Below are 45,847 nucleotides of genomic sequence, written 5' to 3' on the forward strand. Positions count from 1 at the left end.
TGTTTGCTGTATTAACTATTTTGCAGATGGCTCTGGTCCTATTTATTACACCGAGCTTGACTGCTGGTGCCATTAGTAGTGAAAGGGAAAAGCAAACATTAAATATTTTACTAACAACAACACAAAGCTCTACACAAATCATTATTGGTAAACTTCTCTCTTCAGTAGCATTTTTAGTATTAATGCTAATCGCAGGGCTACCTTTATATAGTTTAGTATTTTTATTTGGTGGGGTATCACCATCTCAGTTAATTTCAATATTTTTATTTTATCTAGTAACAGTAGTTGCAATAGGTAGTATTGGGGTAATGTTTTCAACCATTACCAAAAGAACAATCGTTGCCATGATTGCAACATATGGTTCAATTATCTTCTTAGGTGGTATTACAGCATTTTTCTTCTTTTTAACAATGGCCTTCCATCAGTCCGGGAATACCATAGGCACGAATACCTCCTATATGACATATTTCTGGGCGTCCATTAACCCAGGTGCATTGATGTTAACACTTATTTCACCAGAAATGGGAGACGCGCTTAGCGAACTTTCAGGCGTCAAATTACCTGTTTGGATTACGTATTTAATAGCGTATATCTTGATTATCGTTTTATGCCTAACAATCGCCATTAAAAAATTACGTGCTAACATGAAAAGTAACCGATGAGGAGGAAATCTTATGAAGCGTCGTAAGCAACTACGAAAATATATTCATCGTGCAAAGACGAGTTTAACAGTTGAAAGAAGTATTCCCATTGCACAATACGGTCTGTTTTTTGCTTTGCTTTCGAGTGCTTCTCTTGTCCTCGTCTCCAGATTATTTGTATGGCCATTTTACAGACAAACAGCATTAATAGTCTTTTTTGTGGTTGTACTAGCGTCAGGCATATTTATGTGGTGGAAGCGTGCTAAAGAAAAGGAAGCATTGCATAGACTGGATGATTATTTTTTACACAATGAACTAGTGACAGCCTTATCGTTTCAGGATGATAAGGATCCACTTATACAATCACTGCTCACAAAAGCGGTACAAAACGCTGAAACATCCTTTACAAATTTTAAAGCGAGAAAAAAACTTTTATTCCGTCCAAAGGCACTAAGTGGAATTTTTGTGTCGACCATTGTACTGGCAATTTTATATTTGTTTCCATCAGCCACACAAATGGAAGCCATTGAGGTAGAGCAAGAAAAGGCTGTTATCGAGGACGTTAAGAAGGAAGTTGCCAAGCTTGAGAAAAAGGCTCAAACAAAAGACGTGAAAGAGCAGCTAAAAGAATTACAAAATACGTTAAAAGAGGCAGAAACGGCTGAAGAAGCATTACGGGAAGTCGTGAAAAAACAAAAGGAGTTTGCCTTAAAGGAGCAGCAATTAAAAGACAAGCAAACGACTAGCCAGGATGGTAACACGGAAGGCAATCGTTTATCGGAGGAAGATGTTGAGCAGTTGAAGGAGCTTGCCCAAATGCAGCAAGAGCTAACACAAAATGCTAATGCTACTCAGACAGCGATGAGCAAGCTTGGAAAACCAGCAAGCAATACATTGCAAAATGCTATTGCGAGTGCCAATAATGCTAATAACAGTCAGCAAAGTAATGCCAATTCGAGCCAAAATCCATCGGGGAATTCACAGTCAAGCAATCAACAAGGGCAGTCAAGCCAGCAAAGCCAAAGTAATTCTCAAAGTAATTCCAAGCAGTCAAGCAATAGTCAGGGACAAGGACAAGGTCAGGGTCAAGGACAAGGACAGGGACAAGGAAAAGGACAGGGTCAAGGACAAGGACAGGGACAAGGAAAAGGACAGGGTCAAGGACAAGGTCAGGGTCAAGGACAGGGTCAAGGACAAGGTCAGGGTCAAGGACAAGGACAAGGGGCAGGAACGGGCCAGGGTAGTCGTTCTTTATTAACGACACCAAATCGAATTGGAGGCTCAAGTGAGACATCAGTGGACGGTGGTGCATTAGGAGAGGGCTCACATGTATCAGAGCAGCAAGGAAATGGACCAATAACTAAGGGAACTATCCGTCCATATGAAGAAGTAATAGGGTCCTATAAGGATAGCTATATTGAGAGCTCAGAACGATTACAATTACCGAAAGATTTACAAAACGTCGTGCAATCTTATTTCACGTCAATAGAGTCGCAGTAGGAGGAAAAGAAATGGCATTTACAGAGCAACAGTATGTTGAAATGAGTATGAAATTGCAGCAGGTGAAGGAAGAAATTCATCGCTTTATTGTCGGTCAAGAGGAAGCAATCGACTATACATTGTACGCGGTTCTAGCTGATGGTCACGCATTACTAGAGGGGCTACCGGGCTTAGGAAAAACGATGTTAATTCGTACAATTTCTGAGGTACTTGATTTATCGTTTTCACGTATTCAATTTACACCTGACCTTATGCCAGCAGATATAACCGGAACAAGTATGATTGAACGTACAGCAGACGGTAAACAGCAGTTTACATTCCAGCCAGGTCCGATTTTTAGTCAGATGGTGTTAGCCGACGAAATAAATCGTGCAACACCTAAAACTCAAAGTGCATTGCTTGAGGCTATGGGAGAAAAGACGGTTACGATTTTAGGGGATACAAAAAGGATGGCTAAGCCCTTTTTTGTGCTAGCTACGCAAAACCCGATTGAGATGGAGGGAACTTATCCATTGCCTGAGGCGCAAATGGACCGTTTTCTATGTAAAATACTTGTACCCTATCCTGAGAAAAGTGAGCTAATGGAAATTATGAAGCGTACAACAGGTGCTCAGGAAATTGGCCTACAAAAAATAATGAATACAGAGGCACTTATTGAGGCACAGCAAATGGTAAAGGAAATACTGGTTGCTGATGAAATGCTTGAATTTGCAACGGACTTAGTTGTCGCTACACATCCTGAAAGAGTCGATGCTATTGACGAGGTCAAGCAATATGCGATGTATGGTAGCGGTCCACGTGGTTTGCAAAGCTTAATAAAGCTAGCGAAGGCAAGAGCACTCATGAATGGGCGCTTCCATGTTTCTGTAGCCGATATTAAATCTGTAGCGAAGCCAGTATTACGTCATCGTATGCTGCTGAATTATGAAGGGGAGGCTTCAGGAAAAACAGCGGACGATGTGATTGATGTTATTTTAGAAAAAGTACAGCAAGGTGTTAGCAAGTGACGCAAAAAATACTATTACCTGAAGATTGGTTAGCGAAAATTAGTCGCTTCCAATTAGCGACGGCCTCCAAATTGCGAGGGCAGCATAAAGGCTCGCACCGTTCGCAGCGCTTCGGGGCATCACTCGATTTTTCAGATTTTCGTGAATATCACTTAGGTGATGATGTACGGCAGGTCGATTGGAACGTATTTGCAAGAACGGATAAATACTTTATAAAAAGATTTTTAGATGAACAAGAGATGCGTGTACACATTTTGCTAGATACCACTAAATCCATGGGGGATGATACTAAATGGACATTTGCTCGTCAAATTGTTGCTTCTCTTGGGTTAATGGTGCTTGGTCGTGATGATCGTTTATCCTTTTCTTTTGTACAAGATGAGATGAAACCACCATTTCGCCGTAAAGGCGCCATGTATCGACGCGCTTTTTTACAAGTCATAACGGAAATACAAGAAGCTGATTACACAGGAAGCTTTGCACAGGGAGCTTTAAGAGCATTACCAAAAGATAGTACAGTGCTATTTATTGTTACAGATGGACTAGAGTCAATTGAGGAATGGGAGCAACTGTTAAAAAGATTACCACGGTATGCTGGTGATGTCCGTATACTACAAATTGTCACGGAGGAGGAGCTCTCTCCTAATTACACGGGTGATGTCCGCCTATTAGATCGTGAGACTGGCAAAGATGTCAACGTCACAATGTCCTCTAAAGTTTTAGACGCATATACGTCACGACGTTTATTACATGAAGAGGAATTCGAAGCTATTTGTCGACGCTTTGGTGTTCGAAAATTACAGCTTAAAGTGGAGGATGGATTACAGCATGCCATCTTTCAGCAATTATTAAAAGCACATTGGATTAGGTGAGGTGAGCCGTATTGGGCTTTAGTCAAATACTTTTTAGCTGGACGGCCATCATCCCGGTCATAGTCCTACTATATTATTTCTTTCGAAAAAAATATATCGATCAAACCGTATCTTCTACACTTTTTTGGTCGGAAATTATGCAGGAAACGCGTGTATCACCATACTTAAAGCAACTACAAAAAAATGCCCTGCTCTTTTTGCAACTTCTAGCACTTCTTTTATTGGTACTAGCCCTTATGAACCCTTATGTTAAAAAATCAACAATTGTAGGTGCACAGACAATTTTTATTGTAGACACGTCTGCAACAATGCTTGCGGGGAAAGAGCAGTCAACATTTGATGCACATAAAAAGGAAATGTTATCTTTGGTGGGTCAACTGAATGGTAGACCTGTGACGCTTATTACAACAGGCAATACACCGAAAGCTGTGCTACAGCAGGTGACAAACACGAAAGATATTGAAAAAGCGATTCAAGAGCTGGAAGTAACCTATGAAACAGCGCAAATGAATAAGGCACTTGATGTGGCACAGGCTTTTGTTGGAGATATACCAACATCCATTTATGTATTTACTGATGCGCTTGATAAAAAGCACTTACCAATGGAAAAAGATACAGTGAAATGGATTGTAAAAGGCTCTGCTAAAGATTTAAAGAATGTTGCGATTACACGTTTTGCTGCAACTACAGATGGTCAAACCACAATGGCATTGGTGCAACTACAAAATGATACTGATTTGGAGCAAAGGACTACTCTTTTGTTACAAAATGCAGAGAATAATAAGGTAGTGTCGGAAGATATTACATTGCCTCCTAATGAAGCTGTGACAAAAACTTTCAAAGATTTACCGTTAGAGGATACATTGACGGCTACCATTGCTGTAGAAGATGATTATACAGTCGATAATTCACAAACAGTTTTACTACAAACAACAACCTCAAAAATAGTGGTCGATCAAAGTTTGCATCAACTCATTCAAAAAGGCTTTCAAACAATTAATAGCAGTGTCAAGATTATTCCGTCTTTACAGATTGCTGATAATCAAGAAGCGACCGTAGTAACTAACCAAACAGCACTGCTCGGAAAGATGGACAAACCTATAGTATTATTTGGTCGTGATGATGCCGAAAAAATTGAAGCAAAGGGCGAAGTAAATACAACAAGTGATGCATTGTTTGCATTTAGTGAGCTAAAAGATATTTATGTTAGCACTGTATATCCTGGGTTTGATAGTTATAAAACAATTGCATCGGTTGGAGATCATCCCTTTATACAACGTTCTCCTAAAGGTGATCTTGTCATATTAGCTGATATTGCAGATACGGATTGGCCTCTGCACCCTTCATTTCCATTATTTTTGTGGAGTGCGGAACAGCAGCTTTCAGAATCGATTGGTTCACTTGGTATTTTTACGCCGAACGAGCAGCGCGCAGTTGCTTTGAAACAGGGTGATTGGAGTGTATATTCGCAGGACGATCAGTTTTTATCGTCCATAACAAATGGCTTATTAACAGCTCCAATGAAGCCAGGGATTTATACAGCACGTTCAGAAGGTGAAGAAAAGCGCTTAATTGTCCAGCTTCAAGCACAAGAGCGTGTTATCCCAAAAGGAACTAGCTATACACTAGGAGAGCTCAAAGAAAATGGCAAAGAAGAAATAGCAAAAGCTTCACTTGTACCTTGGCTTATTCTTCTTATTTTACTAGTACTTGTAACAGAGTGGGAGGTGCAACGACGACGTGGATTTACGAATTGATATGCCATTAGCATTGTTGCTTTTACTCCCAATATTAATGTATTTTGGCTGGACCTATTGGCGAGAGCGTCAGCGCTTGAAAAAGAGCCACATCACAGTGCTAGGAATTCGTATTCTAGCAGTCATTTGCTTAGTTTTTGCACTTGCAGGTCCTTATATTTTATTACCTATAAAGGAAGAGCAAATATTATTTATGGTAGACCGTTCTGCTTCTATGAATGGTACAGACGGTGAGATGACTAATTTTATAGAGGAAAGTTTACAGTCGAAAAAGGATGAACAGCTTGCAGGGATTTATTCTTTTTCATCAACACTGCAGACAGAAGCAATTTTATCGAAGACATTAAAGGAAGTGCCGAAGTTTACAAACATAGAAGCAACAGATCAAACAAATATTGAACAAAGTCTACAGCTTGCTTCGGGGATTGTTAATTCGAAAAAGGCAACACGATTGGTACTTCTAACAGATGGTAATGAAACAAAGGGCAATGCCTTAGAGTTTGCCTCGAAATTTAAAGGGTCCAATATAAGCGTTGATGTTGTTCCATTTCATCAACCAGTTTCTACAGATGTATCATTGAAAAGCTTTGTAACCCCACAGGTTGCATATGTGGGTGAGCAGCAGCAATTAGTTACAGAAGTTCATGCAACAGCGGCTAATAAAGGTGAGCTTCTATTATATGAAAACGACAAACTTGTTCACCGGGAGGCTGTAGAGCTTGCACAAGGCTCCAATGTATTTACCTATAAACATACCGCTACAGCAGAGGGGCTTGTAAAGTATGAAGCTGTTGTACAGGTAGAGCAGGATGCCATATTTGAAAATAATAAACTAACCAGCATTACAATGGTCCAAAGTGAACCACATTTACTAATTGTTAATGGTTATGATAGCGCATCACCTATAGCAGCCGCTCTTGGTAAACAATCCATTTCCTTTAATGTTGTAGATGCTCAAAGTTTGCCAAATGAGCTTTCAAGTTATCTACAGTACAATGCCATTATTTTTGACAATGTGCCAGGACATTTAGTGGGCGAGGCCAAAATGAATGTGATTGAGCAGGCAGTCAAAAACTTTGGCGTTGGCTTTACGATGGTAGGGGGCGAAAATAGCTTTGGCTTGGGCGGCTATTTTAAAACACCAATTGAAACTTTACTACCTGTTGAAATGGAGATTAAAGGAAAGGAACAATTGCCTTCATTAGGACTGGTTATCGTGCTTGACCGCTCTGGCAGTATGTATGGATCAAAGCTAGAGCTAGCTAAGGAGGCGGCGGCTCGTTCTGTCGAAATGCTACGAGATGAAGATACGCTCGGCTTTATTGCCTTTGATGATCGACCTTGGGAAATTATCGAAACAGGTCCACTTAACAATAAGGAAGAGGCTGTGGATACGATTTTATCCGTAACGCCAGGCGGTGGGACAGAGATTTATGGATCTCTCGCAAGGGCCTATGAAAACTTAGCAGATTTAAAGCTACAGCGTAAGCATATTATTCTATTAACAGATGGACAGTCACAGTCAGGAAATTATGAAGACTTAATCGCTGAAGGAAAAGAGAATGGTGTAACATTATCTACTGTAGCGATTGGACAAGATGCAGATGCCAATTTACTTGAAGCGCTCAGTGAAATGGGTACCGGACGATTCTATGACGTTGTTGATGAGCAGACAATACCTTCTATTTTATCCCGTGAAACGGCAATGATTTCACACACATATATTGAGGATAATCCCTTCTATCCAACCATCTACAATGCATCTGGTTGGAACACGTTATTTGCAAATGGTGTACCTCAAATGAATGCTTATATTGGAACAACAGCAAAGCAGGGGGCCTCTGTCATTGCTGAAAGCGAGAAAGAGGATCCAGTACTAGCGCAGTGGCAATATGGTCTTGGTAAAACATTTGCCTTTACTTCTGATTCGACAGGTAAATGGACAGGTGACTGGGCAAGATGGCAGGATTGGGGAACATTTTGGCAAACGCTTATTTCACAAATGCTCCCAAGCTATAATGATGTTGCCTACGACGTACGTTTAGAATCGGATGGTTCATTTGTTATTACAGATCCTACCAATGAAGCAGCTTTTTTAGATGTCGTTGCTGTCAATGAAGCAGGAGAAGAACTTGAAACACAGCTTGAAGCTATTTCAGCCTCTCAGATTCGAGCAGTTGTACAAGCGGAGCCAGGGTTAATTTTCTTCCGTATCGCTGATGAAGATCAAGCTATTTTTCAAGCGGGTATAAGTGTGCCTTACAGTGCTGAATATGAGTTACGACCTGTAAACGATGAGCTGGTGGAAGAACTGACAAAGCAAACGGGTGGCTCTGTTTTGAAAGAACCGAAGGAGGTATTTCGTGAATTTACGAAGAAAGGCGCAGATCGTCAAAATATAGCAACATGGCTTATATTAGCAGGTATGCTACTGTTCTTCATCGATATTACAATCCGACGCTTTGGCTGGAGCTTCTTTGCTAAGTCGAAGAAAAAAGAGCAGCTTGTTGAAAATAAAACCACACAGGCAGAGGATACAAATGTTGCTCAACTATTAAAGGGCATGAAGAAAAGATAATTTGGATTAAATGACAGTGCAAAATGATTGATTATTTTGCACTGTTTTTGCGTTTTAAAGTGAAAAGGAAGAAGCTTTCGTTCAAAGGGAAACCCTGCTCAAGAGGGAAATCCTTGCTCTGAAAAATTTAACGAAAATTTTTAATAAGTGCAGTATTTCGTAAACTACTAGCAATTGCCACACCAAAAATAGCACCAATAATACTAGAGGTTAAAAAGGCAGGCATGAAAAACATTGATGCTACGGATGTCCCCATTAAGATATATGCATATGGTACGGCAATGAGGGAGGCGATAATGCCAGTTCCTACTATTTCACCAACGCCCGCTAGCCAAGGCATACCACTGTATTTATAAGCCAGTGCTGCACAAAATGCGCCAATGACACTGCCAGGAATGGCTAATAGGGAGCCTGTCCCTGTTAAAATACGAATAATCGCTGTAGTAAGGGCAATGATAATAGTTGGTATTGGTCCGAGTAGAATGGCACCGATGACATTGATGGCATGTTGTATCGGATAAGCTCGCGCAATCCCTGTTGGAATTGAAACGAAGGTAGAACCTGCTATGGCAATTGCCACTAATAAGGCCATGATGGTTAATTTTCGAACTGACATAAGTTACACTCCCTTGAAATATAAAATGAATTGTTATCTCTGCTAAACTGGCGAGCACAAAAAGGCCGCTCCCTGAAAACAAATAGGAAGCGGCCTTGCATTTACATATCAAAAAGCAAGATGTCGCCACTTCCCTCCGCTAGTATGAACTAGATCAGGTTCAAAGGGTCCGTATATGGTCATATACGTCTCAGCCTTTTAAAGACTCCCCTAGTGGTAATAATTATTCAATTTCTGTTTAGCATTGTAACAACATAAATGTATCATACTACTAATAATAGTCAATAACTTTTCAGATTATTTGGAATCAGGCTGCATAAGATGCGGTGCTTTTTTCATTGTCCAGATAAGGGCAAGGAAGAAGCAAGCCATCAAAATAATAGCACCAAATATATAAGGGCTATTCATATTCCAATCAAATAAAATACCTGCCAATGCTGGACCAATCATATTGCCAAGACTCATATAAGCATTATTCAGACCTGCTGCAAATCCTTGCTCATTTTCGGCAAGCTTGGAGATCAGTGTGTTAACAGCAGGACGAATTAATGTTGTGGCTGTCGAGAAGATTGTCGCAACAACTAAAATAAGGGCAAACCCAGATACGAATAATATTAAGTAGATCGATATGGCTGCAATAAATAAATTGACTAATACGACCTTCATTTCACCATAGCGATTAAAGAGTGGTGTAATAACAAACATTTGTACAACTACACCAAAAGCACCACCCACCACTAAAATAATAGCAATATCCCCAGGTGTATAATGAAACTTTTCTGTAACAAATAATGATAAAGTCGTTTGGAAATTAGCAATTCCGAACGAGAATACCATCATAATAATGAGCATAACAAAGTAAGGCATATGTACTGAACGTACCATTTGTTTCGCGAGATTGTCTTGCTTATGCATTTTTTGTGCTGCGTTTGGTTTGGTAGATGGTAATAAAAAGAACGATAAAATAGAAGCCAAAATAGCCGCAGCTCCAGCTGTATAAAATGGAAAATGTAAGCTAACATGTGATAAGAAACCACCAATACCGGGTCCTATCATAAAGCCAAGAGACATGGCAGCACCAAGCATCCCCATCCCTTTTCCACGTTCTTCATATGTTGTAACATCTGCGACAAATGCCATAATAGGAGGTGCCACAAAGGCTGATCCAAGGCCACCTAAAAAGCGTGCTAAGAAGAGCATCCACACTTCTGTAGAAAGTCCAAAGCCGATTTGAGCAAGTCCTGTTAGTATAAGTCCGAAAATAATAAGATTTTTTCGACCATACTGATCCGAAAGATTCCCAGCAATTGGAGAAAAAACGAATTGAGCGAAGGCGAACGTTGCAATAAGCATACCTAGAACTTGTCCTGCAGCACCAAATATTCTTAAATACTCGGGCATTACAGGAATAATAATCCCAATACTCCCCATTGCGATAAACATATTAAACATTAAAATATACAAAGCCGCCTTATTGGACTTCTGCTGGGTCATCGAATACCCCCCTTTTTCTAATCAAATATAGTACAGTCTATCACAAAGAAAAATGGTTTGCTAATAGTTAGGATTACACGAAATAGTGGACCAATGGTTTATTCTTAAACTACTAAATGATAAATATTTTGCAATAATAATGTAGTGTTCAATTTGTAAATTCCACAAGTTTTTTTGTGGAATTTACTTTTTTTCTTGTATTGAATTAGGGGTTACATCATTTGTTCTTATGTTAATCTTTTTATGTCAACTATATTACAAAATTTGTAATAATTAGTGATTGATATATGGTTGATGTTCCTTTAATAATTCCTGTGTAACGGCTTCCTATTGGTTCTTTATTAGGCAATCAAAAGCCGAGAATCCGAGAGAAATTGATATTAAAAAGGAGAGGAAATGAAATGGTAACTATTCAAGCAGCAATGGAAAATTTAAGAGAATTAGGTATTAATCCAGTTACAGCAGTCATTGGGTCAACTCAACAGTTATTTCAGTGGGATGAAGAAAAAGTTAATGAATTAAAGGGTTATTTAATCTCTCAAAATTTTAAATATCATTATGAAAACAATAGCTTTTATCGAATGCTATGCGAGGATAGCGGTGTAACACCTGCAGATGTACAAAGTTTAGATGATATACAAAAAATCCCACTTATTCCGGTGACAAGCTTTAAAAGACCTGATTCTCATTTATTACTATCAACATCTTTAGAGAATATTGAATTTGAAATGCGAAGTACAGGAACTAGTGGTATCCCAAGTATATCAAGAAGGGATGCGGAAACATTAAACAATTGCGTATTTAGTATATATGCAATGTATAGAGAGATGTTCGCCTTCTCTCGTGGTGCTGGTCTCTTCCTATTCCCATCTCCAGAAGAAATGCCAGAAATGGGAATGGTAAAAGTACTAAATATGCTCTCAGGTTTGTTTGATGCAACACGATGTCTTGTTAAGAGAGCATCCTTCAAACCAAAAGAGGCAATAGAAACTTTAGAAAAATGGCAAAACATTCATACGCGTCACATCATAGGACCACCATTTTTAATTTATAAATTGGTTAATTATTTAAAAACAAATAATATTCATTTGAAGTTGGATCAAAAGACGATGATTATCAATCTAGGGGGCTGGAAACGCTTCTCTGGTATGGAGATACCTCGAGAACAATACAATAAAGAATGTGCTGAATTTTTAGGTATTCCTGAAGAAAATATTAGGGATATGTATGGATTAGTTGAATCGAATATCTTAGCTATCGAGTGTGAGAAGCATTCTAAGCATGTACCACCTTGGGTTCATTTTTCATTAAGAAATCCCAAAAATTTAGCTGAAGAGGTACCACAAGGAAAAAGAGGTGTTTTAGCAATATTTGACCCTACGTCCTTGTCATATCCAGGATTTATTCAAACTGAGGATTTAGTGTATTTAAAGAAAGAAAATACATGTGAATGCGGAAGAAACGGTCAGAAGGTGGTATACCTTTCTAGAGTAGCAGGTGCAGAAATTGGTTGCTGTGCCATTAATTTAGAGAAGCATATGGATGCCGCAGAAGCTAAAAGCGAAATGGCAGAAGTATAAGAAAGGATCTAAACATGTACAATTCTATCATTGTTGATTATTTTAGCAAACCTCGACATTCAGGAGAACTAACCGATGCAAATATGGAATTAAAAATTGGTAACTCTGTTTGTGGGGATACAATTTTCATGAGTGTAAAGGTAGAAGATGGGAAAATATTCGATGCAAAATATAAAGCCTATGGTTGTGCAACATCTTTAGCAACAGCTGATATATTTGCAGAATTTATCATTAATAAATCAATAGAAGAAATTAAGCAGCAACCACAACATGAGATTGATAAAATGCTAGGGGAGTTGGAGCCTCCTCAAATGCATTGTTTAAATATTTTACATGAGTTATTTGAGCAAATACGTTCAGCAGCTTAGGAGGCTTTTATGATAGGAAGGTATTTTGATTATAATGCCACTACTCCTCTTCGGGAGGAAGTGGCTTCTACTATGATAGAAAATATAATGCTATTTGGAAATCCCTCTAGCACGCACTCCTTTGGACAGTTAGCGAAATTAAAAATGGAAGAGGCACGCTCACATGTTGCCACATTAATTAATGCAGAAGAATCAGATATATTTTTTACTTCTGGTGGTACAGAGTCGATTAACACTGCATTGAAAGGATATTTTTTTTCAAAGGATAAACGCCCATTTCACATCATCACTTCTAAAATCGAGCATGCTGCAACCTTGGAAGTATGTCGATATCTATCTACCCTTGGTGCTGAAATTACCTATTTACCTGTTGATACTAATGGCTTCATTGCTATTGAAGATTTAAAAAACGCTATTCAAGAGAATACAGCGCTTGTTTCAATCATGTTTGCCAACAATGAAATCGGCTCAATTCAACCAATTCAAGAGATGGTGAGAGTAGTTAAGAATATCAATAGCAATATAATCTTTCATGTTGACGCTGTACAGGTGATTGGCAAAATCCAGATAGACGTTCGGGATTTAGGAGTGGATGCATTATCGATGGCTGCTCATAAAATATATGGTCCTAAGGGCACAGGTGCATTGTACTTGAAAAACGGTGAACGTCAATTAGATCAGCTTCTTCATGGCGGTGGGCAAGAAAAAGGTTTTCGTGGTGGCACAGAAAATCTATTAGCTATTATTGGTTTTGGTAAAGCCTGCGAAATGGCAAAAGAAGAGCTAGAGCATAATGCTAATAAAATAATCGCATTAAGATCCTATTTCCTAGATAAATTAGAAAATTCGATTGAACACTATGAAATTAATGGGCCTGTGTTAGGTGAGGATTTATTACCAAATACTATTAATTTATCTTTTCTGAATATACGAGCAGAAGCATTAGCTGTTCTATTAAGTCAAACATATGGTATTGCAGTATCTATTGGCTCTGCCTGTAGTGCTGATAAGGCTAATTTATCTCATGTATTGTTAGCACTCGGCCTGTCTGAAGATCGAATAAAATCGTCTATTCGTATTAGTTTTGGTAATTACACGGATTACAAGGATATTGATTATTTTATGGAAAGTCTAAAAGCATCTGTTAACCGTCTACGAAGTATGCTCCCTGTTGGATAGAAAGGAAGCGATAAGATGGAGAATTTAAAAATCCTAGCACCCGTGCGATCAAAATTTATGATGGAAGAAATGATAGAGGCCGGTGCCAATGAAATATATTTTGGCGTTTCAACTCCGCTTTTTCAACAGCTATCATTTGATAACAAATTTCAAACAGTAGCAGATTACCCTGCTCACTTTTCAGATTGGGAGGAAATAGACGACATAATTGCTTTAGCAAAAGCAAACAATCTTAGAGTTATATTTATGGCCAATACGCCATACATCCCAACTGGCTTTGAAAAAGACTATCAAAAGCATGTTTATAGAGCTCTTGAAAAAGGTGTAGATGCTATTACAATATCTTCAATACAATCCTGTCATTTACTTAATTCTTTGGAAAAGAACATCCAAATTATTTCAGGCTCACAATTAGCACCAGTTAATAAATATGGAGCCGAGCTATTGAAGGAATCAGGTGTCAAAAGGATAACATTGTCGCAATCAATGACATTAGAAGAAATTCACGAACTTCGGGATTTAGAGATGGAACTGATGATTACAGGGAATTTTGGCACTGGCAGTATGGCTGGGAACTGTCGTTTATGGGAAAGCCCAAATAATCTTGAAATTGGGGAAGGGATCAGAACTCTATATCGAGTTTTATCTCCATTAAACACACACAGTAATCAGCAGCATTTTTTAGATAGTGCAACTGATTGTAGTTTGTGTAATCTAGAAGATCTAGTTTCTGCTGGTGTTACTGCCATAAAATTCCTTGGAAGGGAAGCCCCTAATCCAGTGACATTAGCGATGGTTGTGAATATGTTTAATGAATGGCGAGAAATGGGGATTTCAGGCTTAACAATAGATCAAAAGATGAAAATAACGGAGCAGGAGCAGCTCATGTGGGTCATGAAATGGGTGCCACGCTTTTGTGAAAAATGTCGATGTACTTATAAACCAACTGCAATTACAAAAACATACATTTAGGTGATGCATAATTGAAAACGCCAGTAAAAGAGCTAAGAATTCATCATGATTATTTATTTACATTATCAGATGAAGTATTAGACAGTTATCAAATTGTTTCTTTTGGGCATTCAGGCTGCCATTATAAAATGGTTGGTCTTGAGGATCAGCATATACAATTTTTATTGGAACGCGATAAAAAAGTGAAAATTGAAATGCCTATATTATTTGAAGCCTCGATGAAAAGATTTATTGCAGAAATGCAGCGCTTTTTCCATTATGAGCTAAATTTGATTGTCAATGATTGGGGAACAATGCGTTATTTAGCTCAACAGTCTTTACCTCCAAACATCTCTTTATCAGTAGGTAGGCAACTAATTTTTAGCTATGGGAACTGCCCATGGTATGAAGATATTTTGCAATATGAAGAGCAGGCGACGAAGGAACAATTTTTACAATTAAATATTGTCAATCCATCTATGATCAGGTTTATGAAAGAAAATGGTGTAACGGAAATTGATGTAGATATCAATATTTATTTGGAAAATTCCGTGCAATTGCTTAGAGATGAAGGGATTAAAGTAAATGGCTTTTTAAATTATCCATTGGTGTCCACTTCTAGATCCTGTCACACACTTCGACTTTATGCAGAGCAAATTGGAAAATGCCAACATTTATGTAATAGTGGTATCTTAATCGAGCCAAGAGAACGATGGAATCGATTTGAGGATACAACCATTAAGATTTCAAGAGAAGGTCGAGAAAAAATAGGGAATCTTATTATTTATGGAAATATAGTCGTTCAGGATATGAAGAAACTAAACGAAAGCATACCTTTTGAAGTGGATTCATTATGCGATGATGCGAGATTTTCACCCATACTATTAAAAGAGGAGGCAATAAATTGAGTACTATACAAGAAAAAAATTTTACGCAAGATCTTTTGACAAAATTGGATGATATTATCGTTGATTTTGTTGCCCCAAATGCTGCACGAATTGATAGAGAACGAGAGTTTCCAAGAGAAAATATTACCGAGCTTGGACGGGAGGGTTTTTTAGGCTTAATCATTCCTCAGCAGTTGGGCGGTTTAGAGGCTCCATTATCCCTTTATAAAGAAACAGTTATTAGACTGGCTCAAGCTTGTGCTTCTACAGCACTTGTCTATGTGCAACATATGTCAGCAGTTTCTATTTTATTGTATGGAAAAGAAAATGATTATATAAAAAATATTTTAAGTAATATAGGTAAAGGTCAATGTCTTACGACAATTGCACTAAGTGAAGCTGGATCTGGCTGTTATTTTTTCTTACCAGTTAGTCAGGTAAATGAAACCGACAAAGGGCTTCGATTAAAGACCAATAAAATTATGGTGACTAGTGCTGGAGAGGCAGATGTGTATGTCATTAACTCTAAAGCGACTTTCGCAAAGAATTCAATGCAAAGTAATTTCTTTGCTGTAGCTAGCGAATATAATGGCATTGAGGTTGGTGGGAAATGGGAAGGTATGGGACTAAGAGGAAATCAAAGTGCACCATTAACTATAGATACTTACTTAAATAAACAGATGCTAATTGGTGAAGAAGGAGAAGGCTTTAAAATTACCCGTGAGGCCCTGCTTCCAATGGGGCAAATTGGAATTTCAGCAGTCAATATTGGGATCGCCAAGGCAATATACAATGAATCGGTAAATTATGTGAAGAAACGATTTTATACACATATCAATACAAATCTTTCTGATTTTCAAAGTATTCAGCAAATGATTGGAGAAATAAAGGTACTATGCGATCAGGCAGAGACAGCGTTAAATGTATTTGTTCAACGGATGGAGAACAAGGAAGTTGATATGGTCAGTACATTAGAGGTTAAGGTAATGGCATGTGAAACAGTATTACAGGTGGCAGAATTAGGCTTGAAAGTTTGTGGAGGGCATGCCTATTCCGCTAATACACCGATTGAGAGGTATATTCGGGATAGTATGGCGGGAACAGTCATGGGACCGACGCCAGATGTTCTTAAGGAATTGATTGGGAAAATTGTATTAGATGTCCCGACCCAATTATAAATTCATGGAGCAGATGAAAGAGGGTTGACAATGACAAATCAAAATGAGCCTATATACGGGGGTATGAAGCAGGTATTAGCGGTAAGCCTTGGTTTATTCTTAGTTTTTTTAGACAGTACCGTAGTAAATATTTCACTCCCTAATATTATGAATGATTATGAAATTAATTTAAGTGTCGCTTCTTGGATTATCAATTCTTTTGTGCTAACGCTCGCTATTTTATTAATTACTTTAGGGAAAATTGCAGATTTTTTTGGCAGAAGAAAAATTTTTTTAATTGGCGTTATCATATTTGCCATAAGCTCATTATTATGTGGAATGGCCCCTACTGTAGAAGTTTTAATTGCTGCTAGAGCTTTACAAGGCATTGGAGGGGCAATGATTATCCCAACTAGTATGATGCTAGTAAGGACAGCGGTACCAGCAGAAAAAATGGGGCTTGCCATGGGAATATGGGGAGCTGTTGGTGCACTTGCTGTAGCTATTGGTCCTAGTCTTGGAGGTGTAGTGACAGATTTTATTAATTGGCGTTGGATCTTTTATATCAATGTTCCAATTATTATTGTAGCCTTTCCATTTATTCTATTAGCTTTTAAAGGATTTAAAGATATCAAATCACCATTTAAATTAGATGTGCTAGGTATGTTAGTCATTAGCGTGGCACTCTACTTTCTAACTTATGCAATATTGCAGGGTGAGAAATTAGGATGGAATTCAACGACAATATATATTTACTTTTCAATAAGTATCTTAGCCACTCTATTATTTATTTTTATAGAAAAGCGGGCAAAGGTGCCATTAGTGGATTTTTCAATATTTAACAATAAACATTATTTGGGTGGCATTCTATCTAATTTTTTAGGTGGCATCTTGTTAATGGGTACTTTAATTTTGTTACCTGTTTATCTGACACAAGTAAAAGATTTTACAACACTTTATGCATCATTTCTTATTACACCTTTATCGGCAGTTATGTTAATCGTAGCACCGATCGTTGGGAGAATAATCGATAAAATTGGCTATCAAGTCCCAATGCTTTTTGGTTATGTTTTTACTGTCACAGGTTTTATTTTCCTCTTAAAATTAACACCAGATACTGAATTCCCAATGCTTATTACGATGATGTCCTTATTAGGTACTGGATTGGGTATCATCATGGTTACAAGTGTAACAGTATGTACGGTTTCTGTTTCAGAAAAGCATGTCTCTTTGGGATCGGGTATATTTGCGACAGCACGAAATCTTGGAGGTGCCCTAGGTGTATCTTTATTTGTTTCAATTACTCTAAGTTTTTTAAATCAATATGCAAACGATATAGTGGATGATGGTGTGGCACGATTTGAAAATAGTGAAATACCTGATGCCGTCAAGACAGTCGCTATTGAAAATTTAAAGGGAAAAAAAGATAGCTTTTTTGAAGGAGAGCAGAAAGTAGAGGATTTTAAGGTCTCTAAGGAAATGTCTGATCAATTTGTCGCAGTGAAAATGGAAGAGGCATTAAAACAAAAGCCTAAAACAGTGGAAGTTAATGCTTCAGCAGATTTAGAAAAGAAAATAACTGCTATGGTAAATACTGAAATTGAAAATATAGAAAAAGAAGTTAAAACTATTCAAAGTAATATCCGAAATGAGGCACAAGGGTATATTGTTGAGGCAATGACGAAAGCGTTTTGGTGTGGATTATTGTTAACATGCCTTTTTAGTTTATCCTTGATTTTTTTAAGAAAGAAGCATATTGAAGAAGGTAATGTATAACTAATAATCGGTAGGGTGTAAAAGCCCTACCGATTCAAATTTATATCTTCTCTTAGGAACTAATTAATTTAATATACATACTTTGAATGATTAAAAATTATTAATCATAAGATATTCTAGTGTAAATGGATAATCATAGATATAATAGTAATATAAGGGTATTTAGAGAAGAAGAAAAGGGTGAATACTGATGATGAAATTTTTGGAACCGACAGCCATGCTAAATTTTCAAGACGAAGCTCTCCAGCAATTAGTTAAACAAAGAGGATGGAGTGACTTAGCCTATGAAGATCGAATTAAAGAGATTTATGATTTTGTAAGAAATGAAATTAAGTTTGGCTATAATCGGACAGATGATATTCCCGCTTCTGAAGTATTACGCGATGGATATGGGCAATGTAATACAAAAAGTACGCTTCTAATGGCTTTACTTAGAGCAGTTGGGATTCCTTGTAGAATACATGGATTCCTTATTGATAAAAAAATGCAAAAGGGAGCATTGACTGGCATTACTTATCTACTAGCACCAAGTAAAATTGTTCACGCTTGGACGGAGGTTCAATTACATGATGATTGGATTGTGTTAGAAGGTGTGATTATAGACGATTCGTATTTAAAGCAAGTGAAAAGTCGACTATGTAGCTTTAATGAAGGATTTATCGGTTATGGAATTTCAGTTAAGGATAAAAATAATATAAATCTCTGTTGGACTGGTGAAAGTGTATATGTCCAAAGCTTTTCCATAACAGATGATTTAGGAATATTTGATAACCCAGATGATTTATTTAAGAAATATAACAATACGGATAGTAAGCTGAAAGAGATGTTGTTTAATAAAAAAAGAAAGAAAATAAATAAAAGGTTAGATATGTTGAGAGATCAGTGAAAAGGACATACTCGCTCGAAATTGAAAGCGAGTATGTCCTTTTTTATGCTTTAAATATCTATATTTAATAACTGCTCACGTGCTGCACTAGTGAGCGTCTAATCATTAATACTGACTTGGAATTTATAGTAGAATAATTTTTCTGGAGCATGACAATAGGGGATAGCTCCACCATTAAAATATCCATTACTTTGATAGTAATTTTTAATCGATTGAAAATTATTATCCTCTATGCATAGATGGTAGAGAATTGGCAAATTAACCTTTTTAATATGTAAATCATTGATAGTATGGTCTGCTAACAGATCATGTACATCGTTACGAATTTGGGCTACGACACCTAAGTAATTTGCATATGTTTTAATCGTTTCCAAGGTTTTTGGTGGAATATCTACGGCACCTAAAATACAAGCCAGCTTTATAAGAGAGCCAGATTTTAAACTAACCATTTCTAAATATTCGGATTCATTAGAAATACGGTTATGCATATCTTTTTGTTGTCCATTGATTGATTGGAGCAATAATAATTGAATTTGCTGACTGATAACGTTTCTAGCTTCCACGCTGTCAGGCGTCACTTTATGGAGAGCCGTTAATAAAAACACATTAATAAAATTTTTCCCTAAATTAACGTTTGACCAAGGATAAATCAATACATCCCCGTCCTGTATATTATTAAAATTGAGCACGACTGTTACTTAAAATTTTTGCAACTGCCTCAGAACGAGAATTCACACATAACTTTTTATATATTTTAGTTAGATTATATTCAACAGCACGAATGCTCATAAAAAGTTCATCTGCAATTTCTTTATTGCTGGCGCCCTTGGCTAAACTCTCTAAAATATCCATCTCCTTTTGTGAAAATTGTTGTTGATGTTCCGCAACTAATAATCCTTGAGATATGTTAGACGGTAGCGAACGAATTAACATTTCCCTTGGAATCATTACATAACCATTTAGTACAGCTTGTATATTTATCACCAATTCCTGATAGGATGCAGATTTGCTTATAATGCCGCAAATTCCCAATTCTATTAGAGTGTTCAACTCACAGGAATAATCAAATCCCGTATAGAGTATGATTTTAGCATCCGAATGGGTAAGTAAGATTTTTTTCGATAATTCGATGCCAGAGCAGTTTGGCATATTAATATCCAATAAATAAAGATCAAATGTTTTTTTCTTAATGTCTTGTATGACCTGCTGCCAATTTGATAAATAAGTAATATTATAGTCTGTTACTTCCTCCAGTATATTCTTAGTACCGAGACCAACCATTGGATGGTCGTCTACAATTAATAGCTGAATCAATGTTCTCACCTCGGAATTGTTATTAAAATTTGTAATCCTTGAGTAAGTTCCGTAATAAATTCAATCTCTCCATCTAAAATATGAATACGTTCTTTTATACCAATTAATCCAATATGATCTTCATTATACTGCTCACTAATTTTGTCCATCCCTACACCGTTGTCTTTATAATCTAAAAAAATAAAATGATCATCCTCCCACATTTCTATGGACACTAATGTGGCATTAGAGTGCTTTTCAGCATTGGTAAGCAATTCTTGGAGCACACGGTAGATAGAGACTGTTAAATTATGATTGTTTGCGTAATTAGAAAGTTGAAATTCATATCGAAGGCTAAAACTAGCTTTCGCCTGTTTCTTTTTACAAAGATCCTCTAAAGATGCAGTAAAATTAGTATTTAATAAAAAGTTGGGACGTAACTCACTACAGGTGTCTCTAATTTGCTTAATAACATCCAATAAGCCGTTCTTGATTTTATTTAATGTCTCTAAGTCTCCCTTCTGTAAAGTATTTGAATTTTGTATAAGTTGATCTAATTTCTGATACCAAATTGTTTGATCTTGTAAAGCAGAATCATGTAAATCTGACGCTAATCGTTTACGTTCTTGTTCACTCAATTGCAATAAAAATCGAGTAAGAGTGTTGGATGATTGATGATTAGTTGTGTCTCTATTTTCGATGGTTGCAATTATATTTTTTACGATATTTAAATTTTCATAGACTAATCTTACGTATTTAACAATATTTATTAACCACATTTTTTCATGTAAATTAAACGTCGTATTATTTCTTTTTTTGCTAATCCAAATATACGTGCCTATATGATGATGTTCATAAAGCTGAATGCCAAGATAATTCGGATGATCAATTAATATATCTGAATGATTATTCCTCAGCTTAAGTTTAATAGAATCTGCTAGTATACTTTCTTCATTATTTTGCATGAAATCAAAACATTGGTACTCATTGGTTTGATAATTTATGCGTATCAAGAGTAAAACTTTAGGATCTAAGGTTTCTTTGATTTGATGAAGTAATAAGTCTTCTAAATCATCTTCTTTCATAACAGAAGCTAGTTCTTGTGAAAACTCATTTAAATTATTAGAAAAAAAGGACTGTTGATAAAGAAAACTATCTTTTAAAAGAAAATCTAGTTTTTCTTTTAAAAATAATGTCACAATATTGATAGTAAGAATGACGAAAAATAAAATGAAAGAATACAAAACGATATTATCTATGTAGAATCTTTCACTAATAACGAAAATCATCAAAATCACTGTGGGGATAAATGTTAAAAATGTATAATATGGAATTTGTTTTAAAATAAAATTAATATCTATTAAGCGATTAGTCAACACAATATAAGTATACCCAATAGGGATAATAAATAAGGTGAAAGTTGCCAAATCATCTTGTATATAAGGTAGTCTAAAGATAAATGGAACAGCGTGAAAAAAAATAAAAGGGATAAATGCACAAACATGAATTAATATTAACCATTTAAAAAAAACTTCATGATATGTACTTTTAGTAGTCAAGTAAAAATAAATCAGTAGCAAAATAGAAAAACAAATATTGAGGCAAAAATAACTTAAAATTAGTATGGTGTTGATAGCACCAAAATTATAATCTGAAAAAAGTGTCGATAATTTTAAAATAATAATTATAAAATAAAGGAATCTATTTATTTTAAAGAAGGTTAACCATTTGTTTTTGATAATTCCTTTTTCGAATAACAGTATATGAAAGAACTGTATTAAAAAAAGAGAGCATAATGGAAAAAATATGCCAATTAGGAAACTTGATACAATATCTCCTCTTCCAGATTCAGTCGAAGCAAAAAAACTAAGAGACATCGACAATAGGAATCCTGTTAAATAAAATGCAACTTTATTATTTTGTTGGTAAATAAAAAGAGTCAGAATAAAAACAGTTAGAGAAAATAAACTTGGAATTATGATTTCCTGAAAAGTGTATTTCAGAGAATCAGGTGGAGCTTGTATGTAATGTATTTCTTGGTTTCTTATAATTTTTATTTTAGAACCATGAACAAAGCAATTATTGTGTTTGAAATGCTTATTGAACATCGTCACATCAATATCATCTACTTCTAAAATGGCATCACCGATAGCGAGATTGGTATAGCGTGCCCAGCCATCATTTTCATAAATATTGGAAATAATGATTTTACCATTTTTATTATACTGCACATCTATACCGATATAGGGGGTTGACATAACGAATATTAAAAAGAAGTGGGCTATTAGAAATAGTAATTGCAAAAATAGTATTTTTCTTTTATTACTCATAGTTTAACCCTTTCTAGGAAAAAGTTTATAATTACCTCTTTAATGTTATTATAAATTGTAAACAAATTGAAAGAAAGGGAATACTATGATAATAGATAAGATTCATTCATTAATTTATAATAATTAAAGTTAGCTGATTATCTTTCCATTTCTAAGCTAAATATTATCCAAAAGGTATTACAAAATACTAATAAAGCAGATGTTATGCAAAAATCATCAACATGGCTACCACGATAAAAATGTTTCTTTCTTTAGACATCGCATTCTTCAACAAAAAAAGTGATGAAAAACATTTTGTTTTTCATCACTTTTTTAAATCTATCGAATACTCATTTTAAATTCTAAAAATAATTCATTGTATTTACCTAAGTAATCAGGACCTAAGTTTTTATATACTTCTAATGTTTCTCGTTGCTCTTCAGAAGGATAATAGCGTTCATCAGATACAACTTCCTTATCCATTAATTTCATTGCTGCAATGTTAGGGGTAGAGTAGCCAACATAGTCAGCGTTTTGGGCACCCGATTCAGCTTTTAGCATAAAATTAATGAATTTATGAGCACCCTCAATATTTTTAGATGTTTTCGGGATGACCATATTATCAAACCACAAGTTTGAGCCTTCCTCTGGAACTGCAAAATCTAGCTCTTCATTTTCTGACATCATGTCTGCTGCCTGCCCAGACCAAGTGAGGGCTACAGTAGCCTCATTATTGATCATTAAAGGGGTAATTTCATCACCAATAATGGCCTTAACATTTGGGGCAAGTGTAATTAATTTGTCTGTAGCTTTACGTAATTCATGATTATCCAATGAATTCAGCGAATATCCTAGGCTATTTAAGCCCATCCCGATTACCTCACGAGCACCATCTACTAAAAAGACTTTTCGTTTTAATGAAGGGTCCCACAAATCATCCCATGAAGAGAAATCTAAATCACCAACAAGGTTTGGATTATAGACAATACCTACTGTTCCCCAAAAATAAGGTACGGAATATTTATTGTCATCATCGAATGGTAGATCCAAGAAGTAAGGGTCGATGTTTTTTAAATTAGGAATTTTCGATTTATCTAAAGGAATCAACAAATTTTCTTCCTTCATTTTTTCAATCATATATTCTGAAGGGACAGCAATATCATAAGCTGTTCCGCCCTGTTGAATTTTTGTCATCATGGCTTCATTGGAATCAAACGTCTCGTAAATTACATGAATACCTGTTTCTTTTTCAAATTGCTTTAGCAAATCAGGATCTATATATTCTCCCCAGTTAAAGATCGTTAACGTGTTTTTCCCACTTTTTCCACCACCGGCACTTAAGGCATCCGCAGCGTAGAATAATAGGGCGGACACGACAAGTATCGCAATTGTAGCTTGAATTAATTGCTTCATTGTTGTCCCTCCGTTCTTTTACTAGCACGACTTGTGATGAAATAATAGCCAACTACGACAATCACCGTTACGAAGAATACTAAGCCAGAAATAGCATTTACCGTTAAGGAAATACCAGCACGTGCCATAGAGTAAATTTCCACAGATAATGTACTAAAGCCATTGCCAGTTACGAAAAACGTCACTGCAAAGTCATCTAAAGAATACGTAAGAGCAAGAAAGAACCCTGCAAAGATACCAGGCTGAATATACGGTAAAATAACACGCATCATCACATCTTTTTTTGTTGCTCCTAAATCTAATGCAGCATCAATTAATGATGTATTCATTTCTAGCAGCTTTGGTAAAACCATCAGTACAACAATTGGTACACTAAAAGCTACGTGTGCTAATAATACAGAAGCAAAGCCTAATTTAATACCTACCATCGTGAACAAAATTAAAAAGCTCGCACCAATAATAACATCGGGACTGACAATTAATACATTGTTTAATGAAAGTAATGTATTACGCATTTTTGCATCTTTCACCGTTACAATGCCAATTGCACCTAATGTACCGATAATTGTTGAAATTAAAGCAGATAGTAGAGCTACGATGACTGTATTAATTAAAATAACTAATAGGCGGGAATCCTCAAATACAGCTTTATAATGTTCGAGTGTAAAGGATTCAAAATTATTCATGGAGCCACCACTGTTAAAAGAATAAAAAATTAAGTAAAAGATAGGTGCATACAAGACGATAAAAACAATCGCTAAATACACTTTTGCGGAAGCTGATAATTTATTCATCGTACGCGACCTCCTTTATCCTTTTGTCCTGTAATAAGCATAATAATGACCATGAACAAAATTAAGAATACGGCAATAGTTGAGCCCATTCCCCAGTTTTGAGTCACTAAGAACTGTTGTTCAATAGCTGTACCAAGGGTAATCACGCGGTTTCCAGCAATTAAGCGTGTAATCATGAACAAAGATAATGCAGGGATAAATACAACCTGTATGCCTGATTTAACACCGTCCATAGTTAGAGGTAGTACAACGCGACGGAATGTCGTAAAAGCAGATGCACCTAAATCACGTGCTGCATAAATAAGAGTAGGGTTTAAACGATCTAAAGAATTAAAGATAGGTAAGATCATAAAAGGTATAAAAATATACACCGATACGAATACAAAGCTAATATCTGTAAATAACATTTGCTTTGGATCAAAGCCAAATACTTCTATAAATGCGTTCAACGGACCGTACAAGCCAAAAATTCCGATAAAAGCGTATGTTTTTAACAAAAGATTAATCCAAGAAGGAATAATGATTAGCAGGAGCCAAAGCTGCTTATACTTAGTTTTTGTTAAAAAATAGGCTGTAGGATACGAAACTAATAATGTAAAGAAGGTAATTAAAAACGCATACCAGAATGAGCTTAATGTCATTTTTAAATAAACAGAAGTAAAGAAAGCTTTATAGTTATCAAACGTGAAATCGCCATGTATATCTAGTAGGGAATAGTATACAACCAGTGCAATTGGTGCGATAACGAAAAGTGCAATCCATAAAACGTATGGAAATAAGGCTGATTTTGATGTTTTAGCTTGCATCATCTTCATCTCCATATGCTTCTAAACGTTTATCAAACTCTTCTTCGGTTTCATTTAAACGCATAACATGAATCGCCTCTGGATCAAAATCTAAGCCAATTTCTGTCCCTACCTCAGCTTTTTTTAAAGAATGGACAAGCCACTCATTACCATCCTTATCATATGTGGATAATTCATAATGCACGCCACGGAAAAGTTGTGTATCCACTTTTACGATAAGTTTACCTTGATCAATAGTTGTCATTTCTAAATCCTCAGGACGAATAACAATATCGATTTTTTCATTTGGCTTCATCCCTTGGTCTACACATTCGAATATTTTGCCAGCAAATTCTACCTTGAAATCGTCAATCATTACACCAGGGACAATATTTGATTCTCCTATAAAGTCAGCTACGAAGCGATTAATGGGTTCATCATAAATATCAACAGGTGTACCTGATTGTTGAATTTGTCCTTCACTTAGTACAAATATTTCATCGCTCATAGCGAGTGCCTCTTCTTGATCGTGTGTTACGAAGACAAAAGTTTTGCCAAGACGTTGCTGTAATTCTCGCAGCTCATATTGCATCTCAGTACGTAGCTTTAAATCTAAAGCTGAAAGAGGTTCATCTAATAAAATTACTTCTGGGTCATTCACAATCGCACGAGCAATTGCTACACGCTGACGTTGACCACCTGACATTTCAGAAATTTCACGATTTCCGTATCCAGCAAGGTTAACAAATTTTAATGCTTCAGCCACTCGTTCCTTAATTTCGTTTTCAGACAGCTTTTTAATACGTAGTCCAAATGCGACATTTTCAAAGACATTCAAATGAGGAAAGAGTGCGTAATCCTGAAAGACTGTATTTACTTGACGTTCATTTGCTGGCACTGAGTTGATTTTTTTATCGTGAAAATAAACATCTCCTGTAGACGGTTCAGTGAAGCCAGCAATAATTCGTAAAATGGTTGTTTTACCACAACCAGAAGGACCTAGTAATGTGTAAAATTTCCCTTTTTCTAGCTCTAGATTAATATTTTTTAGGACGATCGTGCCGTCATTATAAGACTTTGAAACATTTTCAAAGCGGATAATTGAATTCGTTGTCATAGATGCGCCTCCTTAGCTATAAGTATGAATCCGTTGCGACAAGCAAAATCTTTGTTTCAGCAGCATGTGCATTAAAAATTTGATGATGATCTGTCGCATCAAAATAGAGAGCATTGCCTTCACTAGCGATATACTGTTCATTCCCCAAAACGAGACGAATACGCCCTTTTACTACATATATAAAGGTTTCGGAGAGTGAGGGTTCAAATTGCTTAAATTCACCTTCAGCAGCAAGCGTTAGGAAAATAGGCTCCATTTCTTTTTCATTTGATGTTGAAATAAGCCATTGAATTTCATATTTTTTTTCTTCATCCGTATAGGTGGATTGATCTTCCTCTGTATAAACAACCTTTTGTTCAGGTGATTCATCATCAAAAAATTCCTTAGGTGTTGAACCTAACACTTCTAATATTGAAAAGAGTGTCTCAATGGAAGGTGAATTCAAATCACGTTCTAATTGGGATATATAGCCTTTACTTAAATCTGTACGTTCTCCAAGTTCCTCTTGGGTAAGACCTTTTTTTAAACGAAGCGCTTTAATTTTTGCTCCTATTTGCATCTTTTCCCTCCTAGAAGAAGTTTAGCAATCATAAACTTTTGAAATATGAAGTTTACTTTAACAAAACTTTTAGTTTACTAAAACCATTACAATTATACATAAAAATTTTAGATATGCAATCGTTTTTATGGAAAAAAAAGAAGAAAAAATTTTTAGAAATTTAACATAAATCATAGGTAGAAAAAGTTTGTTTATTTTAGAATAAAAATGTTAAAAATAGTTAATAAATAGGCTGTAGCTGCTATTCCATTTTGGGATTTGACAAAAATTTGTCAGATAATTTGAAACATGTCCTTTAACGAAGTTTACTTGTTTGAAAAACTACGATTACTCTGCTATCGTAGAAGACGAGTTCGCTAGTGCGAATGGAATAATATACACTACATATTTAATCGGAGGGATTTATTATGGCAGAACGCATGGTAGGTAAACAAGCACCTGACTTTACAATGGAAGCTGTACTTCCAGACAAATCTTTTGGCAAAGTATCATTGGAAGACATTAAAGCACAAGACAAATGGACTGTTCTTTTCTTCTATCCAATGGACTTCACATTTGTATGTCCAACTGAAATCACTGCGATGAGCGATCGTTACGACGAGTTCGAAGACTTAGATGCAGAAGTAATTGGTGTGTCTACGGATACAATCCACACACACTTAGCATGGATTAACACTGACCGCACTCAAAATGGTCTTGGTGAATTAAAGTATCCATTAGCTGCTGATACAAACCACCAAATTTCAAAAGAGTATGGTGTCTTAATTGAAGAAGAAGGTATCGCACTACGCGGTTTATTCATCATCAACCCAGAAGGCGAATTAAAATACCAAACAGTTTTCGATAACAACATCGGTCGTGATGTTGACGAGACTTTACGTGTACTTCAAGCTTTACAAACTGGTGGTCTTTGCCCAGCAAACTGGCGTCCAGGTCAAGCAACTCTATAATTTAAATAGAGTCAATTATCAACTTTGAATTCCCCACGACACGTTTGTGGGGATTTTTAAACTTAGAAGAGGGTAAAGGAGGATATAAACATGAAACTTCGTGAACAAATGCCAGAATTAGCAGGCGCAACAACTTGGTTGAATGGTGAAGTAACTAAAGCAGATTTAGTAGGTGAAAAGCCAACATTAATTCATTTTTGGTCAGTCAGCTGCCATCTATGTAAGGAAGCAATGCCAGATGTAAATAATTTCCGCGATCAATTCAAGGATGAGCTAAATGTTGTAGCAGTACATATGCCGCGCTCAGAGGCAGATACTGATTTAGACACAATTAAAGCAGTAGCCGCAGAGCATGATATTGTACAACCAATCTTTGTAGATAGTGAAATGAAGCTAACAGATGCTTTTGAAAACCAATATGTGCCAGCATATTTTGTATTTGATAAAGATGGTCAGCTTCGTCATATGCAAGCTGGTGGTAGCGGTATGAAAATGCTAGAAAAACGTGTAAACCGTGTATTAGATGAAATGCGCAATGCTGAATAAGATTAGGATGGGACGAGAATAAATTAACATTCTCGTCTTTTTTTGTTTTTTTAAGTGGGTGGGGGTTAATTGAAATGTGGTTTGATTTGAAAAGAGCTGAAACTGACCGTGAAGTGGCTGGAGCTGATCAAGAAGTGGGTAGACCGGAGCGAAAAAGAGTTGGAGCTGATCAGAAAGAGTGTGGCCGGAGCGAAAAAAGGGTGAAGCTGATCAAAAGGCGGGTAGACCAGAGCGAAAAAGAGCTGAAGCTGATCAAAAGGTGGGTAGACCAGAGCGAAAAAGAGCTGAAGCTGATCAGAAAGTGAGTGGACCGGAGCGAAAAAGAGTTGGAGCTGATCAAAAAGTGGGTAAACCGGAGCGAAAAAAGAGCTGAAGCTGATCAAAAAATGGGTAGACCAGAGCGAAAAAGAGTCAGAGCTGATCAGAAAAAGTGTAGACCGGAGCGAAAAAAGGGTGGAACTGATCAAAAAATGGGTAGACCAGAGCGGGAAAGAGCTGAAGCTGATCAAAAAATGGGCAGACCGGAGCGAAAAAGGACCGAAGCTGATCAAAAAGAGCACCAACCTGATCAAAGCATGCAGTTCCCTGAGCATAAATCAATTAAAAACAATCTTTAGTATTTTCAACCAAACACCTTCAATGTTGCCGAATTGAAATCCTCTTTGACGATACATATAACCAAGAATACGTTACAATAATGTTATAGTAGTTTTCGGAGGGATTTTTATGATGAAAAAAGAGTTTGCTGTCATTGGACTTGGCCGTTTTGGAGGGAGTATTGTTCGCGAGTTAATGAGTCAGGGTGCACAGGTTATGGCGATTGATCATTCCTCGGAGCGTGTGGATGAATTTGCTTCTATCGCCACTCAGGCTGTTATCGCGGATTCGACAGATGAATCGGTCCTAAATTCATTAGGTATTCGAAATTTTGAGCATGTAATTGTTGCAATTGGTGAAGATATTCAGGCCAGTATTTTAACAACTATTATTTTAAAGGAAATTGGTGTGCAGCAAATTACAGTCAAGGCTCAAAATGATTATCATGAAAAGGTGCTACGCAAAATTGGTGCTGATTTTGTTGTTCACCCTGAGCGTGATATGGGGATACGGATTGCCAATAATATGCTATCTAATACAGTTCTTGATTATTTAGAGCTTTCGGATGAACACTCGATTATGGAGTTAAAGGCAAATGATGCAATTGCAGGCTACTCCATTATGGATTTAGATATTCGTGCAAAATACGGTATTAACATTGTTGGCATCAAGCGTGGCCCAGATATAATTGTCTCACCACAGGCTAGTGACAAAATTTTACTAGGGGATATTATGCTTGTTATTGGGGCTGATGTAGATATTAACCGCTTTGTGAAAAAGGCATTAAATGGGTAGTGTCCAATGAACAAACGTAGATGGAGATTAGTCATTTTCGCAGCAATTATACTAATTATTGTGTTTACCATGCAGTTTCAAGAAAAAAATAAGGAAGCAGCCATTTCAGCCATTTTGGATCAGGCAGCACAAATAGATAGCATCGAGCTTTTTAAAGGAGAGCAATCTATCATTCGCTTAACAGGTGAGGATGCAGTTACCAATCACGAAAAATATCCGCTAAGTCATGTTAGGAATTTGAGCAAAAAAGAAAGGGCTATCTTTGAAGAGAAACCAGCCTATCGGATTGTTTACAATATAAAAGATAAACCGCTATATGAGGTAGACATTTTAAAGGTAGCAATTAGCTCCGAGCTAAGTGAAGAGCTCCAGCAAATGGTTTTTCGTGTGGGGGACCAGCAATATTTAATATACTGGGCTAAAGAGAAAAAAGCACTTGAACAATCTACAAGCACACAGCTTTTACTCGAGCAATATGGAAAATAAAGAGGATAGTGACACAGCTATGGCTGTCATCACTACCCTTTTTTTCTTAGGATACAATAGTGGCTTTTCCTTGAAGTGCACGTTCTTGCATAGTTACATCAAACTCTTTTTCAGATTTGGACACTACAACACAAGCTACACCATTACCAATTAAATTTGTTACAGCACGAGCCTCAGACATAAAACGATCAACACCGATTAAAAGTGCTATTCCTTCCACAGGAATCATTGGGAACGCAGCTAAAGTTGCTGCTAATGTGATAAATCCTGATCCTGTTACACCAGCTGCTCCCTTAGAAGTAATCATTAAAATTCCAAGTAGTGTAATGATTTGTATCCAAGTGAGTTCCATTCCATATGCTTGTGCAATAAACAATGCAGCCATTGATAGGTAGATGGAAGTTCCGTCAAGATTGAAGGAATACCCAGTAGGAACAACTAAACCTACAACCTGCTTTGAGCAACCGAAATTTTCAAGCTTTCGCATCATGGATGGTAAAGCTGATTCAGAGGAGGATGTACCGATAACTAAGAAAATCTCATCTTTGATGTATGCGATAAATTTAAAGATATTAAATCCAAAGAATTTTGCAATGGCTCCTAAAATAAAGACAACAAATAAAAACATTGTAATATACACAGCAGCCATTAATAAACCTAGATTACCTAGTGACTTTAAACCGAAGTTACCAATCGTATAGGCCATTGCACCAAAAGCTCCGATTGGTGATATTTTCATGACCATACTTACAATTTTGAAGAAAATCTCTGCCACTTGCTCAAAGAATGAGATTACTGGTTTTGCGGGTGCACCAATTGAAGCAGCAGCTAAACCAAATAAAATAGCAGAGAATAAAACAGGTAATAGTTGACCAGTTGCCAGTGCACCTACTACATTTTCTGGAATAATACTTGAAATGAATGCACCTAAGCCTTGCTCAGTTTCAGCCGCAGCAGTTGTATATTTGGAAATATCAGCTTCAGATGCACCTGATGTATCTAAACCTGTACCAGGACTTACAATTAAAGCAACAGCAATTCCGATTGCTAGGGCAATTGTAGATACTATTTCGAAGTAAAGTAATGCCTTCCCTCCAATTTTCCCTACCTTTTTCATATCTCCCATACTGCCGATTCCAATAACTACTGTTAAGAAGATAATTGGAGCGATTAACATTTTAATCAATTTAATGAATAGATCTGCTAGGATTTTTAAGCTGGCACCGAACTCAGGGAAAATTGCCCCTACAATAATTCCAAGGATGATAGCTGCTATAACCTGAACAGTCAAATTTTTCAGTAATTTCATTTTACGCTACCTCTTTTCTAAATTTTCTTTTTGATATCGTTTTCACTAGAAATATCATAGCGAATACTTTTTAAAAAAAGAGATTTAGAAAATAAGAAACATATCGTTCATTAAGTACATTTGCTTGTATTCCCATGTAAATGTAGTATTTTCAATATCTTTCACTGTTATGGTACGCTAGTGTTAATTAATTATTGTTATAATACAAAAGCAAAAAGTGATAAAAAAACTTGTTTTGTATCATTTTTTTGTAATATTGTTCATTAAGTTCAATATTTTCTCCTACTTATGTCGACTAAAGGTGTTGTCAAAAGAATTTATTGCAGATAATCTTAAAAACATATCATGAATATGGTGTGCTACTAATTATGAGAATGCAGATTGGAAAGGAAGGAGTTTTTAATGATGAAAATGCCTGTAAACGGCAAGATACTGTTAGTGACATTTTTAATCATTGCACTCTCCTTTTTACTAGGTGGTATATTTGTACTCGGTAACTTATTATCTGAGCAAGAAAAAGATTTTGGTCAGCGTGCTATGCTTGTTGCACGCACTGTATCAAATGTACCAGAGCTAAGTGTACATTTGAAAAATGACAATCTGAAAGAAGCTGCCAAAAATATTAATAAAATTGTAGATGGGATTAGGGTCATCAATAAGGCAGAGTACATTGTTGTGATGAATATGGAGCGCATTAAACTATCCCACCCAGTAAGTAAAGAATTAGGGCGGCGAAGTGAGTCGCAGGATTTGAATGCAGCATTTAGTGAGCATTATTATGTATCGAAGGCACGTGGAGAATCGGGTGTCATGATACGGGCATTTGTTCCGATTATCAATGACAAAAAAGAACAAGTGGGCATTGTAGTAGTTGGCTATTCATTACCAACGCTGCTAGAAATGCTGCAAAGTTATGAGCGAGAAATTTTTATTACGATTGTTATTTCGTTGATTTTCAGTATTTTGGGCGCCTATACACTTGGACGACATATAAAAAAACAAATGTTTGGGCTTGAACCTCATGAAATTGCAAAGATGTATGTGGAAAGAACAGAAACCTTTAATGCAATGCATGAGGGAATAATAGCCGTTGATAAGGAAATGAATATCACCATTTTTAATGAAAAAGCGGCTGACATATTAGGCGTCACTAGGAATATAGAGGACTGTATTGGTCAAAAGATTTATGATGTTTTGCCTGATACTCGTCTGCCTGAAATTGTTGAAACGGCAACACCTGTTTATAATCAGGAGCTTTACATTAATCATCATAGTATTTTAAGTAATCGTGTACCAATTATTGTGAATAATGAGCTAGTCGGTGCAGTTGCCATGTTTAAGGATTTAACAGCCGTGAAAAAGCTTGCGGAGGAGGTAACAGGTGTAAAAGCCTTTGTTCAAGCATTACGTGTACAAACCCATGAGCATAAAAATAAGCTTCATACGATTGCAGGACTGCTGCAATTGGGACATACAAAGCAAGCTCTTGAATATGTAACAGCCACTACCGAAAATGAAGCATCTTTAACGAAGTTTTTGAATGAACGTTTTCATAATGAAAATATTTCAGGTTTATTATTGAGTAAGGTAAGCTATGGCAAAGAACTAGGGATTGAGGTTGAAATTGACCGAAAAAGTCATTTTAAACGCTTTCCGCCTCTTTTAGATCATCATGATTTTGTTGTTTTACTCGGAAATTTAATCGAAAATGCCTTTGAGGCTTTAAATGTCCTTTCAAAGGATGATAAATATGTAGCTATCTCTGTAGATGAGCATGATGGTGTATTAGCAATAGGCGTTTCTGATAATGGAATCGGAATGTCCAAAGAGGTGCAGGCTCGTATGTTTGAAAATGGATTTTCGACAAAGGCTAGTGAGAACCGGGGCATTGGCTTGCATTTAATCTTTGAAATTGTAAGAAAAGGCAATGGAGATATTGAAGTAGTGAGTGAATTTATGAAAGGAACAAGTTTCTTAATCTTATTTGAGTTAGGAGAAGAATAGATGGATGTAATAAATGTCTTACTAATTGAAGATGATCCAATGGTACGAGAAGTGAACAGACAATTTATTGAGCAAATCAAGGGTTTTTCATTAATCGGCTATGCTAGCAATGGTGTTGAGGGAATTCAAAAGATTAGGCAATTAACCCCACAACTTGTCTTTATGGATATTTTTATGCCAGAGCAAGATGGTATTATTACGTTAGGGAAAATCCGAGAGGAGCATCTTCCTGTTGATGTAATCGCTGTAACTGCTGCAAATGATATGCCCACTGTGCAGCGTATTTTACACCTAGGTGTCTATGATTATATTATGAAGCCATTTACGTTTGAGAGAATTGAGCAGACTTTGAAAAATTATCAAAACTACAGAAAGAAAATAAGCGGTATGCAGGATTTAACCCAACATGATGTTGATCATTTAATGCAGCAACGTCTTCCAGAGCAAGTTGCAGTTTCAAGAGGAAAGGATGCTATTCTTATAGAAGAGCTACCAAAAGGGTTTAATCGAGCTACCTTAGATAAGGTGCTTGCATATATTCAAGAAAGTGGTGGGGCAGTATCTGCTGAGGAGGTATCAACTTATATAGGTACAGCAAGAGTTACAGCGCGACGCTATCTAGACTTTTTGGAAAAGCAAAATCTATTGAAAGTAGATATCCAATATGGAAGCGTAGGACGTCCTATTCATCGGTATTATATTTAAATGCTTATTCCCTGAATTTTGTTAAATATTGATTGATTTCCCTTTGATTGTTGTATTAAACTTTGATAAAAACAAGGAGATTATAAAATGAAAAGGTTGTCAAAAAACTGTACAATTGAGCATTTAAAGCTGGAACACTATTATGCTATAAATGCACTTTACTCAGATGTAAATGTCAGAGCCTATCTAGGAGGCGTCCCAAATGAAAGCTATATCGAAGCTTCATTTAGAGGAATGCTAGAAGCCCCATCTCCCAATACATATCTTTATATTTCGTTAAAGGAAACGGATGAATTTATAGGACTTGTCTCAATAGATGAATATCATGACAAAGAGGCATATGAGCTTTCATATCAATTTTTACCGCAGTATTGGGGGCAAGGGTATGCATATGAGGTACTAACAAATGTTATAGATTATGGATTGAATGTTTTAAATTTGCCGTACCTAGTAGCAGAAACACAAACAGCAAACATCGCGTCCTGTCGCTTACTTGAAAAAGTAGGAATGCACAAGGTTCAGGTATTGGAGAGATTTGGACATGAACAAGCTGTTTATGAATTAAGAAAAAATGGTTGAAAATTATAAATAGGGTCATTTTTACTTCTCTATAATATAGAGGAGTGAAAATGACCTTTTCTTTTGGCTGAGAAGCTTCGTGTGAATAGTAGTCCCTTGCTTTGACGATACATATAACAAAGAATACGTTACAATAGGGAAATAGTCATTTACCTTCAAAATTAGAACTGATCGGTAATTTAAAAATTTAAGAAAGCTTATGGGGAGTAGGTTTGGCATATGTTTAACGTTCGAAAAGAGTCACTATTGAAATTTTTGAAGATTCTATTTCCAATAGTACTTTTGGCGATAGCTATTTATGAAATTCAACAATCAGTGAGTGGTGTCGATGTTCATTTACTACGAAAAGAAGTGAATGAGCTACAGCTATGGGAGCTTTTATTAATTTTTCTCATCACCTTTTTTGCGATTACACCAATGATTTTTTATGATGTTATTTTAGCGAAAATATTAGGAATTAACATCAATAAATGTAAATTGCTTAATCATTCGTTTATCATCAATACTTTTTCAAATCTTATTGGCTTTGGTGGTTTAGTCGGTATATTTTTGCGTAATTACTTCTACTCCAAATATAAAGCGGATAAAGAGGGCTTGCTAAAAAATATTGCCTCGGTAACACTGTTTTATTTAACAGGGATTTCTCTACTAACGTGGATTATGTATATATTCTTTTGGGATTTTCCTTTGCTGAAAGAAGAACGATGGTTATCGATTGCAGTTATTCTTGTTAGCCTATATGTACCAGTATTTTTGGCTATGCATATTATTCGCTATAAAAAGGAAAGTTCTCTAAAGCCAAAAATATCACTTCAATTGATGGTAACTTCAGTAGCTGAGTGGCTTGCTGTATTTTTAGTAATCTGGATATTAACGTTTATTTTGAAGATCCCAATAGAATTATCTGCGCTAATTCCCATATTTTTAATTGCTTCTAGTGCAGGAATAGTGAGTATGATACCTGGTGGGGTTGGCTCATTTGATCTCGTTTTTTTATGGGGGACACAGAGCATTGGAATTGCTGATGAAAAAGTGTTGTTTTTATTAATTTTGTACCGTATTGGCTACTTTGTGCTACCATTTTTGATTTCCTCTCTATTATTTATTAAAGAATATTGGATACGCTGGAATCAATCTTGGGATAACCTACCCAATATAATTTTTCAGAAGATTAGCCATATGCTATTAACAATATTGGTGTTTATCTCTGGCATTATTTTATTGCTATCTGCAGCCTTGCCAGGGGTTTTAAGTCGCCTAAAAATAGCTCAGGAATTTTTATCCTCACCAATTATGAATGTCTCTCATCAAATGACGGTGGCAGCTGGCTTTATTCTCTTAGGCTTATGTAGGGGTATAAAATATAAAGTAAAGAGGGCATATCAGCTTACCATCGTTGTGCTAGGCAGTTCAGCGCTGTTTTCTATTTTTAAAGGCCTTGATTATGAGGAAGCAATTTTTTTAGTGATTGTCGCAGCGTTATTAATGGTGTCCAAAAAGCAATTTTATCGGGAAAGCTATGTGTTGACATGGGGAATCATCATACTAGATCTTGCTATAGTGATAGTCATTACTGCCATGTATGTGTTGATTGGCTATGTAAATTTACCCTCTGCCAAAATTCATTTTCCTAGTGCACTGCAGAACTATATGATCACTGATTATCAAGACCTTTTTTATAGTGCTATAATTGGCATTCTTATCGCCATTGTTATTTTTTATATAGGCTATTTTATTCGTGCACCTAAGAAAATGAGAAAGCTATTGTCTAGTGAGCAGGAGGAGGCTATCAAAAACCATTTGCTAACCTATAAAGGGACCGAGTATTCACATTTAATTTTTTTACATGATAAATTTGTCCATTGGAATAAAAAGGGTACGGTTTTATTCTCTTATCAAATATATGCGGATAAGATTATTGTCCTTGGAGACCCAGTAGGAAATGAGTCTGATTTTTTACCCGCTATCCAAGAGTTTTTGGAATTGGCCGATAAGCATGGTTATACACCAGTCTTTTATGAAATTAACAATAAAATTTTTTCTGCTTTACACGAGTATGGGTATAGCTTTTTTAAGCTCGGCGAGGAAGCCTTTGTAGATTTAGAGAAGTTTACATTTTCAGGTAAAGAGATGAAGGGAAGTCGAGCGATAAAAAATAAATTTGAACGAGAAAATTATATAGTGGAAATACTAAGCCCACCTTATTCTCAGGAAATTATGAAAGAACTGCAAGAGGTGTCAACAAAATGGTTGCAGGGGAGGGCAGAGAAGGGCTTTTCACTTGGTTTTTTTGATGAACACTATTTAAGCACCTCAAACATTGCCGTTTTACGTGGTACAGAAGGAACGTTTGGCTTTGCTAGTATCATGCCGATGTACGATAATGGCGAAAGAGTTTCAGTAGATCTTATGCGTTTTAAACCAGGTTCACCATCTGGGACAATGGATTTCATTTTCCTTTCTTTATTTGAATGGGCAAAAGCAGAAGGTTATCGGGTCTTTAACATGGGGATGTCGCCTTTATCAAATGTCGGACAGTCTAGATACTCCTTTTTAAGTGAAAAAATAGCTTCGCAAATATTTTTACATGGACAGCACTTCTATCATTTTAAAGGATTAAAAAACTTTAAATTAAAATATGCTGATTTTTGGGTACCGAAATATGTAGCGTATCGAAAAAAATCTTCATTACCATTTACCATGGCGCAAATCACATTGTTAATTGGCAATAAGAGAAAAAAGGTCCAACGAAAAATTATAATAAAATGAAAGGAGAGACTATATGAATTTAGTAAACAATAGCAGTCCTATTAACATCGGTATCTTTTCACCTTCATCACCTGCTTCTGTTCGTGCATTTACCCGTTTTCAGCGAGCAAAAGCGTTTCTTGAACAAAGAAATATAAACATAATTGATGGAAATCTGACTGGCCAATCTGATTTTTATCGCTCAGGCACCCCAAAAGAGCGTGCTGCAGAATTTAATGAGTTGCTACGGAATTCCAATGTCCATATCATCATGTCAACAATAGGTGGTACAAATTCAAATAGTATGCTGCCGTACATCGACTATGAGGCATTTAAAAGCAATCCAAAAATCGTTGTTGGCTATTCTGATGTAACAGCTATTTTACTAGCACTGTACGCAAAAACAGGAATTACTACCTATTATGGACCAGCCCTAGTTCCTTCTTTTGGTGAGTTTGAGCCATTAGTCAATGACACATATCAGTTTTTTGAAAATTATTTCCTTAAACCTCAGGTATTACCTTATGAAATAATGATGCCTTCAAATTGGTCAGATGAACCTATTAATTGGCTAGAAAAGGCTGTGGAAAAAAAGTTGTATCAAAATAAATGGCTGACGGTTCAAGAAGGCGTTGCGGAAGGTAGACTAATAGGTGGTAACTTAAATGCAATGTATGGATTTATTGGGACACCTTATTTCCCAAAAATTGATGATGGGGATATTTTATTAATTGAAGATAGTAGTAAAAGTATAGCCATTGTGGAGAAAAACTTTGCGATGCTAAAATTGCATGGAGTATTTGAAAAAATAAGTGGCATTATTTTAGGCAAGCATGAATGTTACGAGGATTTAGGGAGTATGCGTAAACCATATGAGGTATTGCTTGAGCAATTAGATGGTATGAACATTCCTATTTTAGCGGAGGTTGATATTTGTCATACACATCCTATACATCCAATTGCCATTGGGAAAAAAGTAAGGCTAGATGCTAATGCACAAAAAATTTATTGTATCGAGAAATGGTTATAGACGAAAAAGCCCTGCATAACAGCATGGCTTTCTTAATATCAAAAAAATAGCACAAACCTGTTTTTTTATAACCAATCAATAGCGAAAATATCAGTATTTCTAATAGCATCATAGAGGTAGAAATTAATCCAAGTACACCGAAAACTCTCCCAAAAATTTTCCTTCCATGCTCTCAAAATTCACATGCTGCACACCCAGAATGACCCGACAACCACTATTCGTTTTCCCTGATTTGTTTCTAGAGAGAATAAACAGCTTTGATTGGTCCATATACTTAAAGGCTATTGAAATTGTATTTAAACCAACCTCTAATTTTTTACTTAAATGTTCTCGGCTTACTTTGATAACTCCGTTGTATGTAAGGTCATAAATCAACTTTTCTAGCACTCTATGTACTTTCCCTCCAGGATAAATACCTTGTGCTGCTAAAGTTTCTTCTAGTTGCTGCAGGCGCTCTTCTTTAAGTTGCCGATTTCCTTTTTGATTGCCGTTTGTAATAAATGTTTGGACTGCTTGGTTTGGTGTAGTTTTTAGTTTGTTTTTCATGGTAGTTGCTCCTTTTTGAAGCAAAACGCTTTAGATTAAGGAGTAATCTTTAATGACATATTAATAAACTATTGAAATGTCTTCTAATTCATACTAGAATGACGTATATAGATAATATCTATATTTAACAGTTAAAAACAGTCATTTCACGATATGCTGCATCGTATGTGCGATATAAGATAAAGCGATTAATAAAGAGCGCCAACTCTCTATTAGTCACTGTGGAATGGCTTTTTTACGTTCGATTTTAGTGCTGTCTTACTGGCTACGACATGTATAAAACTTTGCATAAATATCAACGATTATTTACATTTTCCCCCATTATCATTTACTGTCCAATTTAATTATTTCCGATTTCCCGTTCCACTCTAATTTTGCTTCGATCTTATCATTTTCAGTTGTGTAAACTTCACAGTCAGTACATTCGACATTAAATGAATGTATATTATTTTCATTGTTAAAAGTTTCTTCACCAATACCAACATCTAACTTTGCACTCTTTATTTTATATACGAATAATTCAGGTGCAGGTTCTTTTCCAATATATTTAATTGTAAATTCTCCAAATTCTCTTTCTTTAGTAACTTCAGTTTCGTACTTAACAATCCAATTGTTACTTTCTCCATAAAAATTATATTTTTCTCTATCATCTGAACAAGCGCTTAAAATCAAAACTAAAAGAAATATAGCACCTAAGATTCTATATTTATTCACCATTAACCTCCTGAATTTCAAAAAAATACAAATATCATGTTTATTTATCTTATTTTTTAGTATATCATAATATATAGAAAAGGAGGAAATTATTTTGAAAATTAAACATTTTTTAACAACAACTATTGCTCTAATCGGACTAACTTATTTTACACCACAAGAGGCTTCTGCAAACATTATTGACACAGGTGATACTTCTGCAAACACTATGATCACAAGTGATGCAAACATTATTGACACAAGTGATAAATTTTTCTCTAAGATAAAAATATTTGATGCAAATGGTGAGCAAATTCCTTATACAACCGAAGAATTACAACAAATGTTCACATTTATCCCTTATGATTCTACTGCTACTGTTAAAAAAGATTTGAATTTAATAACTCCATTTGCGGCATCTACTTATAGCACAAATGCATTCCACTTCAAAGATTATATCTATGTCAAACAAGGGGATGGATTTTATAATCCTACTAATATCACAATAACTCCAAAAGGATCAAAACCTTTTTCATTTTTTATATATAATAAGGATCATGGAACAGAAGAATTCAGATTAGATGTCCCTGAAGGTTTGATCGGCGGATTCCATTATGGCTTAACTGGTTATTCAAGAGGATACAGTTATAGTTTTAAATTTCAAAACTTTGTTAAAGGCCAGACAGTATATATGACTGATGTTACTGTTACTTATTAGTAAATATACTAGAGTAACCCTTGGCTAGCTTAAGCTAGCCTTTTTGTTTTTTTATAATTGAGCAAAGCGACAACAAATATAGCTGCTTGATATTTATTTTTAGAAAATGAAAGGAGCTATACTACTGTAGATTAATAGAAGTTAAATCAGCAGTTATATTTATATTAAGTTTTCTACATCAAGTATCCAGTCATTCCAGTTCTTTCAATCGTCTCCTAATAGTTGCTTCTGAAACACCTAGTATTCGTACGATTTCTCGATTACTTTTTCCGTCTTCCTTAATAATGTAGCAATTTCGATTCATTGATGGTTAACTTAGGACGACCATTTGGGTTTCCACCTCGCCATTTCTCATCATTTTTTAAAAAAAATCTTTTTAGCAATTCTCCCTCTCCTCGAAATGCGTCTTAACTCTAAATTTTGAATTTTGACACCAAATACGCCTTATAATTAACTAAATATTTACTTTATAAATAAAATATGTTAAAATTTTCTTGTATCAAAAAAAGTATAAAAAGGAGGAAATTGGAATGAAAAAATTTTTAGCAGGATTAGCAGTTTGTGCATGTTTAAGTGCTTCAGCAGGAGGAGCTTCTGCAGCAGAATTATCTACAAATGAAGGCGGTATTGATTTAGATGCATTAATGGCTCAAGAAGAAACAGGTTCTTTCTTAATTGATGGTACAAATAGTATCGCTAGAGCAGGTGTAGCAGCTGGAGGCGGTACATTTAATGTAATTTGGGGATTAGATCGTCATACTTCAGAATATGAACATCCTTCAAAAGTACATAAATCAAGCGCAGGTAATAGCAGTACCACTAGACATAGTGAATGGGAGCAACCAGGTGACTTAGCAGCTGTATGGATTAAATCTTCTCTTTGGGGTAATACAGCAAATTGGAATGTAAAATAAATACTAAACAAAACAAAGTATAGGGGAAATCCCTATACTTTGTATTTATTGAAAGGATATATTCATGAGAAAAATAATATATCTACTTTTAACTATTGTGATAATCACATCTAATTTATTTATTTTTTCTATATATTCAAATAATAAGGTGATAGATTTTTTATATCAAAGAAATCAAATTGTTACGATTGACTATAGTGATGCCAAAATAAACTTCAATATTAATGAGCTTACTGAACATTTAGTTCAATTCTCAAAGAAAAATAATATTAATATTTCTCAATATAATTTCACCAGCGAAAATTCTTTAAATATTTACTCTACAAACGTTTTAAAAGATCCTTATATAAAATTAAAATCTGGAGAATTTCCTATTGAGAAGCGTTTTATCTCTAATCGCTTAAAAGAAGATGAAAAAAAACAAACTGGTATTTTTTACTTTCCACCATCTAATTGGGAATTTAATATATATGATTTTAAACAAATAAAAAATATAGGATTCAAAAATGATTTCTATTTGAGTAGTGTAGATAAAGAAATTCTCCATTCTTTTACTCAAGAATTCTCCCCATATGGTAGCATACAAACAAAAAAAGAAAACATAAATAGCTTAGCATTAACAAATATCTCTTTATTAATGGTGGTTATTCTTTCTTTTGTCATATATATAATAGGTATGTTTTATTTTTTAATCCAAAAAAGAAAAACTTTACTATTATATTATATGTGGGGGTATTCAAAAACGAAAATTGTATATTCTTTTTTAAGACCTTTTTCATGGTACTTTACTATTATACTAATATTAATATTAGTTGGAACAATTGTAAATGCAGTAATTTTTAGACAATTTACTTTTCCAGAATGTTTTTACCTATTATTGGTTAATATTTCTATTTTAATTACTCTTATATTTTTCGCAACACTCGGTATTTTATTAACTTTCAAATTTAATAAGTATAATCATAGTGTTAAAGGAGCTTTACCATTTGAAAAGATTCAGTGGGTGTCGATCATTTTAAAGACATTAGTATCTATCGTCCTTTTTAGTATGATTAGTTTTACTTTTGTAAAGTATAATAATTTAACCTACAAATTAAATAATTTAAATTACTGGGACGATACTCAAAATGTATTTCGTATTCAAGTAGGCGTTCTAAATAATTTGGATGACTTAAAAATCGATAGAGATTTAAATGATAGATTAAGTCTCTTTTATGAAAAAATCAAAAAAAATAACCAGGCTTTTCTTATAGAAGCCGAAAAATTTAGCGTTATAGATTATAAAGATGGAAAACCTATTTATAGCTATATGTCTGGGATTAAAAATACAAATGATATTTATACTCCCAAAGGAAGGCGCATTCTCATTGATGAAAATTATCTAATAGTAAACCCTATTCAAAGTAGTAATGGTTTGCCAATTATTAATCAGTTGAAGAAAGATGAAAACACATTGAATGTGTTAGTGCCGGAACAATTAAAGGTTATTGTTAGTTATATTGAGAGTTCATATAAAGAATGGTTTTATTTCCAAAGCGTCGAAATTGTCAATATGTATAATAAAGAACTTAGTCAACCATTAGTTGAAAAGGAAATAGATGATTTAAAAATTAATATAATCTATACTAAAAAAGGTCAAGAATATTTTACATATAGTAATTATAGAGGAAACAAAAAAAATAAAGTGATAGATCCTATCGCTATTTTATATTCAGAAAGCCTGGATACCTCTACAATAGGAGCGTATGCGACACATTCATTATTCTTCTTAGATAATTCGAATGGAAGTGCCTATGAAAATATTTCTTCATCATTAGAAGAAGCAAACGTTAAAGAAATAAATGACGTAGTGTCTGTTTATAGTGAAGCAAACGATGAATTAATTGAACTAAAGTGGGAATTATTCCAACAACTAGTTGCTTTAATTATTGTTATTATATTTTCATTTCTACTTTTTAGTGCATATATTTGGTCTTACTATAATGCACATCTTTATCAATTAACCCTTAAATATTTGTTCGGTTATTCTTATTGGAAACGAAATAAAACTATTATTTTTATAGCTAGTTTCTCTAATGTTTTAGCAGCTATATTGGCGCTTTATTTCTTCAAAAGTACTAATGTTATACTATTACTACTTTTAGGAACTTTATTTTTGGAACTTCTATTTTTTAATATATTTATAAATTTTTTGAATAAGAAAAATATAAACAATGTAGTAAAAGGGGATTGAGTATCTATGATTGAACTCAAAAATATAAGTAAAAGTTTTTTTGGAAAAGAGATACTTACAAATTTTTCATTGAACATTAGTAAAGGAGAATTTGTTTCTATTATTGGTGAAAGTGGTGCAGGTAAAACGACAGTTTTAAATATGATTGGGCTATTAGATAAGCCAGAACAAGGTACTGTATCTATAGACGGTCATCTAAATCCAAATAGTAAAGTTACTATGTCTTTGCGAAGAAATAAATTCGGGTATATATTCCAAAATTATTTGTTAATGAATAATGAAACAGTCAAAGATAATTTACTAATTTCGCAGGCGTATAGTAACGATTTTAATAATGAAATAATAATAAATAATTTAGAACTAGTCGGTTTGGATGCTACATATTTAGAAAAGAAAGTTTATCAGCTAAGTGGTGGTGAACAACAAAGGATTGCTATAGCAAGGGTAATGTTAAAACCTTGTGAAATAATATTAGCAGATGAGCCAACAGGAAATCTTGATGATTTAAATACAAAAGTTATCTTGAATTTATTTAAACATTTAAAAGATGCCGGAAAAACTATTGTTTGTGTAACTCATGATAAGGAAGTAGCTGAACGTTCAGATAGAATAATCAATATAGAACGGAGAAAATAAGATGATGAAAATCATAACATTATCTATAATTAATTGTATATTAATACTACTAACTGTAGTTATACATAAAATAATTTATAGAGTAATGTTGTTGGGATATGATAATCTAGTTATATATTGGGGATTATTTATAGCAATTTTTTTAATATTAAATCTGCTTATAAATATAATGTTTTATAAAAAAAATAATAAAATATAGATACACCCTAGATTATTCACCAAACAACACAAAATCCCATGGAAAAGCTGACTTGTCGGCTTTTCCATGGGATTCTCTTTTTCACATAAAAGGTGAAAAAAGAATCCATTTCTGTTAAGGTTATTGCGACTAAACATCAACCAAAAGGAAAGAAAGGATTCTTATGATGGCTACTTTATCGCAAAATACTCTACATTTCAACCGTTCTATTAAATTATCTAATGATGGAGGCGCACTTTCCTCGGATACAGGCGAATTGATTTTTCGTGAAAAAGATAGACATTGCCAAGCCTGTTACCCCATAAAGACTAGATATAGCCCAAAGTCTAGTATATACCGTGGACAAACGTACAGTCTCCAAACAAAAGAGTAGCCAATGTCATCATGCTATGCCTAATTGTGTTGTTAATGTAATATACCAAGCAATAGCATATTGTACGAGCGATGAACCAAAAAATGAAATGGTTTGGCTAAAAAGAAGACAAATCCAAAAAATCTCCCAAGCTACCACCTATAATTCCTCCAAAAGCTACTAGATAATTTTAGGACAACTACCTGTTTAATGATGTTAGTCTAAATAATGGACACAGAGAATTGGGAGTTTATAAAGTATAATAATCTTAACAATTTACTAGGAGTG

44 protein-coding genes, 1 pseudogene and 1 riboswitch (1 of these 46 running past the window's edge) are annotated in these 45,847 nt (G+C 35.2%); of the genes and pseudogenes, 30 read left to right on the top strand and 15 right to left on the bottom strand.

Going from position 1 to position 45,847, the window contains the following annotated elements:
- The 6 genes in view from AC2CGN_RS16480 to AC2CGN_RS16505 are tightly spaced (at most 12 nt apart) and all read left to right on the top strand, a layout consistent with a single transcriptional unit that may run on beyond the window.
- Nucleotides 1–662: the 3' portion of an ABC transporter permease gene (locus AC2CGN_RS16480; protein WP_283870968.1), read on the top strand. 184 nt of this gene lie to the left of the window's left edge; the window shows 662 of its 846 coding nt (coding positions 185–846); its start codon lies beyond the left edge, outside the window; it ends in the stop codon at nucleotides 660–662.
- A 12-nt stretch (nucleotides 663–674) separates the two neighbouring features.
- A complete protein-coding gene (locus AC2CGN_RS16485; RefSeq protein ID WP_484514977.1) occupies nucleotides 675–2,141 on the top strand; it encodes a hypothetical protein in 1,467 nt (488 codons plus the stop codon).
- A gap of 11 nt (nucleotides 2,142–2,152) precedes the next feature.
- Nucleotides 2,153–3,148 carry an AAA family ATPase gene (locus AC2CGN_RS16490; RefSeq protein ID WP_054770763.1) on the top strand — a complete coding sequence of 332 codons (996 nt, stop codon included), beginning with the start codon at nucleotides 2,153–2,155 and terminating at the stop codon, nucleotides 3,146–3,148.
- Nucleotides 3,145–4,020: a DUF58 domain-containing protein gene (locus AC2CGN_RS16495; protein WP_429980471.1), complete on the top strand. Its 876-nt coding sequence runs from the start codon at nucleotides 3,145–3,147 to the stop codon at nucleotides 4,018–4,020. Before AC2CGN_RS16490 ends, AC2CGN_RS16495 begins: the two co-directional genes overlap by 4 nt.
- Nucleotides 4,021–4,031: 11 nt before the next feature.
- Nucleotides 4,032–5,777, top strand: a complete 1,746-nt coding sequence (locus tag AC2CGN_RS16500; protein WP_484514979.1) for a vWA domain-containing protein — start codon at nucleotides 4,032–4,034, stop codon at nucleotides 5,775–5,777.
- Nucleotides 5,761–8,355, top strand: coding sequence for a VWA domain-containing protein (locus tag AC2CGN_RS16505; protein ID WP_484514981.1), 2,595 nt, complete (start codon nucleotides 5,761–5,763; stop codon nucleotides 8,353–8,355). The genes AC2CGN_RS16500 and AC2CGN_RS16505 overlap by 17 nt, the downstream gene beginning before the upstream one ends.
- A 127-nt stretch (nucleotides 8,356–8,482) precedes the next feature.
- Here AC2CGN_RS16505 and thiW read toward each other — a convergent pair whose 3' ends face one another.
- Together thiW and AC2CGN_RS16515 are read right to left on the bottom strand one after the other, a co-directional pair.
- The gene (thiW, locus tag AC2CGN_RS16510) at nucleotides 8,483–8,971 is read right to left on the bottom strand and encodes an energy coupling factor transporter S component ThiW (protein ID WP_429984471.1); all 489 of its coding nucleotides are present in this window, start codon (nucleotides 8,969–8,971) and stop codon (nucleotides 8,483–8,485) included.
- Nucleotides 8,972–9,085: 114 nt separating this feature from the next.
- Nucleotides 9,086–9,193, bottom strand: a riboswitch (TPP riboswitch).
- Between the two features lie 75 nt (nucleotides 9,194–9,268).
- Nucleotides 9,269–10,465: an MFS transporter gene (locus tag AC2CGN_RS16515; RefSeq protein WP_286923906.1), complete on the bottom strand. Its 1,197-nt coding sequence runs from the start codon at nucleotides 10,463–10,465 to the stop codon at nucleotides 9,269–9,271.
- Between the two features lie 401 nt (nucleotides 10,466–10,866).
- Here AC2CGN_RS16515 and AC2CGN_RS16520 point away from each other — a divergent pair, with 401 nt between their 5' ends.
- The 8 genes from AC2CGN_RS16520 (at nucleotide 10,867) to AC2CGN_RS16555 (ending at nucleotide 19,249) form a co-directional block, all read left to right on the top strand.
- Nucleotides 10,867–12,045 carry a LuxE/PaaK family acyltransferase gene (locus AC2CGN_RS16520; RefSeq protein WP_429980476.1) on the top strand — a complete coding sequence of 393 codons (1,179 nt, stop codon included), beginning with the start codon at nucleotides 10,867–10,869 and terminating at the stop codon, nucleotides 12,043–12,045.
- A 14-nt stretch (nucleotides 12,046–12,059) separates the two neighbouring features.
- A complete protein-coding gene (locus AC2CGN_RS16525; RefSeq protein WP_484514984.1) occupies nucleotides 12,060–12,413 on the top strand; it encodes an iron-sulfur cluster assembly scaffold protein in 354 nt (117 codons plus the stop codon).
- 9 nt (nucleotides 12,414–12,422) lie between these two features.
- Complete coding sequence (locus tag AC2CGN_RS16530) at nucleotides 12,423–13,592, top strand: cysteine desulfurase family protein (RefSeq protein ID WP_484514986.1); 1,170 nt, start codon at nucleotides 12,423–12,425, stop codon at nucleotides 13,590–13,592.
- A 15-nt stretch (nucleotides 13,593–13,607) separates the two neighbouring features.
- Nucleotides 13,608–14,564 (top strand): peptidase U32 family protein, encoded by a 957-nt coding sequence (locus AC2CGN_RS16535; protein ID WP_484514988.1) that lies wholly within the window; start codon nucleotides 13,608–13,610, stop codon nucleotides 14,562–14,564.
- Between the two features lie 11 nt (nucleotides 14,565–14,575).
- The gene (locus AC2CGN_RS16540) at nucleotides 14,576–15,451 is read left to right on the top strand and encodes a hypothetical protein (RefSeq protein ID WP_429990872.1); all 876 of its coding nucleotides are present in this window, start codon (nucleotides 14,576–14,578) and stop codon (nucleotides 15,449–15,451) included.
- Complete coding sequence (locus AC2CGN_RS16545; protein WP_484514991.1) at nucleotides 15,448–16,608, top strand: acyl-CoA dehydrogenase family protein; 1,161 nt, start codon at nucleotides 15,448–15,450, stop codon at nucleotides 16,606–16,608. The genes AC2CGN_RS16540 and AC2CGN_RS16545 overlap by 4 nt, the downstream gene beginning before the upstream one ends.
- 30 nt (nucleotides 16,609–16,638) lie before the next feature.
- Complete coding sequence (locus tag AC2CGN_RS16550) at nucleotides 16,639–18,363, top strand: MFS transporter (RefSeq protein ID WP_484514993.1); 1,725 nt, start codon at nucleotides 16,639–16,641, stop codon at nucleotides 18,361–18,363.
- A 190-nt stretch (nucleotides 18,364–18,553) separates the two neighbouring features.
- Nucleotides 18,554–19,249: a transglutaminase-like domain-containing protein gene (locus tag AC2CGN_RS16555; protein ID WP_286923914.1), complete on the top strand. Its 696-nt coding sequence runs from the start codon at nucleotides 18,554–18,556 to the stop codon at nucleotides 19,247–19,249.
- A 98-nt stretch (nucleotides 19,250–19,347) separates the two neighbouring features.
- On the opposite strand, the gene AC2CGN_RS16560 is transcribed toward AC2CGN_RS16555, so the two are convergent.
- From AC2CGN_RS16560 to AC2CGN_RS16595, 8 genes are all read right to left on the bottom strand, one after another.
- Entirely contained in the window at nucleotides 19,348–19,902 is a 555-nt protein-coding gene (locus AC2CGN_RS16560) for a polyprenyl synthetase family protein (RefSeq protein ID WP_484514995.1), read from the bottom strand.
- Between the two features lie 22 nt (nucleotides 19,903–19,924).
- Nucleotides 19,925–20,563, bottom strand: coding sequence for a response regulator transcription factor (locus tag AC2CGN_RS16565; RefSeq protein WP_283870983.1), 639 nt, complete (start codon nucleotides 20,561–20,563; stop codon nucleotides 19,925–19,927).
- Nucleotides 20,564–20,568: 5 nt separating this feature from the next.
- Nucleotides 20,569–22,872, bottom strand: coding sequence for an ATP-binding protein (locus tag AC2CGN_RS16570; RefSeq protein WP_429984478.1), 2,304 nt, complete (start codon nucleotides 22,870–22,872; stop codon nucleotides 20,569–20,571).
- A 318-nt stretch (nucleotides 22,873–23,190) separates the two neighbouring features.
- Entirely contained in the window at nucleotides 23,191–24,264 is a 1,074-nt protein-coding gene (locus AC2CGN_RS16575) for an ABC transporter substrate-binding protein (protein WP_283870985.1), read from the bottom strand.
- Complete coding sequence (locus tag AC2CGN_RS16580; RefSeq protein WP_283870986.1) at nucleotides 24,261–25,058, bottom strand: ABC transporter permease; 798 nt, start codon at nucleotides 25,056–25,058, stop codon at nucleotides 24,261–24,263. Before AC2CGN_RS16580 ends, AC2CGN_RS16575 begins: the two co-directional genes overlap by 4 nt.
- Entirely contained in the window at nucleotides 25,055–25,864 is an 810-nt protein-coding gene (locus AC2CGN_RS16585) for an ABC transporter permease (RefSeq protein ID WP_429980488.1), read from the bottom strand. The genes AC2CGN_RS16580 and AC2CGN_RS16585 overlap by 4 nt, the downstream gene beginning before the upstream one ends.
- Entirely contained in the window at nucleotides 25,854–26,960 is a 1,107-nt protein-coding gene (locus AC2CGN_RS16590) for an ABC transporter ATP-binding protein (protein ID WP_484514998.1), read from the bottom strand. The genes AC2CGN_RS16585 and AC2CGN_RS16590 overlap by 11 nt, the downstream gene beginning before the upstream one ends.
- Before the next feature lie 16 nt (nucleotides 26,961–26,976).
- Nucleotides 26,977–27,519 carry a helix-turn-helix domain-containing protein gene (locus AC2CGN_RS16595; RefSeq protein ID WP_484515000.1) on the bottom strand — a complete coding sequence of 181 codons (543 nt, stop codon included), beginning with the start codon at nucleotides 27,517–27,519 and terminating at the stop codon, nucleotides 26,977–26,979.
- Nucleotides 27,520–27,926: 407 nt separating this feature from the next.
- Here AC2CGN_RS16595 and AC2CGN_RS16600 point away from each other — a divergent pair, with 407 nt between their 5' ends.
- From AC2CGN_RS16600 to AC2CGN_RS16625, 6 genes are all read left to right on the top strand, one after another.
- Nucleotides 27,927–28,469 carry a peroxiredoxin gene (locus AC2CGN_RS16600; protein WP_286923921.1) on the top strand — a complete coding sequence of 181 codons (543 nt, stop codon included), beginning with the start codon at nucleotides 27,927–27,929 and terminating at the stop codon, nucleotides 28,467–28,469.
- Between the two features lie 90 nt (nucleotides 28,470–28,559).
- Nucleotides 28,560–29,015, top strand: a complete 456-nt coding sequence (locus AC2CGN_RS16605) for a TlpA family protein disulfide reductase (protein ID WP_286923922.1) — start codon at nucleotides 28,560–28,562, stop codon at nucleotides 29,013–29,015.
- 74 nt (nucleotides 29,016–29,089) lie between these two features.
- Nucleotides 29,090–29,320 carry a hypothetical protein gene (locus AC2CGN_RS16610; RefSeq protein WP_484515003.1) on the top strand — a complete coding sequence of 77 codons (231 nt, stop codon included), beginning with the start codon at nucleotides 29,090–29,092 and terminating at the stop codon, nucleotides 29,318–29,320.
- A gap of 21 nt (nucleotides 29,321–29,341) precedes the next feature.
- On the top strand, nucleotides 29,342–29,632 hold the full coding sequence (locus AC2CGN_RS16615; protein ID WP_484515005.1) for a hypothetical protein: 291 nt from the start codon (nucleotides 29,342–29,344) through the stop codon (nucleotides 29,630–29,632).
- Between the two features lie 112 nt (nucleotides 29,633–29,744).
- Nucleotides 29,745–30,407, top strand: coding sequence for a potassium channel family protein (locus tag AC2CGN_RS16620; protein ID WP_054770830.1), 663 nt, complete (start codon nucleotides 29,745–29,747; stop codon nucleotides 30,405–30,407).
- A 6-nt stretch (nucleotides 30,408–30,413) separates the two neighbouring features.
- Nucleotides 30,414–30,893 carry a hypothetical protein gene (locus AC2CGN_RS16625; protein ID WP_484515007.1) on the top strand — a complete coding sequence of 160 codons (480 nt, stop codon included), beginning with the start codon at nucleotides 30,414–30,416 and terminating at the stop codon, nucleotides 30,891–30,893.
- 46 nt (nucleotides 30,894–30,939) lie between these two features.
- Here the strand turns inward: AC2CGN_RS16625 and AC2CGN_RS16630 are convergent, their stop codons facing one another.
- Nucleotides 30,940–32,202: a dicarboxylate/amino acid:cation symporter gene (locus AC2CGN_RS16630; RefSeq protein WP_429980495.1), complete on the bottom strand. Its 1,263-nt coding sequence runs from the start codon at nucleotides 32,200–32,202 to the stop codon at nucleotides 30,940–30,942.
- 402 nt (nucleotides 32,203–32,604) lie between these two features.
- On the opposite strand from AC2CGN_RS16630, the gene AC2CGN_RS16635 reads away from it, so the two are divergent.
- From AC2CGN_RS16635 to AC2CGN_RS16655, 5 genes are all read left to right on the top strand, one after another.
- Nucleotides 32,605–34,206: an ATP-binding protein gene (locus AC2CGN_RS16635; RefSeq protein WP_429990866.1), complete on the top strand. Its 1,602-nt coding sequence runs from the start codon at nucleotides 32,605–32,607 to the stop codon at nucleotides 34,204–34,206.
- Nucleotides 34,207–34,911, top strand: coding sequence for a response regulator (locus AC2CGN_RS16640; RefSeq protein WP_286923927.1), 705 nt, complete (start codon nucleotides 34,207–34,209; stop codon nucleotides 34,909–34,911).
- A gap of 87 nt (nucleotides 34,912–34,998) precedes the next feature.
- Entirely contained in the window at nucleotides 34,999–35,490 is a 492-nt protein-coding gene (locus tag AC2CGN_RS16645) for a GNAT family N-acetyltransferase (protein ID WP_429990865.1), read from the top strand.
- 219 nt (nucleotides 35,491–35,709) lie between these two features.
- A complete protein-coding gene (mprF, locus tag AC2CGN_RS16650) occupies nucleotides 35,710–38,259 on the top strand; it encodes a bifunctional lysylphosphatidylglycerol flippase/synthetase MprF (RefSeq protein WP_484515010.1) in 2,550 nt (849 codons plus the stop codon).
- Between the two features lie 13 nt (nucleotides 38,260–38,272).
- Entirely contained in the window at nucleotides 38,273–39,268 is a 996-nt protein-coding gene (locus tag AC2CGN_RS16655; protein WP_484515012.1) for a S66 family peptidase, read from the top strand.
- Nucleotides 39,269–39,391: 123 nt separating this feature from the next.
- Here the strand turns inward: AC2CGN_RS16655 and AC2CGN_RS16660 are convergent, their stop codons facing one another.
- Nucleotides 39,392–39,814 carry a hypothetical protein gene (locus AC2CGN_RS16660; RefSeq protein ID WP_484515014.1) on the bottom strand — a complete coding sequence of 141 codons (423 nt, stop codon included), beginning with the start codon at nucleotides 39,812–39,814 and terminating at the stop codon, nucleotides 39,392–39,394.
- A gap of 324 nt (nucleotides 39,815–40,138) precedes the next feature.
- Nucleotides 40,139–40,528, bottom strand: coding sequence for a hypothetical protein (locus AC2CGN_RS16665; RefSeq protein WP_484515016.1), 390 nt, complete (start codon nucleotides 40,526–40,528; stop codon nucleotides 40,139–40,141).
- Between the two features lie 94 nt (nucleotides 40,529–40,622).
- On the opposite strand from AC2CGN_RS16665, the gene AC2CGN_RS16670 reads away from it, so the two are divergent.
- Nucleotides 40,623–41,225: a hypothetical protein gene (locus AC2CGN_RS16670; protein WP_484515018.1), complete on the top strand. Its 603-nt coding sequence runs from the start codon at nucleotides 40,623–40,625 to the stop codon at nucleotides 41,223–41,225.
- A 190-nt stretch (nucleotides 41,226–41,415) separates the two neighbouring features.
- On the opposite strand, the gene AC2CGN_RS16675 is transcribed toward AC2CGN_RS16670, so the two are convergent.
- The gene (locus AC2CGN_RS16675; protein WP_484515020.1) at nucleotides 41,416–41,529 is read right to left on the bottom strand and encodes a winged helix-turn-helix transcriptional regulator; all 114 of its coding nucleotides are present in this window, start codon (nucleotides 41,527–41,529) and stop codon (nucleotides 41,416–41,418) included.
- A gap of 226 nt (nucleotides 41,530–41,755) precedes the next feature.
- Here AC2CGN_RS16675 and AC2CGN_RS16680 point away from each other — a divergent pair, with 226 nt between their 5' ends.
- The 4 genes from AC2CGN_RS16680 (at nucleotide 41,756) to AC2CGN_RS16695 (ending at nucleotide 45,207) form a co-directional block, all read left to right on the top strand.
- Nucleotides 41,756–42,139: a lactococcin 972 family bacteriocin gene (locus AC2CGN_RS16680; RefSeq protein WP_484515022.1), complete on the top strand. Its 384-nt coding sequence runs from the start codon at nucleotides 41,756–41,758 to the stop codon at nucleotides 42,137–42,139.
- A 64-nt stretch (nucleotides 42,140–42,203) separates the two neighbouring features.
- A complete protein-coding gene (locus AC2CGN_RS16685) occupies nucleotides 42,204–44,372 on the top strand; it encodes a DUF1430 domain-containing protein (protein WP_484515024.1) in 2,169 nt (722 codons plus the stop codon).
- Between the two features lie 6 nt (nucleotides 44,373–44,378).
- Nucleotides 44,379–45,008: an ATP-binding cassette domain-containing protein gene (locus AC2CGN_RS16690; RefSeq protein ID WP_484515026.1), complete on the top strand. Its 630-nt coding sequence runs from the start codon at nucleotides 44,379–44,381 to the stop codon at nucleotides 45,006–45,008.
- 4 nt (nucleotides 45,009–45,012) lie between these two features.
- Nucleotides 45,013–45,207, top strand: coding sequence for a bacteriocin-like WGxF protein (locus AC2CGN_RS16695; protein ID WP_484515035.1), 195 nt, complete (start codon nucleotides 45,013–45,015; stop codon nucleotides 45,205–45,207).
- A 388-nt stretch (nucleotides 45,208–45,595) separates the two neighbouring features.
- Here the strand turns inward: AC2CGN_RS16695 and AC2CGN_RS16700 are convergent.
- Nucleotides 45,596–45,718, bottom strand: a pseudogene (locus AC2CGN_RS16700) (MFS transporter); the annotation flags it as partial.
- Between the last annotated feature and the right edge of the window lie 129 nt (nucleotides 45,719–45,847).

The sequence above is a fragment of the Lysinibacillus sp. DFXJR4 genome (genome assembly GCF_057196045.1).

Coding starts and splice junctions, on each gene's coding strand:
- AC2CGN_RS16485 (WP_484514977.1), top strand. CDS start 675: ATGAAGCGTCGTAAGCAACTACGAAAATATATTCATCGTGCAAAGACG.
- AC2CGN_RS16490 (WP_054770763.1), top strand. CDS start 2,153: ATGGCATTTACAGAGCAACAGTATGTTGAAATGAGTATGAAATTGCAG.
- thiW (WP_429984471.1), bottom strand. CDS start 8,971: ATGTCAGTTCGAAAATTAACCATCATGGCCTTATTAGTGGCAATTGCC.
- AC2CGN_RS16515 (WP_286923906.1), bottom strand. CDS start 10,465: ATGACCCAGCAGAAGTCCAATAAGGCGGCTTTGTATATTTTAATGTTT.
- AC2CGN_RS16520 (WP_429980476.1), top strand. CDS start 10,867: ATGGTAACTATTCAAGCAGCAATGGAAAATTTAAGAGAATTAGGTATT.
- AC2CGN_RS16525 (WP_484514984.1), top strand. CDS start 12,060: ATGTACAATTCTATCATTGTTGATTATTTTAGCAAACCTCGACATTCA.
- AC2CGN_RS16530 (WP_484514986.1), top strand. CDS start 12,423: ATGATAGGAAGGTATTTTGATTATAATGCCACTACTCCTCTTCGGGAG.
- AC2CGN_RS16535 (WP_484514988.1), top strand. CDS start 13,608: ATGGAGAATTTAAAAATCCTAGCACCCGTGCGATCAAAATTTATGATG.
- AC2CGN_RS16550 (WP_484514993.1), top strand. CDS start 16,639: ATGACAAATCAAAATGAGCCTATATACGGGGGTATGAAGCAGGTATTA.
- AC2CGN_RS16555 (WP_286923914.1), top strand. CDS start 18,554: ATGATGAAATTTTTGGAACCGACAGCCATGCTAAATTTTCAAGACGAA.
- AC2CGN_RS16570 (WP_429984478.1), bottom strand. CDS start 22,872: ATGAGTAATAAAAGAAAAATACTATTTTTGCAATTACTATTTCTAATA.
- AC2CGN_RS16575 (WP_283870985.1), bottom strand. CDS start 24,264: ATGAAGCAATTAATTCAAGCTACAATTGCGATACTTGTCGTGTCCGCC.
- AC2CGN_RS16580 (WP_283870986.1), bottom strand. CDS start 25,058: ATGAATAAATTATCAGCTTCCGCAAAAGTGTATTTAGCGATTGTTTTT.
- AC2CGN_RS16585 (WP_429980488.1), bottom strand. CDS start 25,864: ATGCAAGCTAAAACATCAAAATCAGCCTTATTTCCATACGTTTTATGG.
- AC2CGN_RS16590 (WP_484514998.1), bottom strand. CDS start 26,960: ATGACAACGAATTCAATTATCCGCTTTGAAAATGTTTCAAAGTCTTAT.
- AC2CGN_RS16595 (WP_484515000.1), bottom strand. CDS start 27,519: ATGCAAATAGGAGCAAAAATTAAAGCGCTTCGTTTAAAAAAAGGTCTT.
- AC2CGN_RS16600 (WP_286923921.1), top strand. CDS start 27,927: ATGGCAGAACGCATGGTAGGTAAACAAGCACCTGACTTTACAATGGAA.
- AC2CGN_RS16605 (WP_286923922.1), top strand. CDS start 28,560: ATGAAACTTCGTGAACAAATGCCAGAATTAGCAGGCGCAACAACTTGG.
- AC2CGN_RS16610 (WP_484515003.1), top strand. CDS start 29,090: ATGTGGTTTGATTTGAAAAGAGCTGAAACTGACCGTGAAGTGGCTGGA.
- AC2CGN_RS16620 (WP_054770830.1), top strand. CDS start 29,745: ATGAAAAAAGAGTTTGCTGTCATTGGACTTGGCCGTTTTGGAGGGAGT.
- AC2CGN_RS16625 (WP_484515007.1), top strand. CDS start 30,414: ATGAACAAACGTAGATGGAGATTAGTCATTTTCGCAGCAATTATACTA.
- AC2CGN_RS16630 (WP_429980495.1), bottom strand. CDS start 32,202: ATGAAATTACTGAAAAATTTGACTGTTCAGGTTATAGCAGCTATCATC.
- AC2CGN_RS16635 (WP_429990866.1), top strand. CDS start 32,605: ATGATGAAAATGCCTGTAAACGGCAAGATACTGTTAGTGACATTTTTA.
- AC2CGN_RS16640 (WP_286923927.1), top strand. CDS start 34,207: ATGGATGTAATAAATGTCTTACTAATTGAAGATGATCCAATGGTACGA.
- AC2CGN_RS16645 (WP_429990865.1), top strand. CDS start 34,999: ATGAAAAGGTTGTCAAAAAACTGTACAATTGAGCATTTAAAGCTGGAA.
- mprF (WP_484515010.1), top strand. CDS start 35,710: ATGTTTAACGTTCGAAAAGAGTCACTATTGAAATTTTTGAAGATTCTA.
- AC2CGN_RS16655 (WP_484515012.1), top strand. CDS start 38,273: ATGAATTTAGTAAACAATAGCAGTCCTATTAACATCGGTATCTTTTCA.
- AC2CGN_RS16660 (WP_484515014.1), bottom strand. CDS start 39,814: ATGAAAAACAAACTAAAAACTACACCAAACCAAGCAGTCCAAACATTT.
- AC2CGN_RS16675 (WP_484515020.1), bottom strand. CDS start 41,529: ATGAATCGAAATTGCTACATTATTAAGGAAGACGGAAAAAGTAATCGA.
- AC2CGN_RS16680 (WP_484515022.1), top strand. CDS start 41,756: ATGAAAAAATTTTTAGCAGGATTAGCAGTTTGTGCATGTTTAAGTGCT.
- AC2CGN_RS16685 (WP_484515024.1), top strand. CDS start 42,204: ATGAGAAAAATAATATATCTACTTTTAACTATTGTGATAATCACATCT.
- AC2CGN_RS16690 (WP_484515026.1), top strand. CDS start 44,379: ATGATTGAACTCAAAAATATAAGTAAAAGTTTTTTTGGAAAAGAGATA.
- AC2CGN_RS16695 (WP_484515035.1), top strand. CDS start 45,013: ATGAAAATCATAACATTATCTATAATTAATTGTATATTAATACTACTA.